45 protein-coding genes, 2 tRNA genes and 1 pseudogene (1 of these 48 only partly in view) are annotated in these 57,671 nt (G+C 69.0%); 20 read left to right on the top strand and 28 right to left on the bottom strand.

Annotated features, from left to right (window positions below; translation table 11 throughout):
• From proC to FK267_RS07340, 8 genes are all read left to right on the top strand, one after another.
• On the top strand, nt 1–28 hold the end of the coding sequence (gene proC / locus FK267_RS07375; protein WP_009406966.1) for a pyrroline-5-carboxylate reductase. 797 nt of this gene lie to the left of the window's left edge; 28 of the gene's 825 nt are visible here — the last part of the coding sequence; its start codon lies off the left edge, out of view; its stop codon occupies nt 26–28.
• A gap of 467 nt (nt 29–495) precedes the next feature.
• The gene (locus tag FK267_RS07370; protein WP_141406799.1) at nt 496–2,199 is read left to right on the top strand and encodes a nitrite/sulfite reductase; all 1,704 of its coding nucleotides are present in this window, start codon (nt 496–498) and stop codon (nt 2,197–2,199) included.
• Nucleotides 2,196–2,987 (top strand): phosphoadenylyl-sulfate reductase, encoded by a 792-nt coding sequence (locus FK267_RS07365; RefSeq protein ID WP_141406798.1) that lies wholly within the window; start codon nt 2,196–2,198, stop codon nt 2,985–2,987. The genes FK267_RS07370 and FK267_RS07365 overlap by 4 nt, the downstream gene beginning before the upstream one ends.
• Nucleotides 2,984–3,994, top strand: coding sequence for a sulfate adenylyltransferase subunit CysD (cysD, locus tag FK267_RS07360; protein WP_141406797.1), 1,011 nt, complete (start codon nt 2,984–2,986; stop codon nt 3,992–3,994). Before FK267_RS07365 ends, cysD begins: the two co-directional genes overlap by 4 nt.
• Nucleotides 3,994–5,352 carry a sulfate adenylyltransferase subunit 1 gene (locus FK267_RS07355; protein ID WP_141406796.1) on the top strand — a complete coding sequence of 453 codons (1,359 nt, stop codon included), beginning with the start codon at nt 3,994–3,996 and terminating at the stop codon, nt 5,350–5,352. The genes cysD and FK267_RS07355 overlap by 1 nt, the downstream gene beginning before the upstream one ends.
• Before the next feature lie 3 nt (nt 5,353–5,355).
• Nucleotides 5,356–6,156 carry a uroporphyrinogen-III C-methyltransferase gene (gene cobA / locus FK267_RS07350; protein ID WP_141406795.1) on the top strand — a complete coding sequence of 267 codons (801 nt, stop codon included), beginning with the start codon at nt 5,356–5,358 and terminating at the stop codon, nt 6,154–6,156.
• Nucleotides 6,157–6,198: 42 nt separating this feature from the next.
• Nucleotides 6,199–7,242: a sulfite exporter TauE/SafE family protein gene (locus FK267_RS07345; RefSeq protein ID WP_141406794.1), complete on the top strand. Its 1,044-nt coding sequence runs from the start codon at nt 6,199–6,201 to the stop codon at nt 7,240–7,242.
• Complete coding sequence (locus tag FK267_RS07340; RefSeq protein WP_141406793.1) at nt 7,239–7,925, top strand: sirohydrochlorin chelatase; 687 nt, start codon at nt 7,239–7,241, stop codon at nt 7,923–7,925. The genes FK267_RS07345 and FK267_RS07340 overlap by 4 nt, the downstream gene beginning before the upstream one ends.
• A gap of 99 nt (nt 7,926–8,024) precedes the next feature.
• On the opposite strand, the gene FK267_RS07335 is transcribed toward FK267_RS07340, so the two are convergent.
• From FK267_RS07335 to arc, 11 genes are all read right to left on the bottom strand, one after another.
• Entirely contained in the window at nt 8,025–8,828 is an 804-nt protein-coding gene (locus FK267_RS07335; protein ID WP_141406792.1) for a TetR/AcrR family transcriptional regulator, read from the bottom strand.
• Nucleotides 8,829–8,933: 105 nt separating this feature from the next.
• Nucleotides 8,934–9,743, bottom strand: a complete 810-nt coding sequence (locus tag FK267_RS07330; RefSeq protein ID WP_141406791.1) for an ABC transporter permease — start codon at nt 9,741–9,743, stop codon at nt 8,934–8,936.
• Between the two features lie 117 nt (nt 9,744–9,860).
• Nucleotides 9,861–10,814: an ABC transporter ATP-binding protein gene (locus FK267_RS07325; protein WP_141406790.1), complete on the bottom strand. Its 954-nt coding sequence runs from the start codon at nt 10,812–10,814 to the stop codon at nt 9,861–9,863.
• Between the two features lie 214 nt (nt 10,815–11,028).
• The gene (locus FK267_RS07320; protein WP_141406789.1) at nt 11,029–12,768 is read right to left on the bottom strand and encodes an ABC transporter ATP-binding protein; all 1,740 of its coding nucleotides are present in this window, start codon (nt 12,766–12,768) and stop codon (nt 11,029–11,031) included.
• A gap of 2 nt (nt 12,769–12,770) precedes the next feature.
• On the bottom strand, nt 12,771–14,618 hold the full coding sequence (locus FK267_RS07315) for an ABC transporter ATP-binding protein (protein ID WP_141406788.1): 1,848 nt from the start codon (nt 14,616–14,618) through the stop codon (nt 12,771–12,773).
• 10 nt (nt 14,619–14,628) lie between these two features.
• Nucleotides 14,629–17,037, bottom strand: coding sequence for an ATP-binding cassette domain-containing protein (locus FK267_RS07310; RefSeq protein WP_141406815.1), 2,409 nt, complete (start codon nt 17,035–17,037; stop codon nt 14,629–14,631).
• Nucleotides 17,038–17,107: 70 nt separating this feature from the next.
• Nucleotides 17,108–17,743: an ECF transporter S component gene (locus FK267_RS07305; protein ID WP_141406787.1), complete on the bottom strand. Its 636-nt coding sequence runs from the start codon at nt 17,741–17,743 to the stop codon at nt 17,108–17,110.
• Between the two features lie 404 nt (nt 17,744–18,147).
• Nucleotides 18,148–19,692 (bottom strand): proteasome accessory factor PafA2 family protein, encoded by a 1,545-nt coding sequence (locus FK267_RS07300; protein ID WP_141406786.1) that lies wholly within the window; start codon nt 19,690–19,692, stop codon nt 18,148–18,150.
• Complete coding sequence (locus tag FK267_RS07295) at nt 19,689–19,877, bottom strand: ubiquitin-like protein Pup (RefSeq protein ID WP_070513814.1); 189 nt, start codon at nt 19,875–19,877, stop codon at nt 19,689–19,691. Before FK267_RS07295 ends, FK267_RS07300 begins: the two co-directional genes overlap by 4 nt.
• A complete protein-coding gene (locus tag FK267_RS07290; RefSeq protein ID WP_232622549.1) occupies nt 19,874–21,646 on the bottom strand; it encodes a proteasome accessory factor PafA2 family protein in 1,773 nt (590 codons plus the stop codon). The genes FK267_RS07295 and FK267_RS07290 overlap by 4 nt, the downstream gene beginning before the upstream one ends.
• 8 nt (nt 21,647–21,654) lie before the next feature.
• Nucleotides 21,655–23,304 (bottom strand): proteasome ATPase, encoded by a 1,650-nt coding sequence (arc, locus tag FK267_RS07285; RefSeq protein WP_141406785.1) that lies wholly within the window; start codon nt 23,302–23,304, stop codon nt 21,655–21,657.
• Between the two features lie 191 nt (nt 23,305–23,495).
• On the opposite strand from arc, the gene valS reads away from it, so the two are divergent.
• The gene (valS, locus tag FK267_RS07280; protein ID WP_141406784.1) at nt 23,496–26,312 is read left to right on the top strand and encodes a valine--tRNA ligase; all 2,817 of its coding nucleotides are present in this window, start codon (nt 23,496–23,498) and stop codon (nt 26,310–26,312) included.
• Between the two features lie 68 nt (nt 26,313–26,380).
• Here the strand turns inward: valS and FK267_RS07275 are convergent, their stop codons facing one another.
• From FK267_RS07275 to FK267_RS07250, 6 genes are all read right to left on the bottom strand, one after another.
• The gene (locus tag FK267_RS07275; RefSeq protein WP_232622548.1) at nt 26,381–27,298 is read right to left on the bottom strand and encodes a hypothetical protein; all 918 of its coding nucleotides are present in this window, start codon (nt 27,296–27,298) and stop codon (nt 26,381–26,383) included.
• Between the two features lie 81 nt (nt 27,299–27,379).
• Nucleotides 27,380–28,393 carry a LacI family DNA-binding transcriptional regulator gene (locus FK267_RS07270; RefSeq protein ID WP_141406782.1) on the bottom strand — a complete coding sequence of 338 codons (1,014 nt, stop codon included), beginning with the start codon at nt 28,391–28,393 and terminating at the stop codon, nt 27,380–27,382.
• Entirely contained in the window at nt 28,374–30,152 is a 1,779-nt protein-coding gene (locus tag FK267_RS07265) for a glycoside hydrolase family 13 protein (protein ID WP_141406781.1), read from the bottom strand. The genes FK267_RS07270 and FK267_RS07265 overlap by 20 nt, the downstream gene beginning before the upstream one ends.
• Nucleotides 30,153–30,356: 204 nt before the next feature.
• Complete coding sequence (locus FK267_RS07260) at nt 30,357–31,220, bottom strand: carbohydrate ABC transporter permease (RefSeq protein ID WP_075418664.1); 864 nt, start codon at nt 31,218–31,220, stop codon at nt 30,357–30,359.
• Entirely contained in the window at nt 31,217–32,254 is a 1,038-nt protein-coding gene (locus FK267_RS07255; RefSeq protein ID WP_009747866.1) for a carbohydrate ABC transporter permease, read from the bottom strand. The genes FK267_RS07260 and FK267_RS07255 overlap by 4 nt, the downstream gene beginning before the upstream one ends.
• 81 nt (nt 32,255–32,335) lie before the next feature.
• A complete protein-coding gene (locus tag FK267_RS07250) occupies nt 32,336–33,628 on the bottom strand; it encodes an ABC transporter substrate-binding protein (RefSeq protein WP_141406780.1) in 1,293 nt (430 codons plus the stop codon).
• Between the two features lie 312 nt (nt 33,629–33,940).
• On the opposite strand from FK267_RS07250, the gene FK267_RS07245 reads away from it, so the two are divergent.
• Together FK267_RS07245 and FK267_RS07240 are read left to right on the top strand one after the other, a co-directional pair.
• On the top strand, nt 33,941–35,833 hold the full coding sequence (locus FK267_RS07245; RefSeq protein WP_141406779.1) for an AMP-dependent synthetase/ligase: 1,893 nt from the start codon (nt 33,941–33,943) through the stop codon (nt 35,831–35,833).
• A gap of 47 nt (nt 35,834–35,880) precedes the next feature.
• Entirely contained in the window at nt 35,881–37,782 is a 1,902-nt protein-coding gene (locus FK267_RS07240; protein WP_141406778.1) for an AMP-dependent synthetase/ligase, read from the top strand.
• Between the two features lie 128 nt (nt 37,783–37,910).
• Here FK267_RS07240 and FK267_RS07235 read toward each other — a convergent pair whose 3' ends face one another.
• From FK267_RS07235 to FK267_RS07220, 4 genes are all read right to left on the bottom strand, one after another.
• On the bottom strand, nt 37,911–38,243 hold the full coding sequence (locus FK267_RS07235) for a chorismate mutase (protein WP_070513832.1): 333 nt from the start codon (nt 38,241–38,243) through the stop codon (nt 37,911–37,913).
• Entirely contained in the window at nt 38,240–39,541 is a 1,302-nt protein-coding gene (gene clpX, locus FK267_RS07230; protein ID WP_003786598.1) for an ATP-dependent Clp protease ATP-binding subunit ClpX, read from the bottom strand. The genes FK267_RS07235 and clpX overlap by 4 nt, the downstream gene beginning before the upstream one ends.
• A gap of 253 nt (nt 39,542–39,794) precedes the next feature.
• A complete protein-coding gene (locus FK267_RS07225; protein WP_003786600.1) occupies nt 39,795–40,469 on the bottom strand; it encodes an ATP-dependent Clp protease proteolytic subunit in 675 nt (224 codons plus the stop codon).
• A gap of 1 nt (nt 40,470) precedes the next feature.
• Entirely contained in the window at nt 40,471–41,109 is a 639-nt protein-coding gene (locus FK267_RS07220; protein ID WP_003786603.1) for an ATP-dependent Clp protease proteolytic subunit, read from the bottom strand.
• A gap of 317 nt (nt 41,110–41,426) precedes the next feature.
• Here FK267_RS07220 and FK267_RS07215 point away from each other — a divergent pair, with 317 nt between their 5' ends.
• Together FK267_RS07215 and FK267_RS07210 are read left to right on the top strand one after the other, a co-directional pair.
• The gene (locus tag FK267_RS07215; protein WP_009747840.1) at nt 41,427–41,795 is read left to right on the top strand and encodes a cupin domain-containing protein; all 369 of its coding nucleotides are present in this window, start codon (nt 41,427–41,429) and stop codon (nt 41,793–41,795) included.
• 574 nt (nt 41,796–42,369) lie between these two features.
• The gene (locus FK267_RS07210; RefSeq protein WP_003786607.1) at nt 42,370–43,503 is read left to right on the top strand and encodes a glycosyltransferase family 2 protein; all 1,134 of its coding nucleotides are present in this window, start codon (nt 42,370–42,372) and stop codon (nt 43,501–43,503) included.
• A gap of 177 nt (nt 43,504–43,680) precedes the next feature.
• Here FK267_RS07210 and tig read toward each other — a convergent pair whose 3' ends face one another.
• From tig to rpmF, 4 genes are all read right to left on the bottom strand, one after another.
• Nucleotides 43,681–45,024 carry a trigger factor gene (tig, locus tag FK267_RS07205; protein WP_010613512.1) on the bottom strand — a complete coding sequence of 448 codons (1,344 nt, stop codon included), beginning with the start codon at nt 45,022–45,024 and terminating at the stop codon, nt 43,681–43,683.
• Between the two features lie 281 nt (nt 45,025–45,305).
• Nucleotides 45,306–45,379 (bottom strand) — tRNA-Pro (locus tag FK267_RS07200).
• Nucleotides 45,380–45,427: 48 nt separating this feature from the next.
• A tRNA-Gly gene (locus FK267_RS07195) sits at nt 45,428–45,498 on the bottom strand.
• Nucleotides 45,499–45,532: 34 nt separating this feature from the next.
• On the bottom strand, nt 45,533–45,697 hold the full coding sequence (rpmF, locus tag FK267_RS07190) for a 50S ribosomal protein L32 (protein WP_003784449.1): 165 nt from the start codon (nt 45,695–45,697) through the stop codon (nt 45,533–45,535).
• Nucleotides 45,698–45,853: 156 nt separating this feature from the next.
• Between rpmF and FK267_RS07185 the strand changes: the two genes are divergently transcribed.
• The 3 genes from FK267_RS07185 to epsC all read left to right on the top strand — a co-directional run bounded on the left by FK267_RS07185 (nt 45,854) and on the right by epsC (nt 48,813).
• Nucleotides 45,854–46,642, top strand: coding sequence for an IMPACT family protein (locus tag FK267_RS07185; protein WP_141406777.1), 789 nt, complete (start codon nt 45,854–45,856; stop codon nt 46,640–46,642).
• 540 nt (nt 46,643–47,182) lie between these two features.
• The gene (gene cysK, locus FK267_RS07180) at nt 47,183–48,112 is read left to right on the top strand and encodes a cysteine synthase A (RefSeq protein ID WP_101559676.1); all 930 of its coding nucleotides are present in this window, start codon (nt 47,183–47,185) and stop codon (nt 48,110–48,112) included.
• 125 nt (nt 48,113–48,237) lie between these two features.
• Complete coding sequence (epsC, locus tag FK267_RS07175) at nt 48,238–48,813, top strand: serine O-acetyltransferase EpsC (RefSeq protein WP_141406776.1); 576 nt, start codon at nt 48,238–48,240, stop codon at nt 48,811–48,813.
• A gap of 117 nt (nt 48,814–48,930) precedes the next feature.
• Here epsC and FK267_RS07170 read toward each other — a convergent pair whose 3' ends face one another.
• From FK267_RS07170 to FK267_RS07160, 3 genes are read right to left on the bottom strand one after another with little or no spacing between them, the layout of a single operon-like run.
• On the bottom strand, nt 48,931–50,229 hold the full coding sequence (locus FK267_RS07170) for an alpha/beta fold hydrolase (RefSeq protein ID WP_141406775.1): 1,299 nt from the start codon (nt 50,227–50,229) through the stop codon (nt 48,931–48,933).
• A gap of 40 nt (nt 50,230–50,269) precedes the next feature.
• The gene (locus FK267_RS07165; protein WP_141406774.1) at nt 50,270–51,271 is read right to left on the bottom strand and encodes an Fpg/Nei family DNA glycosylase; all 1,002 of its coding nucleotides are present in this window, start codon (nt 51,269–51,271) and stop codon (nt 50,270–50,272) included.
• A 2-nt stretch (nt 51,272–51,273) separates the two neighbouring features.
• The gene (locus FK267_RS07160; RefSeq protein WP_141406773.1) at nt 51,274–51,774 is read right to left on the bottom strand and encodes a ribose-5-phosphate isomerase; all 501 of its coding nucleotides are present in this window, start codon (nt 51,772–51,774) and stop codon (nt 51,274–51,276) included.
• Between the two features lie 98 nt (nt 51,775–51,872).
• Between FK267_RS07160 and FK267_RS07155 the strand changes: the two genes are divergently transcribed.
• The 4 genes and pseudogenes from FK267_RS07155 to FK267_RS13640 form a co-directional block, all read left to right on the top strand.
• Nucleotides 51,873–54,053 carry a M13 family metallopeptidase gene (locus tag FK267_RS07155; protein ID WP_141406772.1) on the top strand — a complete coding sequence of 727 codons (2,181 nt, stop codon included), beginning with the start codon at nt 51,873–51,875 and terminating at the stop codon, nt 54,051–54,053.
• A 203-nt stretch (nt 54,054–54,256) separates the two neighbouring features.
• Complete coding sequence (locus tag FK267_RS07150) at nt 54,257–55,222, top strand: LPXTG cell wall anchor domain-containing protein (RefSeq protein ID WP_141406771.1); 966 nt, start codon at nt 54,257–54,259, stop codon at nt 55,220–55,222.
• 156 nt (nt 55,223–55,378) lie between these two features.
• A complete protein-coding gene (locus tag FK267_RS07145; protein ID WP_141406770.1) occupies nt 55,379–56,482 on the top strand; it encodes an LCP family protein in 1,104 nt (367 codons plus the stop codon).
• A 225-nt stretch (nt 56,483–56,707) separates the two neighbouring features.
• A pseudogene (locus FK267_RS13640) lies at nt 56,708–57,671 on the top strand (peptidase); the annotation flags it as partial.

Here is a 57,671-nt window from a genome sequence, read left to right as displayed (position 1 = left end):
CGAGAGGGACCGCGAGCTGGGCGCCTGATCGCAGTCCCAGGCCCAAGGTCCCATATCTCGCCTATCCGCTGCCGCAGACCGCCACCGGTGCCCTGTGCGGCAGCGCGATCTTATTCCGCGTCCTGACGGGTTAAAGTGCACCCCCAACGCCCCTGCCGTGACTCGAAGCACAGATCATTCCTGCTTGTCGCCAGGTAAATGCATGGTTACTGTTTCGGCCATGACCTTCTCTCACGCAGCGTTCTTCAGCGGTACCTATCCCGCTGATCTTCTGCGTGCCCATGCGGTCATGTGTTGTCGGGCCTGACCAGCGCCTGACACCACGGGGACTTCCCCCGCAACGAGGTATCCGGCGCAATGAAGCGTCCGGAAGGCCCCGTTGAGACGGCTGACGCCAACCGAACGGCCCTGCAGGCTCTCCACGCAGCAGCACACCAGGCCGCCCCCCCGGACGCTCCTCATACGCCAATGACACGCCACCGTCATGGAGGAGCAATGACCACCACCGTCACGCCACCCGCCCGCACCCTGCGCCCACCGCGCAAGGCCCGTTCCAACGGCCAGTGGGCCCTCGACGGGCGCAAGCCGCTCAATGACAACGAGGCCTTCAAGCAGGACGGGGACCCGCTGGCGGTGCGCGACCGGATCGTGAACATCTACGGTCCCGGCGGCTACGAGAGCATCGCGCCCGATGACCTCAACGGCCGTTTCCGCTGGTGGGGTCTGTACACCCAGCGCAAGCAGGGGATCGATGGCGGCCGCACCGCTCAGCTGGAGGCCTCCGAGCTCTCCGACCGCTACTTCCTGCAGCGGGTGCGTCTGGACGGTGGGAGCCTGAGCCGCGAGCAGCTGCGGGTGCTCGGCTCGGTCTCCAACGACTTCGCCCGCGGCACCGCCGACATCACTGACCGCCAGAACATCCAGCTGCACTGGGTGGAGATCGACAACGTGCCCGAGCTGTGGCAGCGACTGGAGTCGGTGGGGCTGACCACGGTCGAGGGCTGCGGGGACACGCCTCGGGGGTTCCTGGTCTCCCCGGTGGCCGGCATCGCCAAGGACGAGGTCATCGATCCGACCCCGCTGGCCCGTGCCATCAAGGACACCTACCTGGGTGACCCCGAGCTGGCCAACCTGCCCCGCAAGTTCAAGACCGCCATCACCGGCTCCCCCAGCCTCGACATCCTCCACGAGATCAACGATGTCTCCTTCGTGGGCGTCAACCACCCCGAGCTCGGTCCCGGCTATGACCTGTGGGTGGCCGGGGCCCTGTCGACCGCCCCGCGTCTGGGCCAGCGGCTGGGGGCCTTCGTCACCCCTGAGGACGCCCTCGACGTCTGGTACGGCGTTATCCGCATCTTCCGCGACTACGGCTACCGTCGCCTGCGCAACAAGGCCCGGCTGAAGTTCCTCATGGCCGAGTGGGGGCCGGAGAAGTTCCGTCAGGTCCTCCAGGACGACTACCTGGGGCGCGCCCTGCCCGACGGGCCGGCCCCCGAGGAGCCGAGCGGGGACTCCGACCACATCGGCGTCCACGAGCAGAAGGACGGCCGCTTCTGGGTGGGGGCCAAGCCGCCCGTCGGCCGGTTGAGCGGGGACGTCCTGCTGGGCCTGGCCGACCTGGCCGAGCGGGTCGGCTCCAACCGCGTGCGCACCACCCCGCTGCAGAACCTGCTGCTCCTGGACGTGCCCGCCGAGAAGGTCGACGACGCCGTCGCCGGTCTGCGCGAGCTGGGGCTCGATCCCGATCCGGGTGCCTTCACCCGATCGACCCTGGCCTGCACCGGGCTGGAGTTCTGCAAGTTCGCGATCGTGGAGACCAAGAAGCTGGCGGCGCGTGTCTCGGCCGAGCTCGACGCTCGCCTGGCCGACACCGACCTGGAGCGGCGCATCACCCTGACCGTCAACGGCTGCCCGAACTCCTGCGCCCGCATCCAGATCGCGGACATCGGCCTCAAGGGCCAGATCATCACGGTCGACGGCGAGCAGATGCCCGGCTTCCAGGTGCACCTGGGCGGTGGCCTGGCCGCCGATGGGCGCGCCGAGGCCGGCCTGGGCCGCACGGTGAGGGGGCTGAAGGTTCCCGCCTCCGGCCTGGTCGACTACGTGGAGCGCCTGGTGCGCCGCTACCTGGACCAGCGCCTCCCTGAGGAGAGCTTCGCCCAGTGGGCGCACCGAGCCGATGAGGAGGCCCTGCAATGAGCGCCACAACCACTGACCGCACCCAGGCATCCCTGAACGTGGCGCACCGTGCTCCCGCCGCCTCGAGGTCACGGGGAGCCGGCTCGGCCCCGCTGCGGTCCACCGAGGAGCTGCGCGCTCTGGCCGAGGCCGGTGCGCGCGAGCTCGGTGACGATGCCCCGGCCCTCGACGTCGCCCAGTGGGCGGCGCAGAACTTCCCCGACACGCTGGCCGTGGCCTGCTCCATGGCCGACGCCGTCCTGCCGCACGTGGTCTCCCGGGTCCTGCCCGGCGTCGACGTCCTCTTCCTGGACACCGGTTACCACTTCACCGAGACCGTGGGTACCCGCGACGCCGTGGCCGCCACCATGGACGTCACCGTCGTCGACGTGACTCCTGAGCTGAGCCTGGCCGAGCAGGACGAGCGCTACGGGCCGGATCTGTGGTCGCGGGACCCGGCCGCCTGCTGCCGTCTGCGCAAGGTCGAGCCGCTGGCGAGGGCCCTGAGCGGCTACGAGGCCTGGGCCACCGGGGTGCGCCGCGAGGACGCCCCCACCCGCACCCACACACCGTTGATCGGATGGGACGCCACCCACGAGATCGTCAAGATCAATCCCCTGGCTGCCTGGAGCATGGAGGAGCTGACCGGCTACGCCGACCAGCACGGCGTGCTCATCAACCCCCTCCTGTACGACGGCTACCCCTCGATCGGCTGCGCCCCGTGCACGGCGCGAGTCAAGCCCGGAGACGACCCCCGTTCCGGCCGCTGGGCCGGATTCACCAAGACAGAATGCGGAATCCACCTATGAGCATCACCCTGACCCACACCCGTCCGGCCCCAGCCCCCTCCTCCGCCCCCCATCAGACGCCGGAGCTCGAACCGGCCGGCCTGGCCGACCTCTCCAGGGCCCCCGCCACCGCTGAGGCCCTGGACATCCTTGACGTCCTGGAGGCCGAGGCTATCCTCGTCATCCGGGAGATCGCCGCCGAGTGCCGCCGCCCCGTGCTGCTGTTCTCCGGGGGCAAGGACTCCGTGGTCATGCTGCACCTGGCGCGCAAGGCCTTCTGGCCCGCTCCAATCCCCTTCCCCGTCCTGCACGTGGACACCGGTCACAACTTCCCCGAGTTGCTGGCCTACCGTGACCGGACGGTCGAGGAGCTCGGTCTGCGGCTGGTGGTGGCTCGCGTCCAGGACTACATCGACGACGGCCGTCTGCGCGAGCGCACCGACGGCACCCGCAACCCGCTCCAGACCATCCCGCTTCTCGACGCCATCGAGGAGGGCGGCTTCGACGGCGTCTTCGGCGGCGGGCGCCGCGACGAGGAGAAGGCCCGGGCCAAGGAGCGCATCGTCTCCCTGCGCGACGAGTTCGGCCAGTGGGACCCGCGCAACCAGCGCCCCGAGCTGTGGAACCTGCTCAACCCCCGCCACCGCCCCGGTGAGCACGTGCGGGTCTTCCCCTTGAGCAACTGGACCGAGCTGGACGTGTGGCGCTACATCGAGCGTGAGGACATCGCCCTGCCCGGCCTCTACTACGCCCATGAGCGTGAGGTCTTCCTGCGTGACGGGATGTGGCTGGCGGCCGGCGGCGTCAACCGGCTACGCGACGGCGAGCAGGTGGTCACCCGCACCGTGCGCTACCGCACTGTGGGCGACATGTCCTGCACCGGCGCCGTCGAGTCCGAGGCTGCCACCAACCACGACATCGTTCTGGAGGTCGCCGCCTCCACCCTGACCGAGCGGGGAGCCACCCGCGCCGATGACCGCCTGAGCGAGGCGGCCATGGAGGACCGCAAGAAGGAGGGCTACTTCTGATGAGCACCCCCACCCTCACCGACATCCCCGCCGAGGCCGAGGCACGCGCCGCCGCCACCGGCTCACTGCTGCGGCTGGCCACGGCCGGCAGCGTCGACGACGGCAAGTCCACGCTCGTGGGCCGCCTGCTTTTCGACTCCAAGTCCGTACTGCGCGACCAGCTGGCCGCCGTCGAGCAGGTCAGCCTGGATCGGGGCCTGACCAGCGCCGACCTCGCCCTGCTGACCGACGGTCTGCGGGCCGAGCGGGAGCAGGGCATCACGATCGACGTCGCCTACCGCTACTTCGCCACCCCGCAGCGCTCCTTCATCCTGGCCGACTGCCCCGGGCACGTGCAGTACACCCGCAACACGGTCACCGGCTGCTCCACGGCCGACGTCGTCGTGCTGCTGGTGGACGCCCGCAACGGGGTCCTGGAGCAGACGCGCCGCCACCTGGCGGTCGCCGCCCTCCTGCGGGTCCCGCACGTCATCGTCGCGGTCAACAAGATCGACCTAGTGGACTTTTCCGCCGAGGTCTACGCGGCCATCGAGGCCGATATCCGCGCCGTGGCAGCCGAACTGGGCGTGGCCGAGATCCATGTCCTACCGACCTCCGCGCTCCTGGGGGACAACATCGTCGAGGCCTCGGCCAGCACGCCCTTCTACGAGGGGCCGACCCTGTTGGGGCTGCTGGAGTCCCTGCCCACCGCCCGTGAGGAGGGCGCCTTCCGCATGCCGGTCCAGCTGGTCATCCGCCCCCAGGGGGCGGCGCCGGCGCCTGAGCTGCGCGACTACCGGGGCTACGCCGGGCGGATCGCCTCGGGCACGGTACGCGTCGGCGACCCCGTGGTGGTGCTGCCCTCGGGCAGGCACTCGCGCGTGGCCGGCATCGACCTGGGCGAGCGCAGCCTGGAGGAGGCCGTCGAGGGCCAGTCGGTGACGGTTCGCCTGACCGACGATATCGACGTCGCCCGCGGTGACACCCTGGCCGCGGCGGGGGACGCGCCCCAGGTGCTCACCGAGGTCGACGCCCGCGTGTCCTGGCTGAGCGAGGAGCCCCTGCGCCCCCGGGCGCGAGTGCTGCTCAAGCACGGCGCCCAGACGGTCCAGGCGATCGTACGCGCCATTGAGGGACGCCTCGACCTGGATGACCTGACCACGGTGCCCGCTGACCGCCTGGAGCTCAACGACATCGGCCTGGTTCGGCTGCGTCTGGCCTCGCCGGTGCCCTTGGCCGACTACTCGGTCTCCCGGTCCGACGGCGCCTTTCTCCTCATCGACGCACACGAGGGCGGCACACTCGGGGCGGGCATGGTGCAGCTCGCAGGCGCAGGGCGCGCAGAACCGGCTGCGGCCGCCGCCTCAGGCAGGGGCTGAGACATGACCCACGACGTCTCTCCCCATGGACCCGACGGCTCCGCGGGTTCCACGGATGGCTGGGTGGCGCTGGTGGGCGGCGGCCCGGGCAGCAGCGGTCTCATCACCGCCCGCGGCCTGGAGCTGTTGGGCCGGGCGGACGTGGTCGTCGTCGACGCGCTGGCCCCCCGCGACCTCCTGGAGGACCTTGACCCCGGCACCGAGATCATCGACGCCTCCAAGCGTCGCGGCCGGCACGTCATGAGCCAGGAGGAGATCGACGCGCTCCTGGTCGACCTGGCCCGCAGCGGCAAGGGGGTGGTCCGTCTCAAGGGCGGCGACCCCTACGTGCTCGGGCGCGGCGGGGAGGAGGCGGCCGCCTGCCGCCGGGCCGGTGTCGTCGTCGAGGTCGTCCCGGGGATCACCAGCGCCATCGCCGTGCCCGCGGCGGCGGGGATCCCCGTCACCCACCGGGGGCTGTCGCGCGGCTTCTCGGTCATCACGGCACATGCGGATCTGGGGGTGCTCCCCCAGCGCCGCGACCACACCCTCATCCTGCTCATGGGGGTCTCCCGGCTGCGGGACTCGGTCACCTCCCTGCTGGAGGCCGGCAGCGATCCGACCACTCCGGCGGCAATCATCGAGCGCGGCTACCACCCCGATCAGCGCGTGACCACCACCGAGCTGCGATGTCTGGCCGACGTCGCCGCCCGGTACGGCGTGACCGCCCCCGCGGTCATCGTCATCGGCGACGTCGTCACCCTGAGCCCGTACTGGGCTGACCGAGTCGTCGAGGAGGCCCGGCCGGCGAGCCCCGCCGCGTGAGTCCTCCTCGGCGCATGCAGACTGAATGTCCCGGAGTCACTGATGCGCAAGCTTGTTCTTCTCGCCCTCGTCGGCCTGGCCGCCCAGCTGGTCGACGGCTCCCTCGGGATGGGGTACGGCATGACCTCCTCCTCCCTGCTGCTTCTGGCCGGGCTGAGCCCGGCACTGGCCTCGGCCTCCGTGCACCTGGCCGAGATCGGCACAACCCTGGCCTCGGGGGCCTCCCACTGGAGGCTGGGCAACACCGATCCTCGCCTGGTGGTCCGGCTGGGGCTTCCCGGCGCGGTGGGGGCCTTCGGCGGAGCCACGGTCCTGTCTCACCTGTCGACCCGCGCGGCGACCCCGGTGACGGCGAGCCTGCTGATCCTGCTGGGGGCCTATATCCTGGGGCGTTTCTCCCTGCGCCCGCCCCAGGGTTCCTGCAGCCGGCGCTCACCGCACGGCAGGCGGCTCCTGGTTCCCCTGGGACTGGTGGGCGGTTTCGTTGACGCCACCGGCGGTGGCGGCTGGGGGCCGGTCGTGACGACGACACTGCTCACGGGTGGTCGCACAGCGCCGCGCACCGTGGTCGGCTCGGTGGGGGCCTCGGAGTTCCTGGTGACGGTGGCGGCCTCAGCCGGATTCCTCACCGGACTGGGCACCGCGGGCATCAGCCTCGGGATCGTGCTGACCCTGATGGCCGGCGGGCTCGTGGCCGCACCGATCTCCGCCTGGCTGGTCTCCCGCCTGCCCGGAGCGGTGCTGGGCACCGCCGTCGGCGGGCTGATCCTGACCACGAACCTGCGGGTGCTACTGTCCTGGGCCGAGGCCTCGGCTCAAACCGGGGTCGTGTTGTACAGCGCGCTCGGGGTGATCTGGGCGGCCTTCCTGACCCTGGCGGTCCGCAAGGCACGCGCCGCTGCCACAGAGATTCGAGAGGAGACCGAGCAGGTGCTTGAGGAGGTCCACGCCGATCCTCCACGCGGCCACGAGCCTGAGACTGCTGTCCTGGAGGAGGCAATCGCCGCCGGCGGTCCCGTCACCCCGAGGCCGGTCGAGCCGACTCGTCCTCACACGCACGCGGTTCTGGTGGTGGAGCCGGCATGAGCAAGCGTCCCCTGGTGCTGCTGGCCCACGGCTCGCGCCGGCCCGGGCCGTCCTCGGTCCTGTCGCGTACCGCTGAGCGCGTCGGCACGATCCTGCCGGGGGTGGAGGTGCGTACCGGCTACGTCGAGCTCCAGCCCCCGGACCCGGCCACGGCCCTGGAGGGGCTGGTGGATCCGGTGGTGCTGCCCTTCTTCCTGGCCCGCGGCTATCACGTCGTCCATGATGTACCGGCCGCAGTGGAACAACACGGGTCGGGGACGGTCACCGGGCACCTGGGGGTCGAGGAGCACCTGGTGGAGGCCGTCGCGCAGCGTCTCCACGAGGCATCCGCGCCCCTGGGCGGGCTTGCAGGACTCGACCACATCGTCCTGGGCGCGGCCGGGTCGCGTCAGGCGGTGGCACTGGAGGAGGTTGAGACCATCACTCGCCTGCTCGAGGCGCGTCTGGGGCGCGAGGTGACGCCCGCCTACCTCTCGGCTGCGCGCCCCAGCGTCCGTGACGCGGTGAGCACGGCCCGGGCCCAGGGTGCCAGGCGGGTGGGCGTGGCCACCTATCTGCTGGCGGAGGGGCGTTTCCACCGGGCCCTGCATTCCACGGGCGCCGACGTCGTGGCCGCTCCCATCGGCGACCACCCGGCGCTCGCCGAGCTGGTGGCCCTCCGCTACCGGGAGCAGGTCGCCTGACCGCGGGACCCTTCCTCCATCAAGAAGGACACTTTCAGCGGAAGGCAACCTTTTCCGTGCCTCTACGCGAAACATGCCGCTCTCGGCGGAGGAGGAATGTCAGTCACTGCCATCCTCAAGGAGTCGCTCGGACAGGCGCTGAATGATGGGTTCGACCTCCTGCGAGGTGGTGGCTGCTGCACTCACGCGGCCGAAGATGCCCACAGCCAGAAGTCCGAAGGCCGTCTCCTCATCCTGCTGGTTCGGCTCACGGCGTCCATGGGAACGGGCCACCATGAGTGAGGTCTCTCTCAGCCAGCGGCGCCAGCTGCCGGCCAGCCGATCCCGAGAGTCCTCATGACGAATCGCGTAGAGCCAGGTCTCCAGGTGCAGGACAACATCCTCCATAGGAAGCTCCTGGAGCTGCTCGCCCCACTGGTCGGGGCTCGCCATCTCCCGAGTGGCCTCATCCGGGCTCTCCTCACCACAGGTGACGACCTCCAGGAACAGGGCCTCCTTGGAGGGGAAGGAGGAGTAGAAGGCCCCCTTGGTGAATCCAGCCGCCGAGGCGATGTCGCTGACCGACGCCCCCTCGTAGCCCTTGGCGGCAAAGACCTCCCTGGCAGCAGCAAGGATCCGCGCCCTGGTCTCCTCGCTCCGACGGCGTCCACCGCCCCGACCCGGGGCAGCGCCGCTGACTGCAGTGGAGGCAGAGGCCAGCTTCCGAGAGGCGAACTCCAGGGAGGCCGCTACCGCACTCTCACTGCTCCGGCGCGCTCCCTGACCGGCCGCCCCCACTGCACGGGAGAAGGCGGTGATCGCCTCATTGAGGGCGCGAGTCGCCTCCCTGATGTCATCAGAGGCGGAGGCCCCGGAGTCATCACTGTCACTGTTCGTCCCACGGGCGGAGCTCCTGGCGGTCATGCCCCCACTGTAGAGGAGGCCCCTCAGAAAGGGGTTCACGGCACTTCCCCCTCCACGTTCGTCACTCCCTCCACCGGTCTCCGACCATGTGGTATTCCGGCCGGTTCAGGGCCGCCTTCCCAGTGCCCATGACGCTCCGGCAACGGACACCGAGCACCACACGCACAGCACGACCCAGGAACGGGTGGGCATGGTGGCGTCGTGCGGGAACAAACCGGCACGCACCACCTGAGCCATGGGCTCGAAGGGCAGCCAGTGGTGGATTTCCTGGGCCCAGTCGGGGAGCCTGTCGGCGGGGAAACTGACAGGCGAGAACAGCATGATGCTGAAGGCAAGCACCTGGGAGAGGATCTGAGCCAGGGCCGGAGCCAGGAGCGTGGCGATGGCGTATCCGATGCAGGCCGCTGTCAGGGCGACCAGTACGGCACCGGGCACCAGCCACCACTGCGGGGCGAGGTCGACGTCGAAGCGGGCGTTAGCGACGATGACGCCCACAACCAGACCGGGCAGTGCAAGAGTGGTCCAGATCGCGAGGTCTGCCAGGAGGAAGGCGATCCGGGGGACGGGCAGGGTGCGCATCCAGTCCAGGCTGCCCTCAGTGCGGGACTGGGAGACCCACTGGGGCGTCATGATGAGTCCCAGCGAGATGAGCGCGATCGCCGGGCCGCCGCCGGCCAGGTAGAGACTCGCCTCGCGGTCTGGGTGTCCCGCGATGAGCCCGTATCCCAGGACCATGGAGACGGACAGCAGCGTCTGGACGATGATGAACAGGGGCAGCATGGGGAGGCTGCGTCGGAACTGCCACTGGATGAGCAGGCCGAGCTGGTATCGGAGCGGAGTCGCCCGAGACACCTCCCCGAGGCCGGTGCCACTGGCCTGGTCCGGATCAGCCGTCGTACTGGTTGGAGTAGACATCATGTTCTCCTTCATTTCCTGATTCTCTGGGGACGAGAGTCGCACCGCGCTCACGCGCCAGCGCGGGGGCGACGCGAATCATCGGGACGGTTCGGACCCCTCGCGGATTCACACAGTTCAGGCAGCATGACGGCTCACCTCCTCGCCGGTACTCCCAGTCAGGTCCACGTAGACGTCCTCCAGTGAGATCGGTGCCAACTCGTAGCGCTCGATCACTCCGTCCTTGAGGGCATGAGCGGCCCACTCCACGGCCTGGGTCGTACAGTCAGAGTCCACCGCCACGGATGCTCGCACGGCGTCGTGCTGCGTCAGGCTCATTCCAGCGAGCGGCTCGATCCGCTGGCCGGGGACCCGGCTGATCTCCAGGACGAAGGAGGATCCGTGGCCGGCCACGAGTGCCGCGGGGGTTCCCTCGGCGATGACGTGGCCGTGGTCCAGGATGGTGAGCCGGTCGACCGCCCGCTCGGCCTCCCGTACGTTGTGGGTCACCAGGAGGACCGCCGCGCCGGCCTCGGCCAGAAGACGGATCTGGTCCCACAGCAGGCGCCGGCGCACCGGGTCGACGTCGTTGGTGGGCTCATCGAGGATGACCAGGCGCCCGGGGATGACGGCGCACATGGCAAAGGCAGTCAGACGGGCAACACCGCCAGAGATCTTCTGCGCGGGAGTCCTCGCCCACTCCCCTAGGTCGAGAGCCTCGATGAGCTCCTCGGCGCGTCTGCGTGTCTGACGCGGACGCCCTCCTCGCATGCGCCCCACGAGGTCGATTGCCGTCAGGGGCGTCAGTCCCGTGATGGGAACGTTGGCCTGTGCCTGGACATTGGTGAGGCGGCGGGCGAGAGCGGGGTTGGCGACGGCGTCGACACCGTCGAGCCTGATGCTCCCAGAGGTCGGGCGCAAGAGCCCCACCACCTGGTTGACCAGCGTGGTCTTGCCCGCGCCATTGTGCCCAAGGAGCCCGACCACCTCGCCGGCACCCACCCGCATGGTGACACCGGCGTTGGCTCTCACCGTGTGCGCCCCGCTTCCGAAGTGCTTGTGAAGGTCCTCAATGGCGAGTACGTCGGCCATGAAGCCCCCCTCCTTTCGTTCGACTACCTGGAACCGAGCAGCTGATCGACCACCAGATCGATCCGTACCGGTTGGTATCAACCATACCATTCAGTATTACCAGAAGGTTTCATGGCGCTCTAAGGGTTCTTATAACAACAGAAACGCTGTTCCATACCAAGCGGTATGGAACAGCGTCTGCCCACCATGTCATCTAACCTGAAGCGGCCCCGCGTCACCCCTGACGGATGTGCCAGCGCGAGGAGGCCGTGGAGGCCTCGATGAACTCGCGGAAGGGGCCGGCGACGGCAGCCAGCTCCTGGGGCGTACCGCGCTGGGCCACACGGGCGCCGGCCTGAGTCGGCTCGAGGAAGACGACCTCGTCGGCCTGGCGGACGGTGGACAGGCGGTGGGCCACCACGATGACGGTGCGGCCCTCGGAGAGCTCGCGCACCACCTCTGTGATGGCGGACTCGTTCTCCCCGTCCAGGGCCGAGGTGATCTCGTCGAGCAGCAGGATGGGGGCGTCCTTGACGAAGGCCCGGGCGATGGCGACGCGCTGGCGCTCCCCACCGGACAGGCTCAGCCCGCCGGGACCGACCTGCGTGTCCCACCCGTGCGGCAGCGCGTCGATGACGCGGTCCAGGCGGGCGCGTCGGGCGGCGTCGGCCAGCTCGGCGTCGGTGGCCGCGGGTCGGGCGATGCGCAGGTTCTCACGGATCGTGGTGTCGAACAGGTAGACGTCCTGGAAGACCATGGAGGTCATGCCCATGATCGTCGAGGCGCGCATGGAGCGAACCGGTGCGCCGCCGATGGTGATGGTGCCGTCGTCGACGTCCCAGAACCGGGCGGCCAGGCGCAGGATCGTGGACTTGCCCGCTCCTGAGGGCCCTACCAGGGCGGTCACTCTCCCCTGCGGTGCGCTCAGGGAGACGCCCGCCAGGACGGGGCGGCCGGCGTCGTAGGAGAAGGAGACGTCGTTCAGGGTGATCGTGGTCCCCCGGGGCTCGATCTCCTGACCGGGCTCGGGGTCGGGCAGGGGACGCGCGTCGAGGATGTCCCCCACGGCCCGTAGGGCGACCTTCGCGTTGTCGGCCTCGGATCCGTACATGGCGGCCTTGGTCAGTGGCAGGAGCGTGCGCGCGGTGACGGCCATGATCGCCAGGTATGCGACGACGTCGAGCCGGTGCGCACTGACCCGTGCCAGCCCCATCGCCATGACCAGGGCGAAGGCGATGTTGACGATGAGGTTGAAGTATTGCCCGGGTCTGCCTTTGACCCGTAAGCCGTCCAGGGTGGAGGCGGAGTCGGACTCCAGGGCGGCTTGCACCGGCGCCCAGCCCGTCTTGGTGGCACCGGTGGCGCGCAGCACGGGCTGGAGTCTGGCGAACTCCACGAGGCGTCCGGCCGCGGCGCTCGAGGTGCGGTCCTCCATCTCGTTGGCGCAGGTGGTCGCGGCTCCCATGAGCCGCCAGGTCAGGACCAGCGGGACGATGGCGGCGGTCATGATGAGCGCCAGGGGCCATTCGACGACGGCGGTTGCCCCGAGCATGACCAGTGGGACGATGAAGGCGTTGCACAGGTTGGGGATCACCATGGAGGCCAGGTGGGAGAGGGTGTTGACCTCCTTGGAGGTGGCGTTGACGACGGCGGCCTCCCGCTCGGCGCTGAACCAGCCCAGGGGCAGGGTCAGGACGTGTTCCGCGATGCGGTCGATCATGGTGTCGCAGACCTCGAAGACACTGACCCGGTAGGAGCGGTGCATGGCGATGGTGTCGACGAGCGCGGCGCTCACCGCCATGACTACGACGGCGATCAGCCAGGCGGTCAGGAACTGCGAGCGGGAGTAGAGGGCGCGCAGGAAGGGGATCATGAGGGCCAGGGTGAGGCCCTGGAGGACTGCGGAGGCTACGAACCAGGCGATGATGGTGCGCATCTCGGCGGCGTTGACGACTCGCGTCAGCAGCTTCCACATGGCTACTTCTCCTCCTGCCCGGCGGTCTCGGCTCCGAACTGGTCGACCTGGGCGGTCAGTGCGGCGGCGTCGGTCTCCTCGCTCAGGTCCTGACTGCGCCACATGGCGGCATAGCGTCCGCCAGCGGCCAGCAGCTCCTCGTGCGTGCCGCGCTCGGTGATGCGTCCGGCGTCGACGACGAGGATCTGGTCTGCGTCGCGGATCGTGGACAGGCGGTGGGCGATGATGATGACGGTCCGCCCGGCCGCAAGTCGGGACAGGGCCTGGTGGATGTCGCGCTCAGAGGCCGGGTCGGCCTGGGCGGTGGCCTCGTCCAGGACAAGGACGGGGGCGTTCTGGAGGTAGGCGCGCGCCAGCGTGACGCGCTGACGCTCCCCTCCGGAGAGGAACCCGCCTTCCTCACCCAGGATCGTGTCGTAGCCATGGGGCAGACGCGTGATGCGCTCGTGGATGCAGGCCGCCCGGGCGGCCGCTTCAACCTGCTCCCGGGTGGCGTCGGGGCGTCCCAGGGCGATGTTGTCGTGGACAGACTCATGGGCCAGGGCCACATCCTGAAGCACGATCGCCACGCGCGAGAGCAGCCAGGGGAAAGTCGCATCTCGCACGTCGACGCCGCTAATGCGCACGGCGCCGTCGTCGACGTCGTAGAAGCGGGCGATGAGGCGGGCCAGGGTCGACTTGCCACCACCGGAGGGGCCGACGAGCGCTGTCACGGTTCCCGGCTCAGCGGTGAAGGAGGCGCCGTGCAGAACCGGGGAGCCGGCCTCGTAGGAGAAGGTAACGTCCTCGACGTCGACGCGCCCGGGGGCGGGTCCCTCGCCGTCGCCATGGGTCCCCTCGGGCATCGGCGGCTGGGAGAGCAGGTCGGCGGTGGCCTGGGCGGCCATCCTGGACTCGTACATGTGCTGCATGAGACCGATGAGCGTCATGAGCCCCTCCGGCAGTCCAAGTGCCACCAGGAAGAACGGCAGGGTGGCCGACAGGGGCGTCCACCCCTGGGAGGTGAACAGAACGGCCAGGACCGCGACCGTGGCGAAGACCGTGGAGGGCCGCAGGACCGCGGTCATGGCACTGATGGCCTTCCCAGACCTGCTCACCCACTCGTACGACAGGCCGGAGAACTCGGTGCGCGCCTGGCTGAAGCGGGTGCGGGAGGCGTCGGTGGCCTGGAAGCCCTTGATCTCCTTGATGCCCTCGAGCATCTCGACGGTCGCGGCGGCCAGCGCGGTCTGAGCGGCACCGAAGCGCTCGGTGATGCCCGACAGGCCGGACAGGGTCAGGAGCATCGCTCCCAGCGCGAGGACCCACAGCCCCACCAGCGCGCAGGCCAGGCGCCAGTCGGTCCACAGCAGGTAGGCCGTCCCCGCCGCCGCCATGACGACGGCGTTGGTGGCGTCTCCGGGGACGTGGGCGACGAGGGTGTGGATGGAGGTGGTGTCGTCGCAGACCATCTTGCGGATGGTGCCGTGCGGGATCTGCGCCACCCGCCCCAGGGGCAGGCCGCTGATGGCCTCGACGACCCGTTCACGCAGGTGGTGGCGCAGCCGGGCCTCGGCCAGGTGCGTGATCCCCAGGCCCGCCAGGTAGAGGGCCTGGGAGGCGAAGAGCGCCCCGACGGCGATGGCCGCCCAGATCCACGGGCTGCCGCGCCAGCCCTGCGGTGAGGTCTCGCCCAGCCAGATGGCCGCCAGGTTGCGCATGGCCTCGAAGGGGACGATGGACAGCAGCGCTCCGAGGGTGGTCAGTAGCCCGGTCGCCATCATGGCCGGGCGCGCCGGTCGGATGAGCTCGCCGACGGTGACGCCTGCGGCCTCCTGGTGACTCGCCTGGTGCATCGATTGCTTAGGCATGGTTGTCTCCTCAGCTGAGGGTTTTCCAGATGATGAGGGCCAGCGCCCAGGTGAGAACGACGACTCCCCAGTCGCGTCCTCTCCAGGGCTCGTCGGTCATCTCGGTGCGCCGTCGGTGGGCGCCGAAGGCGCGTGAGTCCATGGACAGGGCGACGCGCTCGGCGTGCTGGATGGCCAGGATCATCAGCGGCAGGATGGAGCCGATCCAGCGGACCACAGGCGCGAGCATCCCCCAGCGGCCGCCGACCCCGCGCAGCGCCCTGGCGGTGCGCAGGAGGACGAAGTCGCCGTGGAAGCGGGTGATGAAGGCGATGGCCGCGGTCCCCGCCGCCCCGAGGCGGTAGGGCATGTGGAAGGTAGTGGTCAGAGTGCGGATGAGGGCCTCGGGGTCGGTGGAGACGCCCGAGACGAGGACCAGTGCGATGAGCGCGCCGATACCGGTGCCTCCCGTCACCGCGTCACCCAGGTCGTAGAGGCGCGCGGCCGTCTCCTGGTGGTGGACCCCGCTGCTGAAGATCCAGGTCATGAGCGCGGCGACCACCCAGGGGGCGACCACCGAGGCCACAGTGCGTCTCAGGGAGGCGCGCGCGGCGACGATGAGGACCGAGGAGGTCAGCAGGATGCCCAGGTTGAGGTGATGGTTGCGCAGGGCGAAGACCATCACCATGACCGGCAGGACCGAGGCGAAGAGGGTGAAGGGGTTGAGCGAGGTGAACAGGCCTGGCCGTGGCTGGGGCCGGGGCGGCACCGGCAGGAGTTCCACGTCGCCGGCTCGAGGGGTGGCCACCCCAGTCGCGGGCACCCCAGAGGGATCGTCGGCGTCGTCACCCACCCCGGCCTCCTGCCCTGTGAGCGGAACCGTTCCACCTCGCGCTGCTCCGGGCAACGCGACGATGTGGGTGCAGTGCTCCAGGGCGAGCTCGAGGTCGTGGGTGGCCATGATGACCGTGCGGCCCTGGTGGCGCAGCTGGTCGATGAAGTCCATGAGCTCACAGGTGTTGTCCCAGTCCTGCCCGTAGGTGGGCTCGTCGAGGACGACGACGTCGCGCTCCTCGCTGACCATGGTGGCCACCGAGAGCCTGCGGGCCTGACCGCCCGAGAGGGTCAGGGGATGGTGGTCCCGGTGGGCGGTCAGGTGGAACTGTTCAAGGAGCTCATCGACCCGCTCCGGCGAGGTCCCTCCGACGGCGAGCTCCGCCCCGACGGTGGTGGCCACGAACTGGTGCTCAGGATTCTGGAAGACGTAGCCGACCAGGTGCCTGCCCTTGCCGACGTCCCGGCCACCGACCACCGCCTTGGATGCTGTGGAGCGCACGAGTCCGGCCAGGGCGGACAGGATCGAGGACTTGCCCGCGCCGTTGGGGCCGAGCAGCGCCACGAGCTCGCCGCCACCCAGACGCAGGGACACCCGAGGTGATCGCCCCGGCACTTCGAGGTCGACCAGCTCGACACTGGTTCTGGGCTCGGGCCGGGGGCGGCCGGCGAGTACCTCGCGGGTGTCGATGACCTCGACCTGCTGCCAGCTCTCAGCGGAGCCGGGCGTCTGTTTCTCCAGGTAGCGCACCTCGCCCTCGGCGCACAGGTCGGCGAGCCGGGGCACCCGGATTCCGGCCTCGGCACAGGTCAGCGCCGCCTCCGAGGCCTGCATCCCCGCGGGGAGGTCGTCGCCGGCCTCACGCAGAGCTCGGGGCATCCACACTCCGGCGTCGGTCAGCTCGCGGCGGTGGCTCATGAAGACCTCCCGCGGCGAGCCGACGGCGATGGTCCGCCCGTCGGCGTTGAGGGCCAGGACCTGGTCGACGACGGGCAGTACCGGGTCGAGGTCGTGGTCGATGACGACGACCGCCATGCCCGTGGCCGTCAGGGAGGAGATGAGGGTGTAGAACTCCTCCCGGCCGGTGGCATCGATGGTGCTGGTCGGCTCGTCGAGCACGAGGAGCTGTGGGCGCATGGCCAGGGCGACGGCGAGCGCGAGCCGTTGACGCTGTCCGCCCGAAAGCGTCCAGGGGTCATCCCAGATGCGCTCGATGAGTCCCACCGCGCGCAGGGCCTGCTCGACCCGCGCGGTGATCTCCGACCTGGCCAGGCACAGGTTCTGCAGCGGGAAGGCGACATCGTCGTGGACGGTGCGGGTGACGACGGCGGCGTCGGGGCTCTGGCCGACGTAGGCGACGGTCTGGGCCAGGGTCTGGACGGTGGCGTCGGCGACCTCGGTGTCGGCCAGTCTCAGACTGCCGGCGTACTCCGAGGGCAGGCAGTGCGGGATGAGGCCGCACAGTGCGCGCACGAGGGTGGTCTTGCCGCAGCCCGAGGGGCCGATGACGGCGGTGACCTGAGCGCGCAGGTGGGTCAGGTCGACGGCATCCAGGACCCAGCTCTCGCGTCCGAGGTAGTGGACACTCAGGCCCTCGATGCTCACCAGTGCCGGATCGGCCGACTCTCCCAGAGGCTGCTCCACCCCCGGAGCAGCCGGTGCGGCGGGCACTGTCTCAGGCACGGCCGGTCGTGCGGTGATCGATGCCGACGCCGGCGCGGTTGAGCAGTCGGGTCAGGGCAATGGTGAGGCCGCCACCAACCAGGGCCGAGACCACGGCGATGACGACGCCGGCGCTCGCCGAGGCCATACCCGCTGCGGCGCTCATGACGGAGACGTACATGATGCCGTTGAGCAGGCCGAAGGTTGCCGCCGAGATGAGGAAGGACCACCAGGTCCACTTCCGGTAGAGCAGGATGGCCAGGGGCACCTCGACGAAGGCCCCGCCGATGAGGTTGCCGACGATGGCCGCAGGACCCGTCGGAGTGGTGAAGACGGACATGATGCCCATGAGAAGGGCCGCGATCATGACGGCGCCGGGGCGGCGAACGACGGTTGCGGGCAGCAGGTACGGCACGAGCCACAGTCCCATGATCGCGCACCCCAGGAGCACGGCGTCCCGGGAGGCTCCCGCCGCCGGAGCCAGGTAGTTCAGGGGCACCAGGAGGATCATGGAGACGACCGCCAGCGCGGCGATCGTCATGAGGTTGCGGGTTCCCAGGGCGGAGTCGGCCAGCCCTGAGCGCGATGAGGTGTGAACCGAGGGCCTGTCCGGCTCGGTGGCGACCGGCGTGCGGTTGGTGGTGCTCATGCTTTCTCCTTGCGTGTTCTCACGGGTCACGGTGACCGCTCCGGCCTCGTGCCGGAGCCCCGGGGCGCACCTGGTCGGGCACTCCGGCGTGATGACCGCACATCTACCCCGCCACCAACTCGTTTTGCAAATCATTATCATTATTGACTTGCTCAGAGAAATGTCTGACCCGAGCCGCGCATCGACACGTCGAACGAACCAACCCAGAGACATCACCCCAAGAGGCGGCACACCTCCCGGCTTTGGTGAGGCACACCTAAGTGTCTACTCCTTCCCGGGACTTCACGCAAGGGTCGACCAGGCCCCGGGCCGTCAGGGAACACCCGACCCCAGCCGTTGAAAAGACGGGAAAAACCGGTAGCGGACAGCACTCAAGGGCGACGGGGCCCAGACCCTCAGGAGTCTCAGCCCGGCGCACCCAGGCCGCCGCGGCCCACGAGGTCGATGCGGTGCATCTCCTCGGGACGCAGGTCCAGCACCCGCTGGGTCAGGGACTCGGCGGCCTCGTGGGCCGTCTCCAGCGGGTCCGGCAGGTCCACGGGCGCAGTGGGCGGCGAGTCCAGCCGCAAGCTCTCCCAGGAGACGGAGAAGTCAGCTCCCACCTCCAGGCAGGCCGCCACGAAGGCCCCCCGCAGGGCGGCGCGCGTGGCCGGGGGCGTCTGGCGGGCGCGCTCGATCTCCTCCGGATCGCACAGGTTCACCATGGCCCTTTGGGCGACCAGGCGCGGAACCAGTCCGGTCTCGGCGTTGAGGTCGTGGTAGGCCAGGTCCACCCGCGAGCGCAGGGTCTTCAGGGCCTGGCCGCTCAGCTGGGGGTGGCGCTCACGCTGGGCGCGCATGAGGCGACGCTTAATGGCCCAGTCGATCTCGGTGTCGATGGCGCTGTCGTCGTGGTGGCGCAGCGCGGAGATGACGCGGGGCGCCAGGTCGGTGAGCAGATGCTCGGCGCCGCGCAGGAAGTCCGGCACTCCGGCGTCGTCCAGGTAGGCGGCTAGTCGCTCCAGGAAGGCCTCTTGGATGTCGACGGCGCTCAGGCACCGGCCCTGGACGGTGGTGGCGGGCACGTCCCCCCAGGGGCTCTCCCCCAGTGCGGACAGCGAGACCAGAGGGTCGGCCAGGATCAGGTCGGTGAAGTCCCATCCCACCTCGAGGGCGTCCAGGAGCAGCAGGGTCACAGCGCTGCGCAGGCCCGTTGTCGGCTCAGCCATGGTGGTGTCGGCGCAGGTGACGTGCAGGCGGCGCAGGCGACTGGCGTCGGCGTGGGGCTCGTCGCGGGTGTTGACCAGGGCGCGCTGCCCGGTGGTGTCGGCCGAGGTCAGGGCCTGCAGGTGGGGGGCGCGCGGTGACAGGCCCCAGGCGGTCTCCTCCCCCGCACCGCGGCCGCCCTCGTTCGGCTCCGTCGGGCCGCCTGGCAGCGGGCGCCCGGAGCCGACCAGGACGGGGCGCGTGGCCAGGAAGGAGGTGAGGACCGCCATGGTGGTCTCACTGCTGGCGGCCGATGCGTCGTCGGTGGCATCGAGCAGGCTGCGGGGCACGGAGTAGCTCTCGTGGCAGCCGTAGGTGTGGCCGGCCGAATCGGTGTTGTTGGCCAGGAGGTGGAAGCGGACCGCGGTCCCCTCCTGGGCCAGGCCCGCGGCGGCACGCGTGGCCATGTCGGCCAGGATCGCCCGGCCGGCCTGGTCCTGGGCGACGAGGTCGCGCACGCTCACGCACTCGGCGGTGGCGTACTCGGGGTGGGCACCGATGTCGAGGTAGAGGCGCCCACCGTTGGGCAGGAAGAGGTTGGTGCTGCGGTAGCCGACCGGCCGGTGACGGAAGATGAGCGCCGCCGCCCGCTCGACATCCGGCAGGTCGCTCTTAATCGCTTCCGGCGGCCCGGCGGGGGCGCACAGGACGCCGAACTCGGTCTCCAGGCCGGTGACGCGCGGCCCCGGGGCGCTGGCCCTCACTGGCCGCCCTTCTGGACGAAGCCGCGCACGAACTCCTGGGCGTCAACGGCCAGGACATCGTCGATCATGTCCAGCACCGAGTCCAGGCCCTGGCCCCGGGCAGGGCCTGCGGGGCCGGGGGTCGGGTCGTCGTCGGGGGCGGGATCGTCCTGGCGGCTGCGGGACGGCTGGGCGAACTCACTCATGTCTGCTCTCCTGACAGGGCGGCGGATGTGGTCACTGCTTCGGTGGCTCGCCCCGGGTCGCCGGGACGCTCGCCCGTGAGGCGCGCGAGGACCTCGACGACGTCGGCGGCGTCCTTGAGGGCCGGCACCGTGGCGGTGCGGGTGAAGGCCAGGGTGTCGGTCAGGGGCAGGCGGCGCTGGGCCCTCTCACCGGTCTCCAGGACCATGGAGTGCCAGCCGGCGGCGACCACCTGCCCGGGGAAGTCGCTCACGAGCCTACCTCTCAGCCAGGCCCGGGTCGTGGTGGGCGGCTCACCGAGGGCCGTCTCCACCACCTCGTCACGGAGCCCGCCGCGCGCGTCGACGCCGGCGGGAACCCGCTCTGCCAAGCCTCTCCCACCTGGGGAGAGCTCGGACCAGGCCAGGTCGACGGCATGGAGGACATCGTGTCCGCCGGCACCGGGATGGCGGCGGGCGGTGGCGTCCAGGAGCTGCTTCTTGGCGACCCACTCCAGGTGCCCAGCCGCTCCTTGCGACTCCCCCGGCTCGTGGCCACCGGCGCACTGGGCCTGCAGCTCGCGCAGGGAGGCCAGTGAGGCCTCCCAGAAGGCGAGGATCGCGCCGGTCTCGGCGCCGTCGGTATCGGCGCCGTCGGCCAGCGCGGCCAGATCCGGGCGCAGGGGGTCGCCTTGCGGCGCCGGCGCGGGGCGGCCGCAGTCCTTCAGGTGGCTGCGCACCGCCTGCAGGTAGCGCTCCAGGATCTCCAGGGCGCTCAGGCGCCGCCCGTCGGCCAGCTCCAGCCTGCCTTGAAGACGGGTGTCACGGGAGACGTCCCGGGCCTGGGCCACGGGGTCTGCCAGGCGCAGGCGGCGCCAGCCGGCGGGGACGCCGTCGGCCAGCACCTGGAGGACGAGGGCGGTCATGCCGAGCTTGAGCCAGGCGATGGTGTCGAAGCAGTTGGCGTCGCCTGCCACCAGGTGGAGACGGCGCCAGCGCTGAGGGTCGGCGTGGGGCTCGTCGCGGGTGTTGACCAGGGGACGGTCCACCGTGGTGCCCAGGCCGACGACCTTCTCCAGGTAATCGGCCCGCTGACTGATCTGGAAGTCGGCGCCCTGGGCGATAGCGCCGGTGCCGACCCGGCCCGAGCCCACCAGGAGCGGACGAACCACGAGCAGGGGGACCAGGGCCTGGACGAGGTCGTCGAAGTCGAGGGCGCGGGGCACGAGGTAGTTCTCATGGGTGCCGTAGGTGGCGCCCTTGCCATCGACGTTGTTCTTGAACAGCCGGGCCTTCACCCCACGCCGGCGCAGCCGCTCGGCCCCGCTGGCCACCAGGAGGTCCCCCGCCCGGTCGGCAAGGACGGCCTGCGCGGCGCCGGTGCACTCCGGTGTGGCGTACTCGGGGTGACCGTGGTCCACGTAGAGGCGCCCGCCGGTGCCCACGCAGGTGGCGGTGCCGCGCTGCCAGGCCTCCTCCTGGGCGGTCAGGCGCACGACGGCGGTGGTGCGCACCCGCCCGGGGACGGGGGCCTCGACGGAGGCGACCCCGGGGATGTCGGTAAGCATAGAGGGGTCGGCCGCTGCGCGGTCCATCTCGAAGCCACGGGCATCACGCAGGGGGTACTCGCCGGAGTAGTCCCAGCGCACGCCTCGGCTGCGCCCGGCCTCACCCTCGTCCTCCAGGCAGGCGGCCACGACGTCCTCGGGCTCGGCCCCGAGGATGCCGTACTCGGTCTCCAGGCCCATGACCGTGACCTCACGGCCGGGGATCCGATGGGTGCTCGCCGGCACCACGGCACTCACTCCTCCCGCGAGCGCTGGAGCACGCTCATGGAGACCACCGGCGTGCCGCGCCTCCCGCTGACGCGGGCCCAGTCGTCGGGGTGGACGGTGGCGGGCAGGCCCTCGTTCTCCATGATCTCCTCGATGACGGCGCGGCGCAGATGCTCGGACGTCAGGCCGCGCCTGCCCTTGGTGACCAGGTCCTTGACGGCTGCCTTCTTGGCGCGGTCGACGATGTTGGCGAGCATGGCACCGCTGACGAGGTCGGCGACGTGGAGGATCTCGATCTCCCCGTCGGCGCGGGTGAGCTCGACCATCTCGGTGGCGCGGCGGCGGGTGTAGAGGGCATCGATCACCTGCTCGATGAGGGCGTCCACCGCGCCCTGCGCGTCACCGTGTGCCGCCAGGAGCTCCTCGCTGATGGGGAGGTCGGGGGCCAGGTATGTCGCCAGGATCTCGGCGGCGCCGCGCCGGTCCGGCCGGCCGATGCGGATCTTGACGTCCAGGCGGCCCGGCCGCAGGATGGCCGGGTCGATCATGTCCTCGCGGTTGGTGGCACCGATGACCACGACGTTGTCGAGCTCGTCGACGCCGTCGATCTCGGCGAGCATCTGCGGGACGACGGTGGTCTCGACGTCCGAGGAGCGTCCGGACCCGCGGGTGCGGAACAGGGAGTCCATCTCGTCGAAGAAGACAACGACGGGCACGCCGGTGGCCGCCTTCTCCCGGGCGCGGGCGAAGATGACGCGGATGCGCCGCTCGGTCTCCCCCACGTACTTGTCCAGCAGCTGGGGGCCCTTGATGTTGAGGAAGTAGGCCTCGCCGCGCCCGCCGGCCCCCAGGGAGGCGGCGACTGCCTTGGCGATGAGGGTCTTGCCGCATCCGGGCGGCCCGTAGAGCAGCACCCCGCGCGGCGGGGTGAGCCGGTGCTCGCGGTAGAGGTCGGGGTGGAGGAAGGGCAGCTCGACGGCGTCGCGGATGAGCTCGATCTGCTCGCCCAGTCCCCCGATGTCGCCGTATCCGACGTCGGGCACCTCCTCCAGGACGAGCTCCTCGACCTCGGAGCGCACCACGGGACGCAGTGCCATGCGCACGGCCAGGTCGGCCACGAGGGCGTCACCGACCCGAGGGCGGTGGTCGCTCAGGGTCTCCGAGAGGCTGAGGACCTGCTCCTCGTCGTGGCGGGCCAGGACCAGGACGGTGCCGTCGTCGTAGGTCTCCTTGACGGTGACGACCTCCCCGAAGCGCGGTGAGGGGCAGGTGGCGGTGATGACGAGGTGCTCGTTGAGGACGACGTCGTCACCCGGGTGGAGGGAGGAGGACACAACGGCGGGCCCCACGCCCACCCGGTGGCGCCGTCCGGCGATGGAGACATCGGCGGTGCGCTCGCCTGTGTCCACGGCCAGGACGGTGGCGTGCGCCAGGGGCGGGAGCTGGAGGGCCTTGACGTCCTCGTGGAGGGCCGCCAGCTCCTGGCGCGCGGCCCTGAGGGCGTTGGCCAGGTGGGTGTTCTTGCGGCTGAGCACGCCGGCGTGCTCGCTGAGCTCCCGCAGGCGCTCGGTGACGTCCCCTCCGGACTGGCTGCCGGCCTGCGCCGACGGCTCCTGGGAGACGCCCGTCAGCGCCTGCGCCACTGGGTCCTTGTGCTCCACCGGTTCCTCATCCATGCGCGTCCTCCTCGACCGCGGCTCGGGGCCGCTGCGATCCCCTTCGATCCATATTGGTACAAGCGTACCAATCCGCGCCCGTTTCGTAACCCGTATCCGTATCCACGAGTCAGGCGGAGCGGCGTTAACGCCCGCCGACCTCACACCGCAGCCGGTCGAGGCCCTGGGCCACGCCGTGACAGAATCGACCCATGTCTGAGATCCCCACGAGCCACTCCGCTCCCCCGTCGTCATCCAGCCGTCTGCTGCCCTCCGAGCCCCACAGCCCGCGAGTGCCGGCCAAGGTGTCGACCGACGGCCTGGAGACCACCTGGGGCGAGCGCTGGGAGTCCGAGGGGACCTACGCCTTCGACCGCAGCGCCGAGCGCGCCGAGGTCTTCTCCATCGACACTCCGCCGCCGACGGTCTCCGGCTCCCTGCACGTGGGGCACGTCTTCTCCTACACCCACACCGACACCGTGGCCCGCTTCCAGCGCATGCGCGGCAAGGCGGTGTTCTACCCCATGGGCTGGGACGACAATGGCCTGCCCACCGAGCGCCGCGTCCAGAACTACTTCGGGGTGCGCTGCGACCCCTCCCTGCCCTACGACCCGGACTTCACTCCCCCGCACACCGGCGGGGAGGGCAAGTCGATCAAGGCCCGCGACCAGGTGCCGGTCTCGCGTCGCAACTTCGTCGAGCTGTGCGAGCGCCTCACGGTGGAGGACGAGAAGCAGTTCGAGGCCCTGTGGCGTCGCCTGGGTCTGAGTGTGGACTGGTCGCACACCTACCAGACCATTGGCGAGCGGGCCCGCAAGGTCGCCCAGACCGCCTTCCTGCACAACCTCGAGCGCGGGGAGGCCTACCAGGCCGCGGCGCCCGGTCTGTGGGACGTCACCTTCCAGACGGCGGTGGCTCAGGCCGAGCTGGAGTCGCGCGAGTACCCCGGCTTCTACCACCGCCTGGCCTTCCACATCGTCGATGAGGCCGCCGCCGCCAAGGCCGAGGCCGCCGGCGCCCCGGTGGAGAACGGCGTCGACGTGTGCATCGAGACCACCCGTCCCGAGCTGCTGCCCGCCTGCGTTGCCCTGGTGGCCCACCCCGACGACGAGCGCTACCAGCCCCTGTTCAGCACCACCGTGTCCTCCCCCGTCTTCGGTGTCGAGGTGCCGGTCCTGCCGCACCCGGCCGCGGAGAAGGACAAGGGCGCCGGCATCGCCATGTGCTGCACCTTCGGTGACACCACGGACATCGACTGGTGGCGCGACCTGCAGCTGCCGCTGCGAGCGATCCTGCGCAAGGACGGGCGCATCGAGACCGAGACCCCCGAGTGGATCACCTCCCCGGCCGGCCGCGAGATGTACGAGGCCATGGCCGGCAAGACCACCTTCTCGGCCCGTGAGGCCCTCGTGGCCCGCCTGGCCCAGACCGGTGAGATGCGCGGCGAGCCCGTCAAGACGGTGCGTCAGACCAACTTCTTCGAGAAGGGCGACAAGCCCCTGGAGATCGTCACCTCCCGCCAGTGGTACATCCGTAACGGCGGCAAGGAGTGGACGAACCCGGCCTCCGGCACCGACCTGCGCGAGGAGCTGCTCGAGCGCGGCCGCCAGCTGGAGTTCCACCCCGACTTCATGCGCGTGCGCTACGAGAACTGGGTGCGCGGCCTCAACAACGACTGGCTGGTCTCGCGTCAGCGCTTCTTCGGCGTCCCCTTCCCGCTGTGGTACCAGGTCGGGGCCGACGGCGAGGTCGACTACGACGCGATCCTGACGCCGGCCGAGTCCGAGCTGCCCGTGGACCCCTCCTCCGACGTCCCGGCCGGCTACACCGAGGACCAGCGCGGAAAGCCCGGTGGTTTCGTCGGCGAGCTCGACATCATGGACACCTGGGCCACTTCCTCCCTCTCTCCCCAGCTGGCCTCGGGCTGGCTGAGCGACGAGGACCTCTTCGGCCGGGTCTACCCGATGGACCTGCGCCCGCAGGGGCAGGACATCATCCGCACCTGGCTGTTTACCACGGTGGTGCGCGCGAACCTGGAGTTCGCGGCCCTGCCGTGGACGAATGCCGGCCTGTCGGGCTGGATCCTGGACTCCGACCACAAGAAGATGTCCAAGTCGAAGGGCAATGTCGTCACCCCCATGGGCCTGCTGGAGCAGTACGGCTCCGACGCCGTGCGCTACTGGGCCAGCTCGGCCCGCCTGGGCCTGGACGCGGCCTTCGAGGAGACCCAGATCAAGATCGGCCGTCGTCTGGCCATCAAGGTCCTCAACGCCTCCAAGTTCGCCCTGTCCATGGGGCTCCCCTGGGACGCCGACGAGGCCACTGTGGCCGCGGCACCTGTCCCCTGCCTGGACGCCTCGGTGGTCAGTGAGCCGATCGACCGTGCGGTCCTGGCGGCTCTGGCCGACGTCGTCGACGCCGCCACGGCGGCCTTTGAGGAGTTCGGTCACGCCCGGGCCCTGGAGGTCACCGAGTCCTTCTTCTGGACCTTCTGCGATGACTACATCGAGCTGGTCAAGGACCGCGCCAATGACTTCGACGGTTCTCACGACGCGGCCGCCGTCCGCTCGGCGCGGGCGACGCTGGCGATCGCCGTGGACACCTTCGTGCGCCTGCTGGCCCCCTTCCTGCCCTTCGCCACCGAGGAGGTGTGGAGCTGGTACCGCACCGGCTCGGTGCACCGGGCCGCCTGGCCGCAGTCCGGTGGTCTGCGGGAGGCCTCCGCCGGGGCCGACGCCGAGCTGGTGGCCCGCGCGGGAGTCGCCCTGGCGGCACTGCGCAAGGTGAAGTCGGAGGCCAAGACGAGTCAGAAGACGCCGATCCTCTCGGTGACGCTGGCCGTTGCCGCCGACCGGCCCGAGTACGCCGAGGCCATCGAGGCGGTTCGTGCGGACCTGACGGAGGCCGCCAAGGTGACCGGCCCCTTCATCGTGGAGCAGGCCGCCTCGGCAGCCGACTCGGCTGAAGGCGCCTCCCCGGTGACCGTGACCGCCGCCGAGCTCGGCCAGGCCCCGGCCAAGAAGAAGTGAGCCGCAAGCACCCGGTCCTGTGACGAGCGGTGGCGCCGTCCCCCTCGGGCGGCGCCACCGCTGTCGCTCTAGGGCCTGTCGAGCAGGTTCGCGTCTCCGGTTGTCTGCCGGAGGCTCAGCAGGATCCTGTACTCGATGAGGACGATGGTCACGGCGGCCAGCAGGGCCGCAAGCACGTCGATGCGGCTCTGAGTCACGCAGTCGCGGCTGAGGAAGGGGATGAGTCGGGAGTCGAGCGAGGTCACGCGCTCCCCGAGGCAGCTCATCGCTTCCCCGTCGTCGTCCTGAACGCCTGCGTTTCCGACCGTGTAGCCCCAGGCGATCCCGATCATCAGTGCGAAGGCGCCGCCGAAAGGCAGCCGGGCGAAGCCACGGGGCAGATGGGCTCGATTCCGACAGGACAGCGCCACCGCGACGACGGCAATGGAGACAAACACGATGCTCACCCCCAGCCCCATGAGGTCGGCGCGGTGCTGGATGTCAACGGGAGGACTGGGACGCGCCGGATCAACGATCTCGTCGCTCACCACCGAGTACCCGCGGTCATCGTTCCCAGTGAGGACGAGAGTGTGACGGTTCGTCTCCACGCTGGTCGTGCCGGAAACGTCTGCGTAGGTCTTGGAGGTGGAGACCTCGGCTATCACGTGAACATTGCCGTCATCCTGGTAGGTGGCCCTGATGCGCCTGACCTCGCTCGTCGCAGAGGTCACCGGGATACCGTCCTGGGTCAGCTGTTTGCGCGCATCTCGGATCATCAGTTCGGCCTGCATAGGTGGGGCGGCTCCGGTGGAGGCCTCAGGATTGGTCCATTCGGCGTCCAGCACCGCTTGATGCTTCTTGACCGCAGTCAGGACGAGGTCGGGGTCGGGTTTGTCGCGCGCTGCCTCCTGGATTCTAGGAACCAGCCACGGGAGAACGGCGAGAGCTACCACGGTCAGGACCAGCAGGCCGACGAGAGTGTCGGCCACGCGGGTTCTGCTCGGCATTATCCCTTCTCCTTCAACGCCCTATGCCCATTACCAGTCTGACAGGGAGTGCAGCAACTCGGGCGCTTTCACGTCCGCTCCTCAGCTACGGCAGCACGCCGTGGAGCCGCGGTCGGTGAGGACGGCGGGCATGAGCCCGCGGTGCTGGGCCGGGTCCGGTTCTCCTCTGAGGCATCTGAGCAGGAGCGAGCCCGCCTCGGCCCCCATGGCCCCCCGGTCCACGCTGAGCTCACTGAAGGCCTCCCCATGGCGGCCGCTGCCCTGGGTGATCCCGAGGGTGAGCACGGACAGGTCGGCGGGAACGGACAACCCGTGGGCCTGCGCCGCGCAGGCCAGTCCCACCACGGCGGCGGGGTTGTTGGACAGGACGGCGCTGCACCCCTCGATGAGGCCGCCGGCTCCCAGGATCTCGGCTCCGGCCAGCGCCGCCTCCGGCACCTGACGCACCAGGACCTCCACCCCCAGCTCCTGGGCGGCGCGCAGGAGCTCGCGGGCCTGGTCCTGGCGGGCGTGAGCGTCGTCGGAGGCGGTCTCCCGCATGAGCGCGACGATACGACGGTGCCCGAGCCCGGACAGGTGCTCCACACCGGTTCGGGCCATCTGAGCGAAGTTCGCGTCAATGCCGGGCGCCCCACCGGCGCGATCCGAGGATCCGATGAGGACGGTGGGGACCTTCTCCTCCAGCAGCATCGCCTCGCGCTCATCGCCGTCAGCCACGTCCATGAGAACCACCCCGCCCAGGGCGCCGGAGCGCACGAGCGAGCGCAGCTCGATCAGCGGTGCCGAGGAGGTCATGACCGGGATGACGACCTGGATTCCGCTGGGTGTCAGTGCGCGACGCACACCATCGACGTAGTCCAGGTCGTTGGCGTCGATGGTGGAGCGCTGGCGCCGGAAGAGGACTCCTACGGTGCGCAGCACCGGCGAGGCCAGTGAGCGGGCGGCGGTGTTGGGGTGGTAGTCGAGGTCGCGCACGGCCCGCATGACCCGCTCCCGCGTGCTCGAGCTCGTCGAGCGCTGACCGCTCAGGACGTAGGTGACGGTCGAAGGCGACACCCCCGCCGCCCGGGCCACGTCAGCGCGGGTCGCCGCCATCGGTTCCTCCGGCGGAGGCATCCAGCCAGCAGGCGCCGTTGGGTGGTACGACGACGGCGCCCGCAGCCTCCACGGCATTCGCTGCAGTCGACCCGTCAGTCTCGCTCCGGCGCCAGGAGGTGATGAGGGGCCTGCTGGCCCCCTTGATCGTCACCGGCTGCTCGGTGGTGTTGAGGACGATCCCGGTGGTGCCGTTGCGCAGGTGCAGGACCCCGGGCTCGCTGTCCAGCCATTCCACTGACCCGCGCCCGAGTCGGAGCTCGCGGCGCAGGGCGATGGCCCGCCGGTACAGGGTGAGGGTGGAGTCCTCGCGTCCCTCCTGGGCCTGGGGCGAGTACTCGCCCCAGCCCTCGGGTTGGGGCAACCAGGTGCGGCCGGTGGCGTTGTAGCCGTAGGAGGCCCCGTCCCGCGTCCAGGGCAGGGGGACCCGGCAGCCGTCGCGCCCCGGTACGAGGTGGTTGGTGCGCTCCCACAGGGGGTCCTGGCGGGCCTCGTCCTCCATGGTGGTGTGCTCGGGCAGTCCGAGCTCCTCGCCCTGGTAGAGGTAGGCGCTGCCGGGCAGGCCCAGCATGAACAGGGTGGCGGCGCGCGCTCGGGCCAGGCCGAGCTCGGCGTCGGGCTGGGGGTCCTTGGGGCCGATCCCGGGGTCGGTGTCCATGTCGGCGGGGTAGGCCAGGCGGGAGGCGTGGCGCACGACGTCGTGGTTGGACAGCACCCAGGTGGCGGGCGCGCCCACGGCGCCGTATTCGCTCAGGGAGACGTCGATGACGCGGCGCAGCGCGTCGGCGTCCCATCCGGCACCCAGGAAGGGGAAGTTGAAGGCCTGGCTCATCTCGTCGGCTCGCACGTACTGGGCGGCATCGGCCTCCGTGGGCACCCAGGCCTCGGCGACCAGGAGGATGTCCTTACCGACCTCATCCAGGACACGGCGCCACTCGCGGTAGATGTCGTGGACCCCGGGCTGGTTGAAGGCGGGTCCGACATCGGGCAGCTTCTCGTGGGCCGTGTCCTCATCCGGGGAGGCGGCAATATTCCACCGGTCGGGGCCGAGGTCGTCGTCGGGCAGGCCCTCGGCCTTGACCAGGCCGTGGGCGACGTCCACGCGGAAGCCCTCGACGCCGCGCTCCACCCAGAAGCGCAGGAAGGTGCGGAAGTGCTCGTGGACGTCCGCGTTGGACCAGTTGAAGTCGGGTTGCTCGGCTGCGAACAGGTGGAGGTAGTACCACCCCCGGTCCTCGCTGCGGCCGGTGAGCGGCTCCACCGGCTGCCAGGCCGGCCCGCCGAAGAGCGAGCCCCAGTTGTTCGGTGCGCCGTCGTCGCTGTGGCGGAAGATGTAGCGGTCGCGCTCGGGGGACACCGGGCCCGCCTCCAGGGCGGCGCGGAACCACTCGTGCTGGTCGGAGGAGTGGTTGGGGACCAGGTCGACGATGACGCGGATGCCGGCCTCGTGGAGGTCGGCGATGAGGGCGTCGAGGTCCTGCAGGGAGCCGTACTCGGGGGCCAGGTCGAAGTAGTCCGAGACGTCGTAGCCGGCGTCGACCTGGGGCGAGGGGTAGAAGGGCGAGAGCCACACGGCGTCCACGCCGAGCGCCACCAGGTGGTCGATGTGCTCCCGGATTCCCTGGATATCGCCGATACCGTCGCCGTTGGCGTCGGCGAAGGAGCGCGGGTAGATCTGGTAGATGACGGCATCGCGCCACCAGGCGTCGGTGTCGGTGCGCGGCAGGAGGTCCTGCGGGCGAGCACTGGTCGAGGTCATGAACAGGTCCTATGTCAGGCCGCGGCGCTGCGGCCGGGTGAATGGAGACATGGAAACAGGGAGGGTGGGGTGGAGGATAGAGGCGTCCAGCCTAGTCCCGAACGCTCTCTGTGGGGCGGCAGCGCGGTGGCGGTGCCGCCCCACAGAGACGAACGGGTGATGGGCGGGCTCTCCGGTGAGCCGGGCCCGGGGACTGCAGCCGCCCTACTGCTTGAGACCTCCTGCGGCCAGCCCGGCCACGATCCGGCGCTGGAAGAGCAGCACCATGACGACCAGCGGCAGCGTCATAATGACTCCCGCCGCCATCTGTGAGCCGAAGGGCGTGTTGAACTGGGAGTCCCCGGTGAACTTCGACAGCAGCACCGTGGCCGGCTGCATGGAGGGGTTGATAATCATCGTGACGGCCACGAGGAACTCGTTCCAGGCGCCGATGAAGATGATGATGGCGGTGGTGAAGATTCCCGGCGCGGCCAGCGGGAGGATGACCTTGCGGAAGGCCTGGCCGGGGGTGCATCCGTCAACCATGGCGGACTGCTCGAGCTCCTGGGGCATCTGCCGGAAGAAGCTCGTCAGGTTCCACACTGCCAGCGGCAGGGAGAAGGACAGATCCGGAACGATCATCGCCTGGTAGGTGTCCGTCCAGCCCCAGGCGGCGAAGTTCTTCAGCAGGGGCACGATGATGGCCACGAGTGGGAACATCGAGGTGGCGATGATGAGGAGCATGAGCACTCCCTTGCCCCGGAAGTCGAGGCGCGCCAGGGCGTAGGCGGTGAAAGTCGCCACCGCCAGCGCCACGATCGTCACGATGATCGAGACGACCAGGGAGTTGATGAGGCCGTTGGCGAAGTCGTTCTTCTCGGAGAAGACCGCCTTGTAGTTCTCGAAGGAGGGGTGGCGGGGCCACCAGCTGTTCTCGAAGATCTCACTGTCGGGGCGCAGGGAGGAGACCAGCATCCAGTAGAAGGGCGCCAGGCAGTAGATGACGATGAGGACGATTCCGACGGTGGAGAAGAGGCTTCCCCAGTCCCTCTTGGTCTTGCGGACAGGTGCGGCGGTGGAGGTGCTCATGCCTGCTGGCTCCTTTCAGTAGCCGTCTGGGAGGCCGGGGTGGAGGAGCCGGAGCGCTTGAAGAAGGCACTGACCGGCAGCTTGCGCTCATTGCGCTTGCGTCGGGCCTCGTCGTTACCACTGATGTCGGTGTTGGTGATCTTCAAGAACGCGACGGCGAAGACGAAGACGTAGAGGAACAGGATGAGGGCGTAGGCCGCGGCGCTGCCGTAGCGGGAGTTGGAGCTCTCGTCCTGGACCAGCATGGAGAGGGTCTCCACGCTGCCCTTCCTGGGGCCGATGAGGATGTAGGGCAGGTCGAACATGCGCAGGGCGTCCAGGGCACGGAAGACCACGGCCACGACGAGCGCGGGCTTGACCAGCGGCAGGGTGATGGAGGTGAAGCGCTTCCAGGCGCTCGCGCCGTCGATCTTGGCGGCCTCGTAGACCTCATCGGGGATGAGCTGGAGCCCGGCCAGGGTGAGCAGCCCGATGTAGGGGGCCGTCTTCCACACGTCGGCGATGATGATGGCCGCCTTGGCGCTCAGGTCCCCCGAGGCCCACATGACGTGCCGGCCCAGGATGGCGTTGGCGACACCGTTCTGGTTGAAGATCCACCCCCACAGGATGGCGGAGACGGCGGTGGGGATCGCCCAGGGCACGAGGATGGAGGCGCGCACGATGCCGCGCCCCTTCATCGCCTTGTGCATGATGAGCGCCATGGCCACGCCCAGCACGGTCTCCAGGACCACGGTGACCACGCCGAAGAGGGTCGTGTTGTAGAAGGCCACCCAGAACCTCTCACCGGCGCTGGAGAAGATGTCGGTGTAGTTCTTCAGGCCCACAAAGGGCTCGGTGGTGGAGAAGAAGCCGTCGTCCTTCAGCCGGGGACGCCCGAAGAGCGACTGGTAGAGGGACTGAGCGATGGGGATGAGGATGACGATCGTCAGCACCAGTACCGTGGGCGAGATGAGCATCCAGGCCAGACGGGCCTGCGCCTTGGAGCTCTTGGACTGGTGATTGACGACTTGCTCGGAGTGCGTCGTGGTACTCATGACTGTCCTTTGACCGTCCTTGTTGACATGACCGATTTGTCTCAGGGGGCGCCGCCCGCGGCGGCGGCCGTTGCTGTGGCCTTACCCCTCCAGCTTCTTCAGGTTGCTGCTCAGGCCGGCGATGACGTCCTTGGAGGACCGGCTCCCCGGCTGCTGGATCGCGGGATAGATGTTGTCCTGGATCTTCGCGGTGACATCGCCGTAGTAGACGGCCTGAGGACGGCTCTTGGCGTTCTCGAGGCTCTTCTTGAGGATCGGCAGGTAGGGGAACTCCTTGAGGAGCTCGGGATCCTTATAGAGGGATCCGAGGATCGGGGCGAGCGTCTGGGTCTTGAGCTGGTAGCGCTGGGACTCCTCGTTGATCCACCACTTGACGAACTTCAAGGCGGTCGCCTTGTTCTTGGAACCCTTGGTGATGGCGCAGTTGTGCCCACCCAGCGTGGAGACGAAGGGCTTGCCGTCAATGCTCGGTAGCGGTGCGACGTCGAACTTCTCCGTCCCCAGGGACTCCTTGTTGTTGGCGTACTGATAGGGCCACTGCCGGTAGAAGAGGAGGTCGCCCGACTCGAAGGCGTTACGTCCGTCCTCCTCCTTCCACTCCAGGGACTCCTTGGGGATGTAGCCCTTGGCGAAGCCGTCGATGAGCCACTGCAGACCGGTGGCCGACTCGGTGGAGTCGAGGATGACCTGGGCGTCGTCGTTGTAGAAGCCACCTCCGGCGGTGTGGATGAACTCCGAGGCGCAGCAGGTCAGGCCCTCATACTTGGCGAACTGACCGCCGAACCCTCCGATGTCCTTGTGGTCGGGCAGGGCCCGGACCTTGTCGATGGCGGCCTTGACCTCATCCCAGGTCTTGGGGACCGCCACACCGGCCTTCGCCAGGAAGTCCTTGCGGTAGTACATCATCGGAGCATCAGTGACGAAGGGGACCGCGAAGAGCTTGTCCTTGTACACGCCCGTCTTCCAGACGGGTTCCAGGATGTCGTCATTCTTGAGCTCGTCCTGGGGCAGCTCGACCACCCACCGGTTGGCGGCGAACTCGGAGACCCAGACATTGTCCAGGGAGACGACGTCGTAGGCGTTGGAGTTGATTCTGGCGGCGTTGACGAGGGCAGTGCGCTGCTGGTCGGCCTCGGCGGAGAGCTCGATGAGCTTGACCTCCTCACCGGGATGAGCCTTGTTCCACTCATCGATCCTGGCCTGCACCTTGCCGCCCGAGTTGTCCTTGCCCTGGACCCAGGTGATCGGTCCGGTGCCTTCAAAAGTGACGGGGCCGTCGTCGTCTCCGTGGGAGGTGGCGCAGGCCCCGACGGAGGCCAGTGCCGCAGCCAGGGCCGAGCCCTGGATGAACTGACGACGGGGTAGGGGTGTCATGTGTGTTTCCTCCTTGAAACTGCTGCGAAGCCCACCGGCTCCGTTCCGGAAGGACCCACATCGTCGACGCGCGTCGACTAGGGCATGAGATGCACGTTACATATCTGCAACCGACCGGTCAAACCTAATCCGCGCTTGTCGTCCCGGAATCCTTGAGAGGAACCTCCGAACCGCGGACTGCCCTCCCGCTGCCCGCACCCCGTGATCCCCACGAGACCACCGCGTACCGCCTGTGAAAACCTCCACAGCACCGCTCTCCTTCTCTCACCTCAACGGTGCGCCGCCCTGACCGTCGCCTGACACAATGAGGCCGTGAGCTCTCACCCCTCCTCGCCCCAGGCCACCAGCACCAGGCCGCCGCGCTATCCCGGCCACATGGCCGGCGGGGTCTCCAGCACCGAGATCCCCTTCCAGCCCGAGGCGCACTGGTCGGTGCCGTGGCTGCTCGCCGACCGCATCGCCCGCAGCGGCGACCGGCCACTGGTGGCCCGCAAGTCGCCCCTGTCGGGGGACTGGCAGGAGGTCTCGGCCCGAGCCTTCGGCGAGGAGGTGGCCCACGTGGCTGCGGGTCTCATCGGCATGGGGCTGGAGGCGGGCACCGCCGTCGGCATCATGGCGCACACCTCCTACGACTGGTTCCTCCTGGACATGGCCATCGCCCGCGCGGGCCTCATCTCCGTGCCCATCTACGAGACGAGCTCGGCCGAGCAGGTCGAGTGGATCGTCACCGACGCCGACGTGCGTGTGGTCATCACCGAGAGCGGCACGCTGGCCGAGCTCGTGCGCGGCGCCGTCGCCGGTATCGAGCAGCCGGTGAGGGTCCTCGCCCTGGACGCCGACGCGATCACCACCATCGTCCAGGCGGGCTCGGGCGTCAGCCCCTCCCAGGTCGACCAGCGCTCCAACGCCCTCACGGTCGACGACGTCTACTCCATCATCTACACCTCCGGCACCACGGGCCGCCCCAAGGGCGTCGAGCTCACCCACCGCAACGCCGTCGGCATCCCGTATCACGGGGTGCGCTACCTGCCCGGAGTCCTGTGGGGCACCAACGTGCGCCTGCTGCTGTTCCTGCCGCTGGCACACGTCTACGCCCGCTGCCTCCAGCTGCTGTCCCTGGCCGGCGAGGGCGTGCTGGGCCACACCCCCGACGCCAAGACCCTCCTGCCCGACCTGCAGTCCTTCGCTCCCTCCTACATCCTGGCCGTCCCACGCGTCCTGGAGAAGATCTACAACGCCGCTGACGCCAAGGCCGGCAGCGGCGCCAAGCTCAAGCTGTTCCGTTGGGCCGCCAAGGTCGCCATCGCCTACTCCCGCGCTCTGGACACCCCTCAGGGCCCCTCCCGCGGCCTGCGTCGGGCGCACGCCATGGCCGACCGTCTCGTCTTCCGCAAGATCCGGGGACTCATGGGGCCCAACGCCCATTTCATCATCTCCGGCGGAGGGCCGCTGGGGCAGCGCCTGGGGCACTTCTACCGTGGCCTGGGCCTGGCTATCCTGGAGGGCTACGGCCTGACCGAGACCATCGGCCCGGTCAGCGTCAACACCGACTGGCTCAACAAGATCGGCACCGTCGGTCCGCCCGTCTGCGGCAACGAGATCCGCATCGGTGAGGACGAGGAGATCCAGGTCCGCGGTATCGGAGTCTTCTCCACCTACCACAACAACCCCTCGGCCACCGCCGAGGCCTTCACCACCGACGGCTGGTTCCGCACCGGTGACATCGGCGCCCTCGACGAGGACGGCTACTTGCGCATCACCGGACGCAAGAAGGAGCTCATCGTCACCGCCGGAGGCAAGAACGTCGCACCCGCCCAGCTCGAGGACCGCCTGCGCGGCCACCCGCTCATCAGCCAGGTGCTCGTCATCGGGGACGGGGAGCCCTTCATCTCCGCCCTCATCACCCTGGACAAGGAGATGCTCCCCCAGTGGCTGCGCAACCACGGGCTGGCGGCGATGGACGTGGTTGAGGCCTCCTCCCACCCGCAGGTGCTCGCCGCCCTGGACCGGGCCGTGGCGCGCACGAACCGCGCAGTCTCCCGGGCCGAGTCGATCCGGACCTTCCGGGTGCTGGCCACCGACTTCACCGAGGCCAACGGCCTGCTCACCCCGTCGCTGAAGGTCAAGCGCGGCCCGGTCATGGAGGCCCACGCCGACGTCATCGCGGAGATCTACAGCTCCACGCGCAAAGGGCCGCAGGAGTAAACGGGAGCAAACCTCGCCAGCGGCCTCGGGCGGGCATACTTGCCACCATGACCGACGCCTCAGTCCGACCGGCCGACTCCAGCCCCTCCGTCTCCTCCGAGGAGCACACCACCGAGCTCCTGGTCCCGGTTCACGACGGCATGACGACGCCCTGGGCGCTGGCCGAGCGCGTGCGCCGCAGTCCCGACGGCGGGCTCATCGCCCGCAAGTCCCCCTTAGGGCGGCGCTGGCGGGAGATGAGCGCCAGCGCCTTCCGCACCCAGGTGCGTGAGGTGGCCGCGGGTCTGGTGGCCCGCGGGCTTCAGCCCGGAGACGCCGTCGGCATCATGTCGCACACGTCGTATGAGTGGACGCTGGTGGACTTCGCCGCCTGGGAGGCGGGCCTCGTCGTGGTCCCCGTCTATGAGACCTCCTCGGCCGAGCAGGCCCAGTGGATCCTTACCGACGCCGGCGTGAAGCTCATCGTCGTGGAGAACGAGGCCATGGCCGCCATGGTCGGCGCGCTGACCTCCACCGTGCCCGAGCTCGAGAGCCTGCAGGTGCTGTGCATCGAGCGCGAGGACGTCCTGGGGCTCATCAAGGCCGGTCGAGGCGTGGATGCCGGCGAGCTCGACCGGCGCAGCGCGGCCCTGACCTCACAGTCCCTGGCCACCATCGTCTACACCTCCGGGACGACCGGCCGCCCCAAGGGCGTCGAGCTCAGCCACGGCAACCTCGTGCACCTATGCGTCAACGTCTGCCCGCACGTGCCCGAGGTCCTGGGCGGGGCCGAGGTCCGTTTCCTGCTGTTCCTGCCCCTGGCCCACGTGCTCGGCCGGTTCGTGGAGATCGCGGTCGTCTGCTCGCGCGCGGGCGTACTGGGGCACGTGCCCGACGTGCGTAATCTCCTCAACGACCTGGGCTCCTTCCGGCCCACCGCGGTCCTGGCCGTCCCCCGGGTGTTCGAGAAGATCTATAACGCCGCCGATGCCAAGGCGACCGGCGCCAAGCAGAAGGTCTTCCGCCTGGCGGCCAAGACCGCGATTGCGTACTCCCGGGCCCTGGACACCCCGCAGGGCCCGTCACGCCGGCTCAAGGCTCAGCGCGCCGCCTTCGACAAGCTCGTCTTCTCCACCCTGCGCTCCGTGCTGGGCGGGCAGGTCACGCACGTGGTCTCCGGAGGCGGGCCTTTGGGCGAGCGCCTGGGGCACTTCTACCGCGGCGCCGGAGTCACCGTCCTGGAGGGCTACGGCCTGACCGAGACCATGGGCCCGTGCAGCGTCAACCTGCCCCAGGTCACCCGGATCGGGACTGTGGGCACCCCGCTGCCCGGCTGCTCGCTCCGCCTGGACGACGACGGGGAGATCCTGGTCCGGGGCATCGGCACCTTCACGGGCTACCACAACAACCCCGAGGCCACGGCCGAGGCCTTCACCGATGACGGCTGGCTGCGCACCGGGGACATCGGCTCCTTCGAAGGTACCGAGGGCTTCCTGCGGATCACGGGGCGCAAGAAAGAGCTCATCGTCACCGCCGGTGGGAAGAACGTCGCCCCGGCCCCTCTGGAGGACCGCCTGCGGGGTCACCCGCTGGTCAGCCAGGTACTCGTCGTCGGGGAGAACCGTCCCTGCATCGGTGCGCTACTCACCCTGGATGCGGAGATGCTGCCACTGTGGCTGTCCTCCCACGGCCTGGAGGAGATGACCGTCGTCGACGCCGCCCGGGACCCGCGGGTCCGCGCCGCCCTGGAGAAGGCGGTGGCCCGGGCCAACGAGGCGGTCTCACGGGCGGAGTCAATCCGCACCTTCGAGGTGCTGCCCACGGACTTCACCGTGGCCAACGGCTTGCTGACCCCCTCGCTCAAGGTACGCCGCGCCGAGGCGGAGAAGCGCTTCTCGGCCGAGATCGAGGCTCTCTACACGCGCACGCCGCTCATCCCCGGCACCACCGTCTCACCGTCGCAGGACTGAAGGCCGCCGTGAGAGCCCACCGGGCTCGGCCCGCCGGCTGCTCCGGGGCCATCCTTCTGGCTCGCCTCAACGGCTCGTGTCGCTGCGAGTCACCGAGAGCTCACCTGACCGGATACCTCCGGCGGTTCCTACAGTTCGGTCTGCTTGGCCCGCTCGGCCTCGTGGTCGTCGCGGATCTCCTCGTGGTGCTGGATGACCTCGGCGACGATGAAGGTGAAGAACTTCTCGGCGAAGATCGGGTCCAGGCCGGACTCCACGGCCAGGGACCGCAGACGCGCCACCTGCTGCCGCTCGCGCCCGGGGTCGGCCGGCGGCAGGTCCAGTTGGGCCTTGAGCAGGCCCACTTGCTGAGTGCAGCGGAAGCGCTCAGCCAGGAGATGGACGAGGGCGGCGTCGAGATTGTCGATGGTGGCCCGATAGACGGCCAGCTGAGGGGGGACGCCGCCCTGTTCCTCGCTCATGCGGTCCGGCTCCGCTCCCCCATCTTGTTCGTCGAGCGCAGCGTTCCCGAACCGGACTGGTAGCTGGGCTTGCCGGTACCCCTGACGGCATCGGCGTCGACGACGACGCGCCCGACCTCAGGCAGGGAGGGAACCTCGAACATGGCCTGTCCCAGGACCTCCTCGACGATGGAGGTCAGTCCCCGGGCACCGGTCTTGCGCTCCAGAGCGAGGGAGGCCACCGCCTCGATAGCGGCATCAGTCAGCTCGAGTTCGACGCCGTCGAGACTGAAGAGGTACTGGTACTGAGAGACCAGAGCGTTCTTGGGCTCGGTCATGACGCGCACGAGCTCACGCACCCCCAGGTCCTGAACCGTGGCGATGACGGGCAGGCGGCCGATGAACTCGGGGATGAGGCCGAACTTGTGAAGGTCCTCGGGGCGCACCGGTGAGGTGAAGACGTCCTGCGATCCTGTGCTGCCGGTCAGCTGCGCCCCGAAGCCCACCATCTGGGCCCCGGACTCCTTGCGCTGACGCTGGCGCACGATCTCCTCGATACCGGCGAAGGCGCCTGCGGCAATGAAGAGAATATTGGTGGTATCGATCTCCAGGAACTCCTGGTGCGGGTGCTTGCGCCCGCCGCCGGGCGGCACGGAGGCCGTCGTCCCCTCAATGATCTTGAGCAGGGCCTGCTGGACGCCCTCACCCGAGACGTCGCGGGTGATCGACGGGTTCTCCGCCTTGCGACCGATCTTGTCGATCTCGTCGATGTAGATGATGCCCTTCTCAGCGCGCTTGACGTCGCCGTCGGCGGCCTGGATGAGCTTGAGGAGGATGTTCTCCACGTCCTCGCCGACATACCCCGCCTCTGTCAGAGCCGTGGCATCGACGATGGCGAAGGGGACGTCGAGGAGGCGGGCCAGGGTTCGGGCCAGGTGAGTCTTACCGGTTCCGGTGGGCCCCAGCAGGAGGATGTTGGACTTGCCCAGCTCCAGGCCGTCCCCCTCGGCCACGGAGCGCTCCTTGACCTGGACGCGCTTGTAGTGGTTGTAGACCGCCACGCTCATGGCGCGCTTGGCGGCCTCCTGACCGATGACGTACTGGTTGAGGAAGTCGAAGATCTCCTGGGGCTTGGGCAGCTCGAGAGGAACTCCGGCGCCTGAGTCGCTCAGCTCCTCGTCGACGATCTCATTGCACAGCTCGATGCACTCGTCGCAGATGTAGACACCGGGCCCGGCGATGAGCTTCTTGACCTGCTTCTGGCTCTTGCCGCAGAAGGAGCACTTGAGCAGATCCACACTCTCAGCGTTACGTGCCACAGTTTCCTCCAGGTTCGTCATCGGCCCCCGCGCCCGGGCGGCCCTGCGTCAGCCTACGGGCTCAGACGGCAGGTGCGCCGAGTGCATGGCGGCGTGTCCAGTCCGCAATATGCCACGTTGGGCGCCATGCTGCCAGGGTTTGCTGGACTTATTTCCACCGGCTGCGTGTGTGGCGCTCCCACCGGTCATGGGAGGGAGCGCCACACACGGCCTCAGCACGGCACTGAAGGCCCGGCCTGCATCCCGGCACTCCTCAGGAGGAGTGCGGAGAGGCCGGGGCCTTGCGGGACGTGAGCACCTGGTCCACGATCCCGTACTCCTTGGCGGCGGCAGCCGTGAGAATCTTGTCGCGCTCGAGGTCGGCGTGGATCTTCTCGCGGTCCCGTCCGGTGTGCGCGGCCAGAGTATCCTCCAACCAGGAGCGCATGCGGTCAATCTCATTGGCGACGATCTCGATGTCGCTGGCCTGGCCCTGCATCCCCTCCATGGCGGGCTGGTGGATGAGGACGCGCGCGTTGGGCAGGGCCAGACGCTTGCCCTCGCTGCCGGCGGCTAGGAGCACGGCGGCGGCGGAGGCCGCCTGCCCCAGGCAGACGGTCTGCACCTGCGGCTTGATGTACTGCATGGTGTCGTAGATGGCCGTCAGCGCCGTGAAGGATCCGCCGGGACTGTTGATGTACATGGTGATGAGACCGTCTGGGTCCTGGGACTCCAGGACCAGGAGCTGGGCCATGATGTCGTCGGCGGAGGCGTCGTCGACCTGGACACCCATGAAGACGATGCGGTCCTCGAAGAGCTTGGCGTAGGGGTCCTGACGCTTGAAGCCGTAGGCGGTCCGCTCCTCGAACTGGGGCAGCACGTAACGGGCCTGCGGCATGGCACCGGCTTGGCGGGCGATGGCCTCGAAGTAGGGACGGGTCGAGGACATGTCAGTTGTCTCCGTTCTGCTTGCCGATCTCCCGGCTGGAGCGCACGATGTGGTCGACGAATCCGTACTCCAGGGCCTCCTGGGCCGAGAACCAGTGGTCACGGTCGGAGTCGGCGATGATCTCCTCCACCGTGTGCCCGGTGTTGGCTGCGGTGATCTCCGCGAGCTCCTGCTTCATCTTGATGATGAGGTCGGCGTTGATGCGGATGTCGGTGGCCGAACCCCCGGCACCACCGGAGGGCTGGTGCATGAGCACGCGGGCGTGGGGGGTGAGGTAGCGCTTGCCCTTGGCGCCGGCCGACAGCAGGTGCTGCCCCATGGAGGCGGCCAGTCCCGTGGCCACGGTGGCGACGTCGGGCTGGACGTACTGCATGGTGTCGTAGATGGCCATGCCGGCGGTCACCGAGCCGCCGGGGCTGTTGATGTAGAGGTAGATGTCCCGCTCGGGATCCTCGGCGGCCAGCAGCAGCATCTGGGCGCAGATGGCGTTGGCGTTGTCGTCACGCACCTCGGAGCCGAGCCAGATGATGCGCTCCTTGAGGAGGCGGTTGTAGATGGAGTCGGTCAACCCCAGACCCGCGCCTGCGGCGTCGGCTGCCTGGGGAGGGGCGACCGCAGCGGGTGTGTAGAGCTCGCTCACGTCAGTCCTCTCATGGTCGGTGTCACCAACGCTAACGCGACCCCCTCGGCCACCATGCCCGCCGTCGCACCCTTTTCGCCCACGGCGCAGGTGTGGCGACCACGGGGCGTATATCCTCGAGCCTCCTCGCGATCACGACACCATCCCCGACGGTCAGCACCTCAGCAGATCGCGCCCCTCAGTCTTGTCACCAGTACTGTCTGCCATAGCAGCATCATCCGACGCCCGGCACACCGTCACCTCGGGACGCGCTCGGCCCAGCCCTCACAGCCCCACAACCCTCGCAGTCCTGTCCACCCAACACCGTAGGAGAACACATGTCCCCCTCATCCAGCACCCCCTCCACCGAGTCCCTGTTCCGACTCGGCCTCAACGCCGCCCTGCCCATCTCCGAGGAGGCGACCACCTCACGAGTCGTCGTCAACAACGAGATTCTGCGCACCGTCGTCTTCACCTTCGACGCCGGTCAGGTCCTCACCGAGCACTCCTCCCCCAGGGCGGTGATCGTCACGCTCCTGGAGGGCGAGATGGACTTCTCCATCGGCGAGCGCACCGAGCGGATGGGCGCCGGGGACGTCATCTACCTGGCACCCGGTGACCGTCACGCGCTGACGGCCGTGACGCCGTGCCGCATGCAGCTGGTGATGGTCGACGTCGACAAGGCCGCAGCAGCGAACGAGAAGTAGCCCAGGAGCGGGCAACCGCCTACCGATCGGGAGCCGTCCGACTGACGGCCACCACCGCGCGGGATGGGGGCGAGGTGCCGAGCCTTCGCCCCCATCCCGTTTCCTTGTGAGTTCCACTAAGTCGAGCACCTCATCCAGCCGCAGTACAGACGCTGGACGACCAGGCACCACCTGACGTATCGCGCCCGGTGTCGCGGATCACTCGCACACACAGGCGCGAGACGACGGTAGGCCAACTCACCCTTCCTTGTAGGAAAACTAAACCTTCCATCGGATAGGTTGTAGGCGCCCGAGATCTTGACGTGACCCGCTTCCCACACCGTGGCATCGGTGAGGGCGGCGTGGCACCATCGAATTTATCCGACCGATAGCACTGGAGTGTCCGCCTGCCTGACGACACCAAAGCCCTTCGGCCCAGGTTTCACTCCGACGTCAGTCAGCCACATTCTTTCACGATTCAATAACCCCGTCCCTGCTCGAACAACACGTCTTTTCCGCTTGCAGCACCACCCAGTAAGGGGCTACTCGTGTTCAGCACGTTCGCACAATTCCATGCATCAGAGAGGACCACTGCATGATCGTCATTACCCTGCTGGTGGGAATCCTGTTCTGGATCGGAATTGACATCTGGGCCGGCATCACCTCGAAGTGGTATAAAGCCGTGGAGCTGAATCCGAACATCACCTCGGACGACTTCAGCGTCCTGGTACCGATCTACGGCAACGTCAAGTACTTGCAGAACGCGGATTATCTGCGCCCTTATGGAGATCGAGTAGTCCTGTGCACCACATCTGGTGAGTCCGAGGAGTTCTACCGCGACCTTGAGGACATCGCCATTCGCTACGGGTTCAGAATCTTCCGCAGCAACTACGTCCCACGGAAGGTAGGCCGCAAGCGGAGCACCTCGGGAATCACCCGGGACACGGTTGTCCGCGACGCACTGCTGGCCGCCCCCCTCAACTCCTACATCGTCTGCCTTGACGCCGATACTACGGCGCAGGAGCCTCTGACCCACATCATCGGCGCCCTGGTGGCCAATAAGGCCGACTTCGCCTCGGTCACCATCGTGCCTCAGAAGAAGGGGCCCTTCATCGTCCAGATGCAGCGCCACGAGTACGTGGTCTCGATGCGCGCACGCAGAATCATGCCGTGGCTGCTCAGCGGCGCCCTTCACATCGGCAAGACCGACGTCATGCGCCAGATCATGGCCCGCCACTCACTGTTCTTCCAGGGCAATGACATCGAGTCCGGGATTATCGGAGACGCACTGGGATACAAGGCCGTTCACATTCTTGCCCACGTCAACACCAACGCGCCCGACACCCTGTACTCCTGGTGGCGCCAGCGAATCGCCTGGAGCGGCGGTTCCTTCAGGCTTTTCATCATCAACTTCAGATTCGTCTTCCAGCACCCCTTCCTGTGGCTGTACAGCGGCATCGTGGTCATCAGCATGTTCGTGCTCAGATGGATAGCCGTTGTCAATCCCGGATGGACACTTCTGCTGGCACTGTTCATCTACTACGCCGCTATCGTGTGGCTTCACTGGGACCACGGCAACAAGTGGCTGATCTTCCAGCCCTTCTACTGCCTCTTCGTCAGTCTCATCGTGGTTCCCATCGGGGTCGCCTACTATTTCAAGATGGCGATTCCTGAACGCAATTTCGGAGTCATTCGCCCCAAGCGCAAGGACCTCGTCACAGCGGGCTGATCCTCATCCGGGACGCATCCCGGTCAACGCGGGAGAGATCATCCCGACAACACTCCCCCGCACGGCAACGGGCCCACCTTCCAGAAGAAGGTGGGCCCGTCTGTTCAGCTTGGGGGCCGTCCCGCATGAGCGGGGAACGCGCCTCAGCTCATACGCGCCTTGAACGCCGCCGTGGGCTCACTCGGCGTCCTCACCCTCAGCGGCAACGGCTGCGGCCTGAGCTGCCGCGGCGGCGTCGTCCTCGTCGGAGCCGATGAAGGCGGACAGGTCCACGGTCTCGCCCTTGGAGTCAACCACAGCTGCCTGGCGCAGCGCCATGGCCAGAGACTTGTTGCGAGCGACCTCGGAGACGAAGGCGGGAATCTGCCCGGCCTGCTGAGCACCCTGGAGGAACTGGGCGGGCTCCATGCCGTACTGCTGGGCGGTCTGGAAGAGGAACTCCAGCAGCTCGTCCTGCGCCACACCGACCTTGAGGTCCTCAGCCAGGACATCGAGGATGATCTGGTCGCGCACACCGTTGACGATGTCCTCGCGGATCTCCTTGGCGTGCTCCTCGTCGCCGTCCTTGCCCTCGGCCCGCAGGTGCTGGGCGACCTCGGCCTCGACAACGGCCTCGGGGACGTCGAAGGCGACCTCGCTGCGCAGGTGCTCGAGGAGGGCGTCACGGGCGGCGACCGCCTGCTCACCGGTCTTGCGCTCGGTGACCTGCTTGACGAGGTCCTCGCGCAGCTCCTCGACGGTGTCGAACTCGGAGGCGAGCTGGGCGAACTCGTCGTCGACCTTGGGCAGCTCACGCTGCTTGACGGCAGTGGCGGTCACCGTGACCTCGGCCTGCTCACCGGCGTGCTCCCCGCCGGCCAGCTCGGTGGTGAAGGTGGCGGACTCGTCGGTCTTCAGGCCGCGCAGGGCGGTGTCCAGGCCCTTGAGCATGTTGCCCTTGCCGATCTCGTAGGAGACGCCCGAGATGGAGTCGACCTCCTCGCCGTCGATGACGGCCTTGAGGTCAATGGTGACGAAGTCACCGGTCTTGGCCTTGCGGCCCACGGACTTCAGGGAGCCGAAGCGGGCACGCAGGTTGTCCAGCTCGGTGTCGACGTCCTCATCGGTGACCTCGACGGCGTCCACGGTCAGCTTGGCCTTGCTCAGGTCCGGCAGCTCGATGACGGGGCGAACAGTGACCTCGGCGGTGAAGGCCAGCTGGCCGCCGTTCTCGCCAGTGGCGTTGGGCAGCTCGACGACGTCGACCTCGGGCTGGAGCATGGGGACCCGCTCGGCCTCGGTGATGGCGTCCCGGTAGAAGTCGGAAAGCTTGTTGTTGACGGCCTCCTGGATGACGGTCCCACGGCCGACGCGCTGGTCGATGACCCGGTTGGGGACGTGACCGCGACGGAAGCCGGGGACCTGGATCTGGGAGCCGATCTCCTTGTAGGCGGCATCCAGGCTGGGCTTGAGCTCCTCATAGGGGACCTCAACGGTCAGCTTGATGCGACTGGGGTCAAGATTCTCGACAGTGGTCTTCACGGGGGTTGCTCCCAAGGTCTGAGTTCTGCGGTAACACCGACGCGCTCGGAGGCGCTCGGTGGACGCGCGTCTGTGGCGTCAATCCGTGCCATCTTAGGGCAAACGGACAGTGGGATCGACGCTGGGTCCGCACCTGGCGCATGAGTCTGGACACAGGAGGTGGCGCCGGGCTCGGTCGTCCTGGCCGCGGGCCGCATCGGCATATTCACAGGCCACGCATCCGCCTCGACGCGCACCTGAATGCGGTCTGCGCACAGGCCGTCCGACCACGGGACGAGGAGTCGGGCTGGCGGGATTTGAACCCGCGGCCCCCTGCTCCCAAAGCAGGTGCGCTACCAAACTGCGCCACAGCCCGTGACGTGACGAAAGGAGCCGCCGAGGAGCGGCCCCTTTCGGCTCACAGAGCGGGTGACGGGAATCGAACCCGCGCAATCTGCTTGGAAGGCAGAGGCTCTACCATTGAGCTACACCCGCATGGATGAAGGGTTTCACCCCTCCACCAGCAGCCTCACTGCTCGATGAGGCCCTCCTTGTATGCCCGCGCCAGACGGCGAGGGACGGAGATCTCGCGGCCCTGGACGCGGATGGTGTTGAGCTCGGTGAGCTTGGCCTTCCACTGTGAGCGGCGGTTGCGGGTGTTGCTGCGGGACATCTTCCGCTTCGGCACTGCCATGGGCCCGCTCCTCTCTCGTGAACCTTGGGGATCGGATGACCCCTCGAAACTGGACCGAGGGACACCATAACGACATCGCCGGGACCGCTTCCAGTCCAGGAGCGCCTCAAGGCGTGTGACATCGGTCCCGCGCCCGCCCCGTGCGAGGATCCTGCCATGGCCCCGCACGCCCCTCGCACACCATCGCACCAGCAGTCTCAGGAGCAGCCATCCCCCGGGCTCATCACCCTGGCCCGCGGCGAGCAGCCCGAGATCGACCTGGAGATCAAGAAGTCCCACTTCCTGGCACGCGCCTGCCGCACGGACTCCATGGACGAGGCCCGGAGCTTCATTGCGGACGTGCGCTCCACCTACCCCGACGCGCGCCACCACTGCTCGGCGCTGACACTCACCGATCTCTCCGACGGACACGCCCTGGCCGCCACTGCCCCACCCACCGAGCGCTCCAACGACGACGGCGAGCCCTCCGGCACGGCCGGACAGCCCATGCTCGACGTCCTGAGGGGAACGGGACTGGCCAACACGACCGTCGTCGTCACCCGGTACTTCGGCGGAACACTCCTAGGAACCGGCGGACTGGTGCGCGCCTACTCCGAGGCGACCGCTCAGGCGCTGCAGGCGGCTGCACGAGTCACCCTGACCCGACTTCATCTGTGGGACCTGCGGGTTCCGGTGGCCCAGGCCGGCAGGATCGAGGCGGAGCTGCGCTCCCGCAATCCCGCCACGGCATCGGGGCCGACGGCGGAGGGCGGGACGGCCGCCTCGGCCCCGACCATTCACGTCGAGGAGACGATCTGGGGACCGACCCACGCGGTCCTCGTGCTGGCCACGTCCTGTGCCGATCCCGAGCTCCTGCACGCCCCGCTGGCGGCCCTGACCCGCGGCGAGGGGGCAGCAGAACCGGCCGGCAGCCGACTGGTGGAGGTCCCCGTGCCCCCGGCCTGAAGCCCAGGGCCGAGCTCCCCCGCTCCCCCGGATACGCTCACCCGACACCCGCGGGCTCGCATCGTGCTCGCGACCACGATGCGAGCAGATGCCGGACGGATGTGGCAATCACCATCGGAGGCGGGGTAGGGTTCAACCAACAGCCGGGGCACCACGCCTCGGATGAGCAGTTCACGCCCGGGTAGGCGAGCCAGTCGCCCTGAGGAACTAAGGAGGACCCATGATGGTGAAGACCGTCATGCGCACCATGTCCTCGCCCTCCATGCCCATTGCGCCCGCGTGCTGCTGCTGCCGGTGTCGGTAGAGCGCCAGGCCACGACATCTGTGCGCGTACCGCTGCGCGCATGCCCGGCGCTCCCGGAGCAGGCGGCCATCCCTGCTGTTCGAGCCACTCCTCATGACGTGGCCCCCTGACGGACGCGGACCGTCCCACTTCTTTTCTCTTACGAGTCCTCGCGGGCCCGACGTCGCCTCATCACGCGGCACCGCCGGTCGCCATCACCACAGGGCTCACCCAACCCACACTCGAAGGACATCACTATGACGTACGCACCCGACGCAACCGCTCTGGTCGGCAACACTCCCCTGGTCCGCATCAACCGCGTCACCGACGGCGCCCCCGCCACCGTCCTGGCCAAGGTGGAGGCCTTCGAGCCGGCCGCCTCGGTCAAGGACCGCATCGCCCTGTCCATCGTGCGCGCCGCGGAGGCCTCCGGTGACCTCAAGCCCGGTGGCACCATCGTGGAGGCGACCTCCGGGAACACCGGCGTCGGCCTGGCCATGGTGGGAGCGGCCCTGGGGTACAAGGTCATCATCACCATGCCCGAGACCATGTCCAAGGAGCGCCGGGCCATCATGCGCGCCTTCGGTGCGGAGCTGGTGCTGACCACCGAGGGAGGCGTGGCCGGCGCGGTCAAACGGGCCGAGGAGATCCAGGCCGCCACCCCCAACTCGATCCTCGCCTCCCAGTTCGCCAACCCGGCCAACCCCAAGATCCACCGCGAGACCACGGCTCGGGAGATCCTGGAGCAGACCGGGGGCGACATCGACGTCTTCGTGGCCGGCATCGGCACCGGGGGCACACTGACCGGAGTGGGCCAGGTTCTGCGCCAGGAGAAGCCCGGGGTGAAGATCTACGGCGTCGAGCCCTCTGAGTCCCCGCTGCTGAGCGAGGGACAGGCCGCTCCCCACAAGATCCAGGGCCTGGGCCCCAACGTGGTTCCCGAGATCCTTGACCAGGGCATCTGGGACGAACTGCTCCACATCGAGTCCGACGTCGCCATCACTTACGCTCGCCGGGCCGCTGCGGAGGAGGGTCTCCTGGTGGGCATCTCCTCGGGCGCCGCTCTGGCCGCCGCCAGCGAGCTGGCCAGGCGCCCTGAGTTCGAGGGCAAGACCATCGTCACCGTCCTGCCGGACACCGGTGAGCGCTACCTGTCCACGCCCTTGTTCAAGGACTTCCTCGACTGACTCCCCCGACGGCGGCGAACCTGGGAACAGGTGAGCCGCCGTCGGTGTTGTCACCGGCGCAGCGGGCAAGGTGAAGGCTCACCAGCCGACCTGAGCCGCACCGTCACCCATCACAGGAGCACACCATGCACAACTCCCAGCGGTCCCTCCTGGACCTGGCCCGCGAGGACCTGGCCACGGCTCGCAAGCGCGACCCCGCCGCCCGCTCCAGCGTGGAGGTGGCCCTCCTCTACCCGGGTGTCCACGCCCTGTGGGCGCACCGGGCGGCTCACAAGCTGTGGCACAAGGGGTACCGATTCGCGGCGCGCGCCCTATCTCAAGCGGCCCGCAACTTCACCGGTATCGAGATCCACCCGGCCGCGAAGATCGGTGAGCGCTTCTTCATTGACCATGGCATGGGCGTGGTCATCGGTGAGACCGCGGAGGTCGGCAACGACGTCCTGCTCTTCCACGGAGTGACTCTGGGCGGGGTGTCGATGAATCCGGGCAAGCGCCACCCCACCATCGGCAACAACGTGCAGATCGGCGCGGGCGCCAAGGTCCTGGGACCGGTCACCGTCGAGGACGGGGCCAAGGTGGGGGCCAACGCGGTCCTGGTGAAGAACCTCCCGCAGGGTCATGTCGCCGTGGGTGTGCCCAGCCGGGCCCGCGACCCCCGCACCGACCCCGAGCTCATGATGGACCCGACCATCTACATCTGAGCCGCCTCACAGCATCCCAGCGGGCACCCGGGGGCCGCCTCACGCCCGTCCCTCGCGTGCTCCTCAAGCACCCGGCTGTGCCCTGGTGCGCCCGGTGGGCGCACCAGGGCACAGCTGTCAGCGGGCGATCACTCCAGCGGCCAGGTCTCGCAGGCGCTTGAAGACCCGACCCCCGGAGGCGCGTGAGCCGTCGTGCTCGTACTCGCTGGTGATCCAGGTGCGCAGGCCGGGGATGAGCGCGGCCGTCTCCAGGGATGTGGTCATCGGCACGAACACGTCGCGGGCGTAGACGGCAGCCGCCCCGGGAGTCGTCGTGGCCTTGAGGCGGGCCGGGTCGTAGAGCGCCGGCCACTCCTGCGCGGCCAGGAGGTCGGCCACCTCCAGCCAGGGGCGCAGACCGGCGTCCTCGACGAAGGCCTCACGGCGCACGTGCTCGCCTGTCAGCAGGGTGGGATCGTCGTCGAAGACCGCGGGGCGCACCCGCTGCGCGGCCCAGTCGGTGGTGCCGGCGTCGGCCCAGCAGGACTCGTGGATGACGGCGTAGAGCGGGAACCTGCCGCCGAAGGGCAGGCACTGCCCCAGGTCGTAGCGGAAGGCCCAGGAGTCGGGGTCGCGCTCCAGGAGGTAGTGGATCGTGTCCGCTCCCCCGGCCCCGCCCAGCAGGGCACCGAGCGAGCGCAGGCGCTCGGGTCCTACGAAATCCCCTCCCGCCGTCCTCAGCTCACCCCGACCGGCCTTCTCAACCAGGGACGCCATGCGGTCGCGGTCCTGGGGGAAGCGGGTGTAGTACTCCTCGCTCTTGAGGCGCATCGCCTCGTAGCTGAGGGCGTAGACCTCGTCAATGCTGTGCCCGACGGCGGGCAGGCCGCCGGTGATGTAGACCTTCTCCAGGCTCTGGGCGTGCTCGGAGAGGTACCGGGTGACGCAGAACCCTCCGAAGGACTGGCCCAGCAGGCTCCAGCGCTCCAGGCCCAGAGCGCGGCGCAGGTCCTCGCAGTCCTCGACGATCTCATCGGCGCGCAGGTGAGTGAGCAGCCGGGCGGTGTCTGCTGGGGTGCCGGCGGCATCGGGCCGGTCCACCGGGCTGGAGGCTCCGGTGCCGCGCTGGTCGACGAGGATGAGTCGGTGGTGCTCGAGGATCGCACCGATCCAGCCGAGCCCGGAGTCGGCACTGGGACGGGGTGCCTCGCAGCCCGGCCCGCCCTGAAGGAAGACCAGTGGCGGCCGGGAGACCGGGTCGATGCCCACGGCTGAGATCTCACGGGCGTAGACGGTGATGGACTCCGTCCCGTCGGGGGCTGAGTCCCCCTGCCCGCTGCGGTCCAGGGGAACGGTCAGGTGGTGGTCGCGGGTCAGCAGGCCGGCGGTCGAGGAGGACCAGCTCGAGGAGTGCAGGGCGGGCGAGGCGTTCGACATGCCGCCACCTTAGTGGGCCCCGGAGGGTCTCCAGCCGGTTTCAGTGGGCCTGACAGGTCGGGCACCAGAAGAGCCGGCGGGAGGCGACCTCCCGCTCCGCCACCGGGGTCCCGCAGCGCAGGCAGGGACGGCCGGTGCGGTGGTACACGTACCACCGGCCGGCCTCGGGGTCGTCAGGTGGCAGGGGGGCGGGGACGTCGTCGAGGTCGACGGTGGTGATGAAGCCGGTGGCCACCCCGTACTCCATGAGAGGACGCAGGTCCTCCCAGATGGCCCGCAGCCGCTCCTGGCTGATGCGGTTGCCCGCTCGGAAGGGCGAGACCCCGACCCGGAAGAGCGTCTCGGCCCGGTAGATGTTGCCGGCTCCGGAGATGACGGACTGGTCCATGAGCAGCTCCCCGATGCTCTTGCGCCGCGAGCGCGCCTTGGCCACGAAGGACTCCACGTCGCCGTCAGCGCGCAGCGGGTCCGGGCCGAGGCGACGGCGGACAGCGGCCACACCCTCGGCGTCCAGCAGCTCGCAGGCCGCCGGTCCGGTCAGGTCGGCCACCCCGTGCTCGCCGAGCAGCCGCAGCCGCACCGCGCCACGCGGCTCGGGAGGCTCCCACTCCTCGGGGGCGGGCCCGTGTGTGGCTGTGCCCTGCCCCTCGGCTTCGAGGCTCCCGCCGTTCAGCCCGGTCAGGGCCGACCCTCCCCCACCTTTGAGGGCGTGCTCGCCACGCTCACCGACGCGGCGACGCGGCGCCCCGATGGCGTGGGGCGCTGTGAAGTCACGGTCGCCGTCGAAGGTCCATGCCCCGTAGAGGCCCAGGTGGATCCGCAGCCAGGTGACGGAGGCGTCGTCGAGGGACATGTCGGCGCGGGGGCCGAAAGGCAGGAAGAGGTGCTTGCCGTGGGCCTGGCTGCCCAGGAGGACCTGACCGTCAAGACGGCTCGCCCCGTCGGCGAAGCGCCCCTGCGGCGAGCGCACGCGCAGGCTCTGACCGCCGTAGAGCTCGTCAAGGGCGGCGGCGAGCCGGTGGATGGTGTGCCCCTCCGGCATGCTCAGGCCCCGGCGGGGGCGCCGGTGGGATCAGCCGCTGGAGCGGGGGCGTCATGAACGCGGCTCTCGTAGTCGGTGAGCTGGGCGATGCGACGCACGTGGCGCTCATCGCCGCTGAAGGGCTCGGCGAGAAAAGCATCGATAATCGCCAGGCCCGCCCCCAGATCGTGCATGCGACCGCCCAGCGCGACGACGTTGGCGTTGTTGTGCTGGCGGGCGAGCCTGGCGGTCTCGATCGACCAGGCCAGCGCGGCACGCACCCCGTCCACCTTGTTGGCGGCGATCTGCTCCCCGTTGCCGCTGCCCCCGAGAACAATGCCCAGGCTCCCGGCGTCAGCCACGACGGCCTCCCCGCAGGCCAGGCAGAAGGCGGGGTAGTCGTCATCCGGGTCGTAGGAGTGGGCTCCATGGTCGATGACGGTGTGCCCCTGCTCCCTCAAGTGCGCGCTCACGGCGCTCTTGAGCTCATAACCGGCGTGGTCGGAGGCGATATGGATGCGCATGGGCAGAATTGTGCCTCACGCGAACAGCGCTTCGCACCATGAGGCAACGGGCGCCGTCGGGGCGCCTGAGAGCAGCGGAGCGGGTTAGCGTGTCCGCTATGACTGACGCCTGCGCGACCTCACCGACTCCCACCGGCCCTGCATCGGACTCACCGGCCCAGCACTCCCAGCCGGCGAGCAGCTCCCCCGCCGCCGACGCCATCCTCGCCGGCGTGCTGGAGACGGCGCACACCGACACCTCGGTGCGCCCCCAGGACGACCTGTTCCGTTTCGTCAACGGCCAGTGGCTCACGACCGCCGAGATCCCGGCGGACCGTCCCAGCAGCGGCGCCTTCACCACCTTGCGCGACGAGTCCGAGGCCGCCTGCCGCCAGATCGTCGAGGAGCTCGCCGAGCAGTTCTCCTCCGTGGCGCCCGAGGGGGCCGCGGAGGTCCTGTCCACCAACCGGGGCCGGGTCGGCGCCCTCTACCAGGCCTTCATGGACGAGGCCCATCTGGAGGAGCTCGGGGCCGAGCCGCTGGCTGAGGAGCTGGCACCGGTGCTGGGCGCCTCCTCCAAGGAGGAGCTGGCGCGAGCGCTGGGAGAGATGACTCCCGTCGGCTTCATGGGCGTGGTCGGCGCGGATGTCGAGGTGGACATCAATGACCCGGAGCGCTACACGAGCTGGGTGGGGCAGTCGGGACTGGGACTGCCGGACGAGTCCTACTACCGGGAGGAGGCTCAGGCCCCGCTGCGCCAGGCCTACGTGGAGCACGTGGCCAGGATGATGGCGCTGGCGGGTCTGACGGACTCCTTCGGCGCCTCGGGTGAGGACCTCGCCGAACGGGTCATGGCCGTGGAGACCGCCCTGGCCAAGGGCCACTGGGACCGCGTCACCTGCCGTGACGTGGAGAAGATGAACAACCCGATGTCCTGGCAGCAGATCGTGGACTCGGCCCCGGACCTGCCCTGGGACGAGTGGCGCGAGGGGATCCGTGCGGCCGCCCGGAGCGCCGGTATCGAGCAGACCGCCTTCCTCGAGGAGGCCATCGTCACCCAGCCCGACTACCTCCCCCACGCGGCAGGCGTCTGGCAGGAGACCGACCTGGAGGATCTCAAGGCCTGGGTGGCCTGGCACGTCGTTCACGGACGGGCCAGCCTGCTGTCGGGGGCCTTCGTGGAGGAGAGCTTCGACTTCTACGGCCGCACGCTCCAGGGGACCGACGAGCTGCGGCCCCGCTGGAAGCGCGGCGTCGGCCTGGTGGAGTCCTGCCTGGGTGAGGCACTGGGCGAGATCTACGTGGAGCGGCACTTCCCGCCGTCGCACAAGTCGGCGATGGAGGCCCTGGTGGGCCGGCTCATCGAGGCCTACCACCAGTCCATCTCCTCGCTGGAGTGGATGAGTCCAGCCACGCGGGAGCGGGCCCTGGAGAAGCTGGCGCTGTTCACCCCGAAGATCGGCTACCCGGTGCGCTGGCGCGACTACTCCGCCGTCGAGGTCGTCCCCGGGGACGTCCTGGCCTCGGTGCGCAGCGTGGAGCGGGCCGACATGGCCTACTCGCTGAACAAGCTGACCAAGCCGGTGGACCGCGACGAGTGGCACATGACCCCTCAGACGGTCAACGCCTACTACAACCCCACCATGAATGAGATCGTCTTCCCCGCGGCGATCCTTCAGCCTCCCTTCTTCGACCCGCAGGCCGACGACGCTGTGAACTACGCGGGGATCGGTGCTGTCATCGGTCACGAGATCGGCCACGGCTTCGATGACCAGGGCTCGACCTTCGACGGCACCGGAAAGGTCAGCGACTGGTGGACCCAGGAGGACCGGGAGGCCTTCACCGAGCGCACGAGCGCGCTCATCAGCCAGTACGACGCCTACACGCCCGAGGTCGTCGTCGCCAAGCACCGGGAGGCGGGCACGGCGCAGGAGGAGATCCCGCACGTCAACGGCGCTTTGACCATCGGGGAGAACATTGGTGACCTGGGTGGCCTGGGCATCGCCCTCAAGGCCTACTCCCTGGCCCTGGCCGACGCCGGCATCCCCTCAGTGGATGAGGCTCCTGTCATCGACGGGCTCACCGGCCTGCAGCGCTTCTTCTACTCCTGGGCACGGATCTGGCGCTCCAAGAGCCGTCCGGACTACGCCGAGCTCCTTCTGACCGTCGACCCGCACTCGCCGGCGGAGTTCCGTTGTAACGGAATCGTGCGCAATGTGGATGCCTTCTACAAGGCCTTCGCAGTGGATTCCGACGACGCCTTGTGGTTGTCACCAAACGAGCGGGTCTCTATTTGGTAAACGGCCCGGTCGCTCGGATTCAAGCCCCAGGACCCGAAACTCGTTGCCCTACTTAGAAGAATCCACAACTACTCCCGACTGAGGTCGATACCTCATTCACAAAAAAACGTAGAACCTCACCCTGAGGAACGCTAGGGTGGGGACAACGCGGTGACACCCCGACTCACCGGTTGCCACCTATCCCCCTATATCTAGGAGCACTCATGCGTCTTGGACGCCCCCTGGCCGCCGCGAGCGTGATGGCCGCCGCCATCGGCGCCTCCCTTGCCGCCTCCCCCGCCCTGGCCGGCGACTCCCTCGCCTTCAAGTTCGCCGAGGACCAGCAGGTCATCGTCAACCCCTCGGACACCGCCTTCCCGGTGTCGGGCACCGGCTGCACCGGCAAGGACGCGGCTGTCGGCATCGCCCTCCACACCTCGAAGGGCGAGATGTCCACCATCGTGAAGGCCACCCCCGACGCCGAGGGCAACTGGTCCACCACGCTGAACATCCCCGAGCTGGTCAAGTCCACTGGCGCTGAGGCCAAGACGGACGGCTCGGACGACGGCTGGTCCCTCGTGGCCGGTTGCGTCTCCTACGGCGAGGAGAAGGGTCAGGACCAGCAGGGCATCGCCTTCGACGACACCGACGTGGACGGCACCTACAAGATCACCACCGAGAACGGCGCTCAGAAGATCACGGTGGACGTCAAGGGCTTCTCCCCCAAGGAGAAGGTCACCCTCACCCTGGTCAGCAAGACCGACTCCTCCAAGACCTACCCCGTCGGCACGCTGACGGCTGACGACAACGGCAACGTCACGGGCGAGCTTCCCGCACCCTCGAACGTGGAGGACGGCGAGTACACGCTGACCATCGAGGGCGACCGCTACGGCGAGGGCGGCAGCAGCACCAAGACCGTCGTCGCCAAGGGCGGCTCCCTCGACCTCGTGGAGAACGGTGACAACGGCATCACCGGCAACGGTGGCGCCACCGCCAACCCGACCGCTCCCGCCAGCAACGGCAGCGTGAACGTCCCGGCCAGCACCGAGGCCACCCCGGCGGCCTCCTCCCCCACCTCGGGCAAGCCCCTGGCCCAGACCGGCGCCAACGGCCTGCTCTTCGGCGGCATTGCCGCGGCCCTCGTGGCCATCGGTGGCGGCGCCCTCGTCGTGCGTCGTCGTAAGGCCTGATCGCCTCCTCCCAGTCTGACTGGGAACACTTCCCGCCGGGGAGACAGCACTGCACGTGCTGTCTCCCCGGCGGTCTCGTTCCATCCCGTCACCGCCACACGGCACGCGCATCCACGCCTGACGGCACAGCACAGCCCCGAAGCGGACACTGAGACCATGGACACCACCTCCCACGACGAGCACAGCGCAGCCCCCTCGGAGGCCTCGGACGCCACCGGCGACCCCACCGCTACCTCCTCCCCCCTGCCGCAGCGACGCCGCCAGGGCCGGGGTGGCACAGGCATCAGGCGCTGGTCGAGGCGACGCAAGATCGTCGTCGGCCTGAGCGCTGCGGTCATGACGACCGCCCTGGCGCTGGGGGCGGATGTGGCTGTCCTGGTTCATCGCCCCGCACGTGTCGATATCACCATGCCCTCCACCTCCTCACCGACGGCCGGCGAGACCTGGTTGATCCTGGGAACCGACTCGCGCGCCACCGTGCCGGGAGACCAGAGCCGCTACGGAACCACTCAGGAGGTGGAAGGCTCCCGCGCCGACGTCATCGCCCTGGTACGCCCATCCCAGGACGGACTCACCGTCATCAACCTGCCCCGGGACCTGACCATCAACAGCAAGGGCATGGAGCTGGACCGCCTGGCCACCACCTACGTCCCGGGACCGCAGAACACGATCAACGCCCTGTGCACCGGCCTGGGAATCCCCACCACGCATCTGGTGACCATCGACATGGCTCAGTTCGCCACCATCATCGACTCCCTGGGAGGCGTTGAGGTGGACATCCCCGAGCCGGTTCGAGACGCCTACACCGGTCTGAACCTCACCTCCGCAGGCCACCACCGTCTCAGTGGGATCGACGCCCTGGCCCTTGTCCGCTCACGGCACCCGGAGATCCTGCGCGACGGCAGCTGGGTGGCCATGAGCCAGGCCGACGGCGCCCAACGCCGCAGCCAGTCCACGGCCACCGTCATGCAGGCCGTACTGTCCGCCATCGGGCAGAGCGCCAGTAACCCCATCTCGCTCCATCAGCTGGCGCACACCGTGGCCGGGAACATCACCCTGGACTCAGGTACCGGGCTCGCAGACCTGGTCTCACTGGGACGTAGCGCCTCCAAAGCCGGACGGGCCGGAACCACGACGGTCATCGATCTTCCGACGGGACCTCGGGATGAGTCGATCATCGTCTCCCCCAACCAGGAGTCGCGCGACCTGCTGGCCGGCTACGGGTACACGCCCAAAACCTGTCGGCCAGCGGGCGCCTAGTCACTCATCGGAGAGACCCCGAGGGTTTCCCGCCATATCAGCCTTTCGTCGCCCTTCTCACACGACCACCCCACATTTTCACGTGAGCGAGGACACTCCCACATGTGGCTGGTATCACCTCAGAGACCCACGCCCTCGCCCTATTCATCGTTACGGTAGATAACGAGTCGACGAAGAATCGGATCGCCGGCAACCATCGTTCCCCCGTCAGACCTAGGAGGACACATGCGTCTTGGACGCCCCTTGGCCGCAGCCAGCGCGGTGGCCGCAATGACCGGAGCCTCGCTCATTGCCTCCCCCGTTCTCGCCAACAGCTCCAACAGCAACAGCTCGAGCACCCCCAGCAGCACCGCCGAGGCCACCACGCCCCCCGGCAAACCTGCTCAGCCCAGCCCGGCTCCCAGCAAGACCGGCGAGGCCACTCCGGCCCCCGGCAAGACCGCCGCTGGCAGCAGCTTCAAGATCACTCAGGAGAAGACCTTCGCCTCCTCCAGCACCAACACGTCCTTCACCATCTCGGGAACCGGCTGCACCGGGAAGCAGGCCACCGTCGGCATCGCGCTGTACGCACCTGACGGCTCCGTTTCCGACGTCGTCAAGACCGAGGCGGCTGCGGACGGCAGCTGGACCTCCGACCTCGACCTGGCGGCGCTCATCAAGTCCATCGGCACAACCACCGCCACCACCACTGACGGGTGGACCATTGGCGCTGGCTGCATGACCTACGGTGACAAGACTGAGATGACCCAGGTCACCAAGCAGCAGCAGACGCAGATCTACTTCGACGACACGCGTATCTCCGGCTCCTACGAGGTCTCCGCCCGCACGGAGAGCCAGTCCCAGACCTTCACCTTCCACGCCCAGGGCTTCTACGCCAGCGAGAAGGTCACTGTCCTCCTCAGGAGCAAGAGCGACTCCAGCGTCAGCTACACCCTTGGTGAGCTGACGGTTGACGCCAACGGCAACCTCACGGGCAACCTGCCCGCTCCCACTGACGCCCCCGACGGGGAGTACGTCTTGGTGCTGACCGGCTCTCACCACAGCGAGACGGCCACCAGCCAGACCGTCACCACGGTCTCCCAGCACACCTTCACCATCGCGAGCTCCGAGCGCTCCACCACCGAGACCGAGACCTCCGAGCAGAGGGCCACCGAGAACAACGGCGGTGGCGACAAGACCACGGAGCAGA

It is taken from the genome of Actinomyces oris, from assembly GCF_006546825.1.
GTDB classification, from domain to species: domain Bacteria; phylum Actinomycetota; class Actinomycetes; order Actinomycetales; family Actinomycetaceae; genus Actinomyces; species Actinomyces oris.
This window is presented reverse-complemented; position numbering and strand designations above follow the sequence as displayed.

What these genes read in the sequence shown, in the direction of transcription:
- FK267_RS07240 (WP_141406778.1), top strand. Translation starts at nt 35,881, where the DNA reads ATGACCGACGCCTCAGTCCGACCGGCCGACTCCAGCCCCTCCGTCTCC.
- FK267_RS07260 (WP_075418664.1), bottom strand. Translation starts at nt 31,220, where the DNA reads ATGAGCACCTCCACCGCCGCACCTGTCCGCAAGACCAAGAGGGACTGG.
- FK267_RS07255 (WP_009747866.1), bottom strand. Translation starts at nt 32,254, where the DNA reads ATGAGTACCACGACGCACTCCGAGCAAGTCGTCAATCACCAGTCCAAG.
- FK267_RS07160 (WP_141406773.1), bottom strand. Translation starts at nt 51,774, where the DNA reads ATGCGCATCCATATCGCCTCCGACCACGCCGGTTATGAGCTCAAGAGC.
- FK267_RS07145 (WP_141406770.1), top strand. Translation starts at nt 55,379, where the DNA reads ATGGACACCACCTCCCACGACGAGCACAGCGCAGCCCCCTCGGAGGCC.
- rpmF (WP_003784449.1), bottom strand. Translation starts at nt 45,697, where the DNA reads ATGGCAGTGCCGAAGCGGAAGATGTCCCGCAGCAACACCCGCAACCGC.
- FK267_RS07315 (WP_141406788.1), bottom strand. Translation starts at nt 14,618, where the DNA reads ATGCCTAAGCAATCGATGCACCAGGCGAGTCACCAGGAGGCCGCAGGC.
- FK267_RS07155 (WP_141406772.1), top strand. Translation starts at nt 51,873, where the DNA reads ATGACTGACGCCTGCGCGACCTCACCGACTCCCACCGGCCCTGCATCG.
- FK267_RS07270 (WP_141406782.1), bottom strand. Translation starts at nt 28,393, where the DNA reads ATGGCGGCGACCCGCGCTGACGTGGCCCGGGCGGCGGGGGTGTCGCCT.
- FK267_RS07330 (WP_141406791.1), bottom strand. Translation starts at nt 9,743, where the DNA reads ATGTCTACTCCAACCAGTACGACGGCTGATCCGGACCAGGCCAGTGGC.
- cobA (WP_141406795.1), top strand. Translation starts at nt 5,356, where the DNA reads ATGACCCACGACGTCTCTCCCCATGGACCCGACGGCTCCGCGGGTTCC.
- FK267_RS07185 (WP_141406777.1), top strand. Translation starts at nt 45,854, where the DNA reads ATGGCCCCGCACGCCCCTCGCACACCATCGCACCAGCAGTCTCAGGAG.
- FK267_RS07345 (WP_141406794.1), top strand. Translation starts at nt 6,199, where the DNA reads ATGCGCAAGCTTGTTCTTCTCGCCCTCGTCGGCCTGGCCGCCCAGCTG.
- FK267_RS07275 (WP_232622548.1), bottom strand. Translation starts at nt 27,298, where the DNA reads ATGCCGAGCAGAACCCGCGTGGCCGACACTCTCGTCGGCCTGCTGGTC.
- FK267_RS07250 (WP_141406780.1), bottom strand. Translation starts at nt 33,628, where the DNA reads ATGACACCCCTACCCCGTCGTCAGTTCATCCAGGGCTCGGCCCTGGCT.
- FK267_RS07215 (WP_009747840.1), top strand. Translation starts at nt 41,427, where the DNA reads ATGTCCCCCTCATCCAGCACCCCCTCCACCGAGTCCCTGTTCCGACTC.
- FK267_RS07365 (WP_141406798.1), top strand. Translation starts at nt 2,196, where the DNA reads ATGAGCGCCACAACCACTGACCGCACCCAGGCATCCCTGAACGTGGCG.
- FK267_RS07370 (WP_141406799.1), top strand. Translation starts at nt 496, where the DNA reads ATGACCACCACCGTCACGCCACCCGCCCGCACCCTGCGCCCACCGCGC.
- epsC (WP_141406776.1), top strand. Translation starts at nt 48,238, where the DNA reads ATGCACAACTCCCAGCGGTCCCTCCTGGACCTGGCCCGCGAGGACCTG.
- FK267_RS07150 (WP_141406771.1), top strand. Translation starts at nt 54,257, where the DNA reads ATGCGTCTTGGACGCCCCCTGGCCGCCGCGAGCGTGATGGCCGCCGCC.
- FK267_RS07335 (WP_141406792.1), bottom strand. Translation starts at nt 8,828, where the DNA reads ATGACCGCCAGGAGCTCCGCCCGTGGGACGAACAGTGACAGTGATGAC.
- FK267_RS07225 (WP_003786600.1), bottom strand. Translation starts at nt 40,469, where the DNA reads ATGTCCTCGACCCGTCCCTACTTCGAGGCCATCGCCCGCCAAGCCGGT.
- FK267_RS07320 (WP_141406789.1), bottom strand. Translation starts at nt 12,768, where the DNA reads ATGTGGAAGCTGCTGACGCGAGTCGTCAACGCCGCCGAGATGCGCACC.
- cysD (WP_141406797.1), top strand. Translation starts at nt 2,984, where the DNA reads ATGAGCATCACCCTGACCCACACCCGTCCGGCCCCAGCCCCCTCCTCC.
- FK267_RS07235 (WP_070513832.1), bottom strand. Translation starts at nt 38,243, where the DNA reads ATGAGCGAGGAACAGGGCGGCGTCCCCCCTCAGCTGGCCGTCTATCGG.
- FK267_RS07340 (WP_141406793.1), top strand. Translation starts at nt 7,239, where the DNA reads ATGAGCAAGCGTCCCCTGGTGCTGCTGGCCCACGGCTCGCGCCGGCCC.
- cysK (WP_101559676.1), top strand. Translation starts at nt 47,183, where the DNA reads ATGACGTACGCACCCGACGCAACCGCTCTGGTCGGCAACACTCCCCTG.
- valS (WP_141406784.1), top strand. Translation starts at nt 23,496, where the DNA reads ATGTCTGAGATCCCCACGAGCCACTCCGCTCCCCCGTCGTCATCCAGC.
- arc (WP_141406785.1), bottom strand. Translation starts at nt 23,304, where the DNA reads ATGGATGAGGAACCGGTGGAGCACAAGGACCCAGTGGCGCAGGCGCTG.
- FK267_RS07295 (WP_070513814.1), bottom strand. Translation starts at nt 19,877, where the DNA reads ATGAGTGAGTTCGCCCAGCCGTCCCGCAGCCGCCAGGACGATCCCGCC.
- FK267_RS07165 (WP_141406774.1), bottom strand. Translation starts at nt 51,271, where the DNA reads ATGCCGGAGGGGCACACCATCCACCGGCTCGCCGCCGCCCTTGACGAG.
- FK267_RS07265 (WP_141406781.1), bottom strand. Translation starts at nt 30,152, where the DNA reads ATGACCTCGACCAGTGCTCGCCCGCAGGACCTCCTGCCGCGCACCGAC.
- FK267_RS07305 (WP_141406787.1), bottom strand. Translation starts at nt 17,743, where the DNA reads ATGAGCACCACCAACCGCACGCCGGTCGCCACCGAGCCGGACAGGCCC.
- FK267_RS07210 (WP_003786607.1), top strand. Translation starts at nt 42,370, where the DNA reads ATGATCGTCATTACCCTGCTGGTGGGAATCCTGTTCTGGATCGGAATT.
- FK267_RS07170 (WP_141406775.1), bottom strand. Translation starts at nt 50,229, where the DNA reads ATGTCGAACGCCTCGCCCGCCCTGCACTCCTCGAGCTGGTCCTCCTCG.
- FK267_RS07325 (WP_141406790.1), bottom strand. Translation starts at nt 10,814, where the DNA reads ATGGCCGACGTACTCGCCATTGAGGACCTTCACAAGCACTTCGGAAGC.
- FK267_RS07355 (WP_141406796.1), top strand. Translation starts at nt 3,994, where the DNA reads ATGAGCACCCCCACCCTCACCGACATCCCCGCCGAGGCCGAGGCACGC.